This window comes from Candidatus Fermentibacter sp. (assembly GCA_030373045.1).
Taxonomy (GTDB): Bacteria; Fermentibacterota; Fermentibacteria; order Fermentibacterales; family Fermentibacteraceae; genus Fermentibacter.
Map to the genome: position 1 here is coordinate 1 of JAUCPW010000028.1, position 49,900 is coordinate 49,900.

At 67.1% G+C, this 49,900-nt stretch carries 47 protein-coding genes; 36 read left to right on the forward strand and 11 right to left on the reverse strand.

Annotated features, from left to right (window positions below; genetic code table 11):
• The first annotated feature begins 71 nt into the window (after positions 1–71).
• From panC to QUS11_05650, 14 genes are read left to right on the forward strand one after another with little or no spacing between them, the layout of a single operon-like run.
• Positions 72–938 carry a pantoate--beta-alanine ligase gene (panC, locus tag QUS11_05585; GenBank protein ID MDM7992767.1) on the forward strand — a complete coding sequence of 289 codons (867 nt, stop codon included), beginning with the start codon at positions 72–74 and terminating at the stop codon, positions 936–938.
• A gap of 1 nt (position 939) precedes the next feature.
• A complete protein-coding gene (locus QUS11_05590) occupies positions 940–1,296 on the forward strand; it encodes an aspartate 1-decarboxylase (GenBank protein MDM7992768.1) in 357 nt (118 codons plus the stop codon).
• Positions 1,293–2,255, forward strand: coding sequence for an NTP transferase domain-containing protein (locus QUS11_05595; GenBank protein MDM7992769.1), 963 nt, complete (start codon positions 1,293–1,295; stop codon positions 2,253–2,255). Before QUS11_05590 ends, QUS11_05595 begins: the two co-directional genes overlap by 4 nt.
• A 1-nt stretch (position 2,256) precedes the next feature.
• Positions 2,257–2,736: an HIT domain-containing protein gene (locus tag QUS11_05600; GenBank protein ID MDM7992770.1), complete on the forward strand. Its 480-nt coding sequence runs from the start codon at positions 2,257–2,259 to the stop codon at positions 2,734–2,736.
• Positions 2,737–3,219: a LytR C-terminal domain-containing protein gene (locus tag QUS11_05605; GenBank protein ID MDM7992771.1), complete on the forward strand. Its 483-nt coding sequence runs from the start codon at positions 2,737–2,739 to the stop codon at positions 3,217–3,219.
• A 1-nt stretch (position 3,220) separates the two neighbouring features.
• Positions 3,221–3,589, forward strand: a complete 369-nt coding sequence (gene rsfS / locus QUS11_05610) for a ribosome silencing factor (protein MDM7992772.1) — start codon at positions 3,221–3,223, stop codon at positions 3,587–3,589.
• Positions 3,579–5,264: an arginine--tRNA ligase gene (argS, locus tag QUS11_05615; protein ID MDM7992773.1), complete on the forward strand. Its 1,686-nt coding sequence runs from the start codon at positions 3,579–3,581 to the stop codon at positions 5,262–5,264. Before rsfS ends, argS begins: the two co-directional genes overlap by 11 nt.
• Positions 5,265–5,283: 19 nt before the next feature.
• A complete protein-coding gene (locus tag QUS11_05620; protein MDM7992774.1) occupies positions 5,284–6,198 on the forward strand; it encodes a PfkB family carbohydrate kinase in 915 nt (304 codons plus the stop codon).
• A complete protein-coding gene (purM, locus tag QUS11_05625; protein ID MDM7992775.1) occupies positions 6,198–7,247 on the forward strand; it encodes a phosphoribosylformylglycinamidine cyclo-ligase in 1,050 nt (349 codons plus the stop codon). The genes QUS11_05620 and purM overlap by 1 nt, the downstream gene beginning before the upstream one ends.
• On the forward strand, positions 7,244–8,455 hold the full coding sequence (locus QUS11_05630; GenBank protein ID MDM7992776.1) for a 2,3-bisphosphoglycerate-independent phosphoglycerate mutase: 1,212 nt from the start codon (positions 7,244–7,246) through the stop codon (positions 8,453–8,455). The genes purM and QUS11_05630 overlap by 4 nt, the downstream gene beginning before the upstream one ends.
• A gap of 2 nt (positions 8,456–8,457) precedes the next feature.
• Positions 8,458–9,360 (forward strand): quinolinate synthase NadA, encoded by a 903-nt coding sequence (nadA, locus tag QUS11_05635; GenBank protein ID MDM7992777.1) that lies wholly within the window; start codon positions 8,458–8,460, stop codon positions 9,358–9,360.
• Positions 9,353–10,072: a gamma-glutamyl-gamma-aminobutyrate hydrolase family protein gene (locus tag QUS11_05640; GenBank protein ID MDM7992778.1), complete on the forward strand. Its 720-nt coding sequence runs from the start codon at positions 9,353–9,355 to the stop codon at positions 10,070–10,072. Before nadA ends, QUS11_05640 begins: the two co-directional genes overlap by 8 nt.
• Positions 10,072–10,893 (forward strand): class I mannose-6-phosphate isomerase, encoded by an 822-nt coding sequence (locus QUS11_05645; protein MDM7992779.1) that lies wholly within the window; start codon positions 10,072–10,074, stop codon positions 10,891–10,893. The genes QUS11_05640 and QUS11_05645 overlap by 1 nt, the downstream gene beginning before the upstream one ends.
• On the forward strand, positions 10,890–11,927 hold the full coding sequence (locus QUS11_05650; protein ID MDM7992780.1) for a mannose-1-phosphate guanylyltransferase: 1,038 nt from the start codon (positions 10,890–10,892) through the stop codon (positions 11,925–11,927). The genes QUS11_05645 and QUS11_05650 overlap by 4 nt, the downstream gene beginning before the upstream one ends.
• A 4-nt stretch (positions 11,928–11,931) precedes the next feature.
• Here the strand turns inward: QUS11_05650 and QUS11_05655 are convergent, their stop codons facing one another.
• Positions 11,932–12,354: a L,D-transpeptidase gene (locus QUS11_05655; protein ID MDM7992781.1), complete on the reverse strand. Its 423-nt coding sequence runs from the start codon at positions 12,352–12,354 to the stop codon at positions 11,932–11,934.
• 170 nt (positions 12,355–12,524) lie between these two features.
• Between QUS11_05655 and QUS11_05660 the strand changes: the two genes are divergently transcribed.
• Positions 12,525–13,814 (forward strand): tetratricopeptide repeat protein, encoded by a 1,290-nt coding sequence (locus QUS11_05660; protein MDM7992782.1) that lies wholly within the window; start codon positions 12,525–12,527, stop codon positions 13,812–13,814.
• 161 nt (positions 13,815–13,975) lie between these two features.
• Here the strand turns inward: QUS11_05660 and QUS11_05665 are convergent, their stop codons facing one another.
• The 8 genes from QUS11_05665 to QUS11_05700 all read right to left on the reverse strand — a co-directional run bounded on the left by QUS11_05665 (position 13,976) and on the right by QUS11_05700 (position 26,341).
• Positions 13,976–14,287, reverse strand: coding sequence for an acetyl-CoA carboxylase biotin carboxyl carrier protein subunit (locus QUS11_05665; protein ID MDM7992783.1), 312 nt, complete (start codon positions 14,285–14,287; stop codon positions 13,976–13,978).
• 23 nt (positions 14,288–14,310) lie between these two features.
• On the reverse strand, positions 14,311–15,843 hold the full coding sequence (locus tag QUS11_05670) for a carboxyl transferase domain-containing protein (protein ID MDM7992784.1): 1,533 nt from the start codon (positions 15,841–15,843) through the stop codon (positions 14,311–14,313).
• Positions 15,844–15,934: 91 nt separating this feature from the next.
• Positions 15,935–18,346 (reverse strand): tetratricopeptide repeat protein, encoded by a 2,412-nt coding sequence (locus QUS11_05675; GenBank protein MDM7992785.1) that lies wholly within the window; start codon positions 18,344–18,346, stop codon positions 15,935–15,937.
• The gene (locus tag QUS11_05680) at positions 18,333–19,802 is read right to left on the reverse strand and encodes a hypothetical protein (GenBank protein MDM7992786.1); all 1,470 of its coding nucleotides are present in this window, start codon (positions 19,800–19,802) and stop codon (positions 18,333–18,335) included. Before QUS11_05680 ends, QUS11_05675 begins: the two co-directional genes overlap by 14 nt.
• Positions 19,799–21,970 carry a hypothetical protein gene (locus QUS11_05685; protein MDM7992787.1) on the reverse strand — a complete coding sequence of 724 codons (2,172 nt, stop codon included), beginning with the start codon at positions 21,968–21,970 and terminating at the stop codon, positions 19,799–19,801. The genes QUS11_05680 and QUS11_05685 overlap by 4 nt, the downstream gene beginning before the upstream one ends.
• Positions 21,967–22,746: a hypothetical protein gene (locus QUS11_05690; GenBank protein MDM7992788.1), complete on the reverse strand. Its 780-nt coding sequence runs from the start codon at positions 22,744–22,746 to the stop codon at positions 21,967–21,969. Before QUS11_05690 ends, QUS11_05685 begins: the two co-directional genes overlap by 4 nt.
• Positions 22,747–22,849: 103 nt before the next feature.
• Positions 22,850–24,547 (reverse strand): T9SS type A sorting domain-containing protein, encoded by a 1,698-nt coding sequence (locus tag QUS11_05695; GenBank protein MDM7992789.1) that lies wholly within the window; start codon positions 24,545–24,547, stop codon positions 22,850–22,852.
• A 66-nt stretch (positions 24,548–24,613) separates the two neighbouring features.
• Positions 24,614–26,341, reverse strand: a complete 1,728-nt coding sequence (locus tag QUS11_05700) for a hypothetical protein (protein ID MDM7992790.1) — start codon at positions 26,339–26,341, stop codon at positions 24,614–24,616.
• 161 nt (positions 26,342–26,502) lie between these two features.
• On the opposite strand from QUS11_05700, the gene QUS11_05705 reads away from it, so the two are divergent.
• The 13 genes from QUS11_05705 (at position 26,503) to QUS11_05765 (ending at position 38,701) form a co-directional block, all read left to right on the forward strand.
• Positions 26,503–27,906, forward strand: coding sequence for an MBL fold metallo-hydrolase (locus QUS11_05705; protein ID MDM7992791.1), 1,404 nt, complete (start codon positions 26,503–26,505; stop codon positions 27,904–27,906).
• Between the two features lie 83 nt (positions 27,907–27,989).
• Positions 27,990–29,072, forward strand: coding sequence for a hypothetical protein (locus QUS11_05710; protein MDM7992792.1), 1,083 nt, complete (start codon positions 27,990–27,992; stop codon positions 29,070–29,072).
• Entirely contained in the window at positions 29,054–29,773 is a 720-nt protein-coding gene (gene kdsB, locus QUS11_05715; protein MDM7992793.1) for a 3-deoxy-manno-octulosonate cytidylyltransferase, read from the forward strand. Before QUS11_05710 ends, kdsB begins: the two co-directional genes overlap by 19 nt.
• Positions 29,766–30,545 (forward strand): 3-deoxy-8-phosphooctulonate synthase, encoded by a 780-nt coding sequence (kdsA, locus tag QUS11_05720; protein ID MDM7992794.1) that lies wholly within the window; start codon positions 29,766–29,768, stop codon positions 30,543–30,545. Before kdsB ends, kdsA begins: the two co-directional genes overlap by 8 nt.
• A complete protein-coding gene (locus tag QUS11_05725; GenBank protein MDM7992795.1) occupies positions 30,542–31,012 on the forward strand; it encodes an HAD hydrolase family protein in 471 nt (156 codons plus the stop codon). Before kdsA ends, QUS11_05725 begins: the two co-directional genes overlap by 4 nt.
• A complete protein-coding gene (locus QUS11_05730) occupies positions 31,009–31,965 on the forward strand; it encodes a KpsF/GutQ family sugar-phosphate isomerase (GenBank protein ID MDM7992796.1) in 957 nt (318 codons plus the stop codon). The genes QUS11_05725 and QUS11_05730 overlap by 4 nt, the downstream gene beginning before the upstream one ends.
• Before the next feature lie 7 nt (positions 31,966–31,972).
• Positions 31,973–32,887, forward strand: a complete 915-nt coding sequence (locus QUS11_05735; protein MDM7992797.1) for a lysophospholipid acyltransferase family protein — start codon at positions 31,973–31,975, stop codon at positions 32,885–32,887.
• A complete protein-coding gene (locus QUS11_05740; GenBank protein ID MDM7992798.1) occupies positions 32,787–33,380 on the forward strand; it encodes a hypothetical protein in 594 nt (197 codons plus the stop codon). The genes QUS11_05735 and QUS11_05740 overlap by 101 nt, the downstream gene beginning before the upstream one ends.
• A complete protein-coding gene (locus QUS11_05745) occupies positions 33,370–34,422 on the forward strand; it encodes an LptA/OstA family protein (protein MDM7992799.1) in 1,053 nt (350 codons plus the stop codon). The genes QUS11_05740 and QUS11_05745 overlap by 11 nt, the downstream gene beginning before the upstream one ends.
• Before the next feature lie 101 nt (positions 34,423–34,523).
• On the forward strand, positions 34,524–35,237 hold the full coding sequence (lptB, locus tag QUS11_05750) for an LPS export ABC transporter ATP-binding protein (GenBank protein ID MDM7992800.1): 714 nt from the start codon (positions 34,524–34,526) through the stop codon (positions 35,235–35,237).
• Positions 35,237–36,724 carry an RNA polymerase factor sigma-54 gene (rpoN, locus tag QUS11_05755; GenBank protein MDM7992801.1) on the forward strand — a complete coding sequence of 496 codons (1,488 nt, stop codon included), beginning with the start codon at positions 35,237–35,239 and terminating at the stop codon, positions 36,722–36,724. Before lptB ends, rpoN begins: the two co-directional genes overlap by 1 nt.
• 53 nt (positions 36,725–36,777) lie before the next feature.
• The gene (gene gatD, locus QUS11_05760; GenBank protein ID MDM7992802.1) at positions 36,778–38,172 is read left to right on the forward strand and encodes a Glu-tRNA(Gln) amidotransferase subunit GatD; all 1,395 of its coding nucleotides are present in this window, start codon (positions 36,778–36,780) and stop codon (positions 38,170–38,172) included.
• 34 nt (positions 38,173–38,206) lie between these two features.
• On the forward strand, positions 38,207–38,701 hold the full coding sequence (locus QUS11_05765; protein ID MDM7992803.1) for an adenosine-specific kinase: 495 nt from the start codon (positions 38,207–38,209) through the stop codon (positions 38,699–38,701).
• On the opposite strand, the gene QUS11_05770 is transcribed toward QUS11_05765, so the two are convergent.
• The gene (locus tag QUS11_05770) at positions 38,689–39,618 is read right to left on the reverse strand and encodes an NAD-dependent epimerase/dehydratase family protein (GenBank protein ID MDM7992804.1); all 930 of its coding nucleotides are present in this window, start codon (positions 39,616–39,618) and stop codon (positions 38,689–38,691) included. The genes QUS11_05765 and QUS11_05770 overlap by 13 nt on opposite strands.
• Positions 39,619–39,694: 76 nt before the next feature.
• Here QUS11_05770 and QUS11_05775 point away from each other — a divergent pair, with 76 nt between their 5' ends.
• From QUS11_05775 to QUS11_05805, 7 genes are all read left to right on the forward strand, one after another.
• Complete coding sequence (locus QUS11_05775) at positions 39,695–40,882, forward strand: pyridoxal phosphate-dependent aminotransferase family protein (protein ID MDM7992805.1); 1,188 nt, start codon at positions 39,695–39,697, stop codon at positions 40,880–40,882.
• Between the two features lie 13 nt (positions 40,883–40,895).
• Positions 40,896–42,020: a hypothetical protein gene (locus QUS11_05780; protein ID MDM7992806.1), complete on the forward strand. Its 1,125-nt coding sequence runs from the start codon at positions 40,896–40,898 to the stop codon at positions 42,018–42,020.
• 21 nt (positions 42,021–42,041) lie between these two features.
• The gene (locus QUS11_05785) at positions 42,042–43,829 is read left to right on the forward strand and encodes an alanine--tRNA ligase (protein ID MDM7992807.1); all 1,788 of its coding nucleotides are present in this window, start codon (positions 42,042–42,044) and stop codon (positions 43,827–43,829) included.
• Positions 43,826–44,764, forward strand: a complete 939-nt coding sequence (locus QUS11_05790; GenBank protein ID MDM7992808.1) for a hypothetical protein — start codon at positions 43,826–43,828, stop codon at positions 44,762–44,764. The genes QUS11_05785 and QUS11_05790 overlap by 4 nt, the downstream gene beginning before the upstream one ends.
• 9 nt (positions 44,765–44,773) lie before the next feature.
• The gene (locus tag QUS11_05795) at positions 44,774–45,829 is read left to right on the forward strand and encodes a M20/M25/M40 family metallo-hydrolase (protein MDM7992809.1); all 1,056 of its coding nucleotides are present in this window, start codon (positions 44,774–44,776) and stop codon (positions 45,827–45,829) included.
• Positions 45,830–46,042: 213 nt separating this feature from the next.
• Positions 46,043–46,324 (forward strand): hypothetical protein, encoded by a 282-nt coding sequence (locus QUS11_05800; protein ID MDM7992810.1) that lies wholly within the window; start codon positions 46,043–46,045, stop codon positions 46,322–46,324.
• 150 nt (positions 46,325–46,474) lie between these two features.
• Positions 46,475–47,215 carry a class I SAM-dependent methyltransferase gene (locus QUS11_05805; protein ID MDM7992811.1) on the forward strand — a complete coding sequence of 247 codons (741 nt, stop codon included), beginning with the start codon at positions 46,475–46,477 and terminating at the stop codon, positions 47,213–47,215.
• A gap of 13 nt (positions 47,216–47,228) precedes the next feature.
• Here the strand turns inward: QUS11_05805 and QUS11_05810 are convergent, their stop codons facing one another.
• Positions 47,229–48,773 carry a M20/M25/M40 family metallo-hydrolase gene (locus QUS11_05810; protein ID MDM7992812.1) on the reverse strand — a complete coding sequence of 515 codons (1,545 nt, stop codon included), beginning with the start codon at positions 48,771–48,773 and terminating at the stop codon, positions 47,229–47,231.
• A 106-nt stretch (positions 48,774–48,879) separates the two neighbouring features.
• Here QUS11_05810 and QUS11_05815 point away from each other — a divergent pair.
• Positions 48,880–49,900, forward strand: a 1,021-nt coding sequence (locus QUS11_05815; GenBank protein MDM7992813.1) for a hypothetical protein, incomplete at its 3' end; no start/stop codon positions are given.

Consider the following 49,900-nt stretch of genomic DNA (forward strand, 5'->3'; position numbering starts at 1 on the left):
GACAGCTTCAAGGCCTTAGAGGAGCACTGGGGCGGTATACAGACCTTGGTCGCCAGGACCGGGCGGGTATCATGTGGATCAGCGGCTGGGCTGCGGACAGGGCGGCGGCTGCGCGGGCAGGCCGCGCCGCCGGCGAGGGGGTGGCCCTCGTCCCCACGATGGGGGCCCTGCACGACGGCCACCTGAGCCTCGTCGCGCTTGCTTCGCGCGGAGGCCGCAGGGTGGTGGTGTCGGTGTTCGTGAATCCGACCCAGTTCGGGCCGGGCGAGGATTTCGACAGGTATCCCCGCGATCCCGCCGGCGACGCCGCCCGTCTCGAGAAGGCCGGGGCCGACGTGCTCTTCATGCCGGACGCGGGCGAGGTCTATCCGCCCGGCTTCGCATCGTGGGTCCAGCTCCCCTCGATGGAGAACGTGCTCTGCGGCCGGTACCGCCCGGGTCACTTCAGGGGGGTGGCGACGGTCTGCTGCATCCTGTTCGGGATGGTGGGTCCCGATGCAGCCGTCTTCGGCAGGAAGGACGCACAGCAGCTGGCCATCATCAAGAGGATGGTGTCTGATCTGAGGCTGGGCGTCGGGATAGTCGAGGCGCCCATAGTCAGGGAGGCCGACGGGCTCGCCATGAGTTCCAGGAACGCCTATCTGACCCCCCCGCAGAGGGCCGAAGCCCCGCGGATCTTCGGGGGATTGCGCGCAGCGGCGGCTCTTGCGGCCAGCGGGCGGCCCTGCTCCTCCGAACTCGCCTCCGCCTTCCGTGCGGGGCTCGAGGATTCGGGCGAACTCGCCGTCCAGTACGTCGAGCTCGTGGATCCATCGACCCTGGAACCCATGGACGTCCTCGACAGGGACGGCCTGCTGGCGGTGGCGGTCCTCGCGGGCCGGACCCGTCTGATCGACAATCTGATACTCCGCCCCGGCGCCGGGGCGGTGGAGGTATGACTTGCTCAGGTGCTTCCTCGGAGCCAAGCTCCACAGGGTGGTGGTGACGGACGCCTGCACCGACTATGTGGGCTCCATCGAGATCGACTCGGCCCTCCTCGAACTGTCGGGCATAGCGCCGGGAGAGAGGGTCCAGGTGGCCGATCTCGCCAACGGGCAGCGGTTCGAGACCTATGTCATCGAAGGGGCCAGGGACAGCGGAACCGTCAGCATCAACGGAGCCGCGGCCCTGCTCGTGAAGCCCGGCGACAGGGTCATCGTGATGCAGTACGTCTGGGTCCAGACGGGCGAGGAGCCTCCGTTGCCCCGCATAGTCATGGCCGACGAACGGAACCTCGATCCGAGGCTCCTGGGTTGACCGCGGCAGTCATCCTGGCCGCCGGAGCCGGGAAGCGGATGCATTCGGACCTGCCGAAGGTGATGCATCCCGTCCTGGGCAGGCCGATGGTTCTCCGTGTGGCCGACATGGCCTCCTCGTGCGGCTTCGACCGGATCGTCGCAGTCGTGGGCCACGGCCGCGAGAGGCTCATCCCCCTCCTCGAGGACTGCGGGATCGGCTGGGTCGTGCAGGAGAGGCAGCTGGGCACCGCCCATGCCGTCTCGTGTGCCACGGGGAGCGTCGCCGCCGACGAATACGCCATTCTGCTGGGCGACGTGCCGCTCCTGCGGGCGGAAACGGTCGTCTCCCTCATGGAGGCGCGGCGCTCGGCCGGGGCATCCATGGCCGTGCTCACCGCCGAAGCCCCGGATCCCGCAGGATACGGGCGGATCGTCAGGAAGTCGGGCAACCTGGTCGACAGGATCGTCGAGGAGCGCGACGCGGATGCGCGTACCCGCCAGATACGGGAGATCAACACCGGCGTCATGGCCTTCGAGGGGCGGGCCCTGGCGGGCTTCATCGGACAGATCGGCAACGACAACGCCCAGGGCGAGTTCTACCTCACGGACGCCGCCGCCCTGGCCTCGGCGGGCGGCCTGGGATGCGCGGCCTGTCTGGCCCGCGACTGGGAGGAGGTCGCCGGAGTGAACGACCCGTTCCAGCTCGCCGAGGCTTCCCGTGCGCTCTCCCGGAGGAACGTAGAGCGTCTGACGGCCGCCGGCGTGCGCTTCACCGATCCCTCGGGCGTCTGGGTGGAGGACGGCGTGACGGCTTCAGGCGGCTCGGAGATAGGCAGGTTCGCCAGGCTCTCCGGGGCTACCTCGCTCGGAGAGGGCTCGGTGGTGGGAGACGGATCGATCCTCGAGGACGCGACCGTCCCATCCGGGGCCGTCCTTCCCCCCTACACCGTCATCCTGCGGGGAGGCGGGCTTGGATAGGATGTGGGCGCCGTGGCGCAGAGCCTACGTATCCGGAGAGGCCCCGGAGCAGGGCTGCCTGTTCTGCAGGCTGGCCTCGGTGACGGATGACGGGGAGAACCTGGTCCTGGCACGCGGGAGGCTCGCCTTCGCCGTGCTCAACCGATATCCCTACACGAACGGGCACCTGATGGTGGTGCCGGTGCGCCATGTCGCGCTGTTCTCCGAGCTGGAGCCGGAGGAGGGTGCAGCCCTCATGGCCGGCGTTGCGGCCGCCGAGAGGGCCTTTGCGGAGGCGATGAGCTGCGGAGGCGTCAACGGCGGATGGAACGTCGGGAGATGCGCCGGCGCCGGCGTGGAGGGTCACCTGCACCTGCACGTCCTCCCCAGGTGGCCGGGAGACGTCAATTTCCTGCCCGCGGTCGCCGACGTGAAGGTCGTGTCGGAATCGCTGGAGAGCTCGTACCGGAGGCTCCTGCCGTTCTTCGAGGGGGTCTTCTGAATGGGTCTCCAGACGCATGGACTCGTCTGGAGGCTTCTTGCGACCCTGCTGGCCCTGGGCCTCGCGGGGATCTCGATCTGGGGCAGGATACCCGAACCCGTCCGGGATCCGGCGACTGCCGATTCGCTCCCTCCTCCGCCGGACACCGTGAGTCTCAGGATACTCAACGGGTCCGGGATGGCAGGTCTGGCGAGAACCGTGCAGAGGTACTTCCTCGGGTACGCAGGAGAGACCGTCTTCGTCATGCCCTTCGAACCGTCGGATGCCGACAGGGACGATTACGCGACTACGATAGTCGTGTCCCACGTACCGGGACCGGAGGCCGCCAGGGCGGCGTCGGCCATGCTCGGGCTGGGTGACAGCTCGATAGTCTGGAGCGTCGAGAGCGATCCGCCGACCGATCTGACCGTCTATCTCGGAAGGGACGTGGCGGCCAGGCGGGACGAGTTCATACCGGTAGAACAACAGAACCCGGAGGAATGATTTGGCAGAGGACATAATAGCCCCGATCGTCGCGGCGATCCACGAGAGGCGGGGGTTCGGGGTCAGGGCGATCGACATGAGCGGCTTCCCCCTGACCATGGACATGTTCCTGATAGCTTCCGCGTCCAGCTCCACCCAGGCCCGTGCGGTCGCCGACAGGGTCGAGGATGTTGCCAGATCCCTCGGAGTGAGGCTCCACCACAAGGAGGGGTACGAGGAGGGAGACTGGATCCTTCTCGACTTCGGCACCCTGGTGGTGCACGTCTTCCAGCCGCAGACGAGGGAGTACTACAACCTGGAGATGCTCTGGAGCGATGCGGACTTCGAGGACATCCCCGACTCGCCGGACGGGGCATCGGATGAGGCCTGAGGAGGCCAGGAGACTCGCCTCCGACCGGCTTTCGGCCCTGCTCGCCGCGCGCTTCGGGATCGAACGCGAAGTGGTGCTCGCCGAACCGAGGGAGGAGTCCTTCGGCGACATCTCCACGCGGGCGGCTCTCGAGGCCGCCGGCAGGGCCGGGGTGAAGCCGGCCGAAATCGCCCGCGTCCTGGCCTCGGAGGCTTCGCTGCCATCCGGGGTGTTCTCCTCGATCACCACGGAGGGCCCGGGATACGTCAACCTGACTTTCTCGAGGCGCTATCTCTGCGAGATCACGTGCGCCCTCTCGAGGGAGGGGCTCCTTCCGCTGATCAGGGGCTCTGGAAGCGGCCGCAGGGCCCTCGTGGAGTATGTCAGCTCCAACCCCACCGGACCCCTGAACGTGGGACACTGCAGGCAGGCGGTCCTCGGCGAGGCCGTCGCCGGGCTCCTGGAGGCGGCGGGATGGACAGTCGAGAGGGAGTACTACTTCAACGACGCGGGCAGGCAGAGCCTCCTGCTCGGCGAATCCCTGGCCTCCCGGTATGCCGGCCTCGGAGGCACCGAGGTGCCCGTCCCGGAGGGCGGATACCAGGGTGAATACCTCCTCCTCTGGGCGGGGGATCTGATGGAGGAGCGCGGCGGAGGGCTCACATGGGCCTCCGACAGTGCCGTCTTCGTCGACTACGCCAGGGAGAGGGCCATGGCGATGATAAAGGATGACCTGGCCGTTCTCGGCGTGGAGTTCGACCGGTACTTCAGCGAGTCGAGCCTGATCCCGGACAGGGTGGAGGCCGCCCTGGAGATGCTTGCCGCGGTCGAGACCGGGGCGGGTCCCCTCCTGTACGAGGAGCCCGCCGGTTCCGGAAAGCGCTGGGCCAGGCTGACCGCCCTGGGCAGGCCCGAGGACAGGGTTCTGGTGCGCGACAACGGGATGTTCACCTACAGGATGCCCGACATAGCCTACCACCTGGACAAGTTCGGGCGCGGATACGACCTGATGGTCGATATCTTCGGAGCCGACCACCTGGACACCAGCCGTGACGTGACGGCCCTGCTCTCGGCCATCCTGGGAGGAGACGAGGTCTCCCGCAGGCTGAAGGTGATCCTGCACCAGTTCGTGACCCTCGTGCGCGACGGCAGGAAGGTGAAGATGTCCACCAGGGCCGCCAACTACGTCACCCTGCGCGACCTGGTGGAGGAGGCCGGATCCGCCGACGTCACGAGATACCTGTTCCTGACCAGGAAGGCCGAGTCCCACATGGACTTCGACCTGGAGCTGGCCAGGCGCCAGTCCGACGACAACCCCGTCTACTATGTGCAGTACGCGTGCGCCAGGATATCCGGAATCCTCCGGAATGCGGAACCCTCCGGCCTCGTGCCGGAGACCGACGCATCCCGCGCAGAGGAACTCCTGAACGGCGCCGACGAACGGAGGCTGATGCGCCTGCTCGAGGCCGTCCCGGTACGGACGGCCGCGGCAGCGTCGGCACTCGAACCCCACAGGCTCACCGAGCTCCTGCACGAGCTGGCCGTGTCCTTCCACGGCTTCTACCAGAGGGTCCGCGTCGTGGACCCCTCCGAGCCCGCCCTGTCGGGGGCCAGGCTCATGCTCTGCTCGGCCTGCCGCAACACGATGAGGGACCTCCTGGGCGTGCTGGGTGTAGCCGCGCCCGAGAGGATGTGACCTCGGGGATCGGAGAGAGATGGCCGTACTCGTGGTAGGTTCGATAGCGCTGGACACCCTCACGACTCCCTCGGGCAAGGCCGAGGAGACCCTCGGGGGGTCGGCGGTCTACTTCTCGCTGGGTGCCAGACCCTTCGACTCCGTAAGGGTCGTCGGCGTCGTAGGCCCGGACTTCCCCGTGCTCGAGAAGCGCTTCCTGGAGGAGAAGGGGATCGATCTCGGCGGGCTTCAGACAGGCCAGGGTCCGACATTCCGCTGGGAGGGAGTGTACGGCCCCGACCTCGGAGATGCCAGGACGATAAGGACCGAGCTCGGGGTGTTCGCGGGCTTCGCCCCCAGGCTGCCCGAGCACTACCGGAGCACGCCCTGCCTGTTCCTCGCGAACATCGACCCGGTGCTGCAGCTCGACGTGCTGGGGCAGGTCGAGAACCCGCGCTGGATAGCGGTCGACACCATGAACCTCTGGATCGACAGGCAGCGGGACGCCGTTCTCGAGGTGTTCCGCAAGGTCCAGATGGTTTTCGTGAACGCCTCGGAGGCGATGCAGGTCTCGGGCGAGACGAACATCTTCAGGGCGGGAGCGTGGATACTCGAACACGGCCCGGAGTATGTCGTCATCAAGAGGGGCGCGGCGGGCGTCCTGGCGCTCGGGGGGCCCGTCCCGTTCAACCTTCCCGCGGTGCCCGTCGAGAACGTGATCGATCCGACCGGAGCAGGAGATTCTTTCGCCGCGGGCATGCTCGGATTCCTGTCCGGCTCGGGCAGGGGGCTCGATTTCGACAGCATCAGGATGGGGCTGGCCTACGGCTCCGTCATAGCCAGCTTCGCCGTTTCCGGCTTCGGGACCGGGATGATGAGGGATCTGACGAAGGAGGCCATAGAGGAGCGCATGCGCTTCTACCTCTCCTCGAACCAGATCATGGGCCGTTCCTGATGGCCGGCACCGACTACGCCAGGGCCGGAGTCGACATAGACGAGGGCGAGAAGGCCGTATCCCTGATGAAGCAGGCCGTCAGGGAGACCTTCACCCCCCGCGTCCTCTCGGACCTCGGGAGCTTCGGGGGCCTCTTCCGGGCCGACTTCCCCGGCATGAGGAAGCCCGTCCTGGTCGCCAGCACCGACGGTGTGGGCACCAAACTGAAGATAGCCGCGGCTGTCGGAGACTACTCGACGGTGGGCCGCGACCTCGTCAACCACTGTGTCAACGACATCCTCTCCCAGGGGGCGGAGCCGCTCTTCTTCCTCGACTACATCGCGTGCGGCAGGCTCGATTCGTCGGTGGCCGCCGGGATCGTCACGGGCATGGCCTCCGCCTGCAGGGAGAACGGATGCGCCCTTCTCGGCGGCGAAACGGCCGAGATGCCCGGCTTCTACTCCCCGGGCGACTATGACGTCGCCGGGACGATTGTCGGCGTGGTAGACGAGGAGCACATGGTGACGGCATCAGGGGTCCGCCCGGGCATGGCCCTGATCGGCCTCCCCTCGACCGGGCTGCACACGAACGGATACTCCCTGGCCAGGATGGTCCTCTTCGAGATCGCCGGCCTCGCACCCGGCGACTCCCCCGCGGAGCTGGGCGGGCAAACCCTGGCCCAGGCTCTCCTGGCGGTTCACAGGAGCTATCTGAAGGCCGTCGCGCCCCTCGTACGGAAGGGCCTCGCGGCAGGGATCTGCCATGTCACGGGGGGCGGGATCCCCGGGAACCTCGGCAGGATCCTGCCGCCGGGCTGCGGCGCCGTCATCGAGGAGAACTGGCATGTCCCCCCGGTGTTCGGCCTCATCCGCAGGCTGGGCGACGTTGCCCCGGAAGACATGCGCAGAGCCTTCAACATGGGTGTCGGCCTCATCCTGGCCGTTCCGGCCGGGAGAGCCGCCGAGGCGGAGTCGATGCTCGCAGGAGCCGGAGAGCAACCCTTCAGGGCTGGCAGCACCGACGATTCCGGTGCGATCCGGTTCACGGGCGGAAGGGAGGCGGGGCTGTGAGGAAGGGTTACGGACTCGTCGAGAGCCTTGTAGAACGTGGAGCGGGAGGCGGAAGGATCCTCCTCGCCGTCCTCGACGGACTCGGTGATGTTTCGGAGCCCGGCTGCGGCACGCCGCTTGGGGAGGCCGCCAAGCCCAATCTCGACCGCCTGGCCTCCGAAGGAGCTCTCGGACAGCACATCCCGGTCGCCCACGGGATCACCCCGGGCTCCGGGCCCGCCCATCTCGCGCTCTTCGGCTACGATCCGGTCGAGTACTTCGTAGGGCGTGGCATCCTCTCCGCCCTGGGCATCGGCTTCGAGGTCCAGCCCGGTGATCTGGCCGTGAGAGCAAACTTCTGCACCCTCGACGGCTCGGGGGCCGTGGCCGACCGGAGGGCCGGCAGGATCGACACCGCGAAGAACGCCGCGCTGTCGGCGAGGCTCGACGGCATGGATATCGAGGATGTGAGGGTTTTCGTAAGGCCCGAGAAGGAGCACAGGGCCTGCGTGGTCTTCAGGGGCCCGGGGCTCTCCGGGGATGTGGCCGAGACCGATCCCGGCCATGTCGGGATGCAGCCGGTCCGGCCCGTCCCGCTCGCCGCAGGGGCGGAGAAGGCCTCTCGCATCATCGGCGAGTTCCTTCGCAGAGCCCATGAGCTCCTGGCCGGCGAATCCCCGGCCAACGGGATGCTCCTGCGCGGATATGCCGGCTACAGCCCTTATCCGTCGATGGAGGAGCGCTTCGGGGTCCGGGCCTCCGCCGTGGCGCTGTATCCGATGTACAGGGGAGTGGCGTCGCTCGTGGGCATGGAGGTGATGCCGTGCTCCACCAGGGACGACCAGGTCAGTGCCGCCGGAGATGCCGCATCGGCCGGGTCGGACTTCGTCTTCCTGCACCACAAGCCGACCGACAGTGCCGGCGAGGACGGCAGTTTCGAGGCCAAGAAGGCCGCCGTGGAGGCGTTCGACTCAATGGTGCCCGGGCTCCTGGCGTGCGGTTTCGATGTCGTCTGCGTCACCGGCGACCACAGCACCCCCTGTCCGATGAAGCAGCACAGCTGGCATCCGGTGCCCGTGCTCCTGCGCGGGGGACCCCAGAGATGCGGATGGAGCAGCACCTTCGACGAGAGGGAGGCCGCCCGTGGCGCACTGGGCACCATTCCCGCCGTCGACCTGATGGCCATCCTGCTGGCCTCCGCAGGCCGGCTCGCGAAATACGGGGCCTAGGCGTGGAAACATTCTCGAGAAGCGGTCTCGAAAGGCTCAAGGCCCGGAGGCGGGCTGTCATCCTGGCACACAGCTACCAGCCGCCGGAGATCCAGGACATTGCGGACCTCGTGGGCGATTCGCTGGAGCTGAGCCGTGCGACGGCCTCCCTGGACTGCGACGCGGTAGTGCTGTGCGGGGTGCGCTTCATGGCCGAGACAGCCGCGGTGCTCGCGCCGGGGAAGGCCGTGCTGAACCCGGCCCCAGGAGCCGGATGCCCGCTCGCCGACAGCATGGACGCTGCGTCCCTCAGGCGCCTCCAGGAGGAGCATCCCGGTGACGCCACCGTCGTCTACGTCAACTCGTCGCTCGAGGCCAAGGCCGCGAGCTGGGCCTGCTGCACCTCGGCCAACGCCTGCGCCGTGGTCTCGGCCGCCCCGACCCGGGATGTGGTGTTCGGACCCGATCGCAACCTCGGCGCATTCGTCGCGCGCAGCACCGGCAGGACGCTGTGGGTGTTCGACGGGAGCTGCCCGCCCCACGACGGGGCCGACATCGCCGACATGGAGCGCATGAGGCGGGCCTGGCCCGACGCAAGGCTGCTGGTTCACCCGGAGACTCCTCCCGCGGCCTGGGACCTGGCCGACGCCGTCCTGGGCACCGGGGCCATGATCGAGTACGTGAAGGGCGATGGGGCCCGCAGGTTCCTGATCGGGACCGAGGCGGGGATGGTCCACAGGCTGGGCGTGCTGTTCCCCGGCCGGGAGTTCTCGGCCGTCGGGCGGATCGGGTGTCCGAACATGAGGAAGACGTCCCCGGGGGCGGTCTTCTCCTGCCTCGAGGACATGGAGCCCCGGGTGCGGATCGACCGTTCGCTCGCCGACGCGGCGAGGGCCGCCATCGGGAGGATGACGGCCATTGGGTAGGGGCGCCCCGCTGGCCGGGCTCACCGTCGACTGGAAGGACGTCGAGCCGGACTGCACGAAGGCCTGGGGCCGCTGGAGGCATTCACTCAACTCGACCTATGCCAGGCTGGCCGCCTCGGCCGGCATGTGCCCGGTCGCCGTCCTGCCGTGCGGCCGTTCCGGGATCGCCTCCCTGGTCTCCTCCATCGACATCCTGATCATGACCGGCGGGAACGATCCGGATCCCGCCCTCTACGGGATGTCCCCGGAGGGCTGCGGGAGGATAGACTACGAGAGGCCCAGATGGGAGATCCCTCTCTACCGTGCCGCCAGGGCTGCCGGCGTCCCCGTCCTTGGGATCTGCCTGGGGATGCAGAGCATGGCCATCGCGGAGGGCTCGCCCCTGATAAGGGACATCGCCTCGGCCGCGGAAGGGCGCTGCATCGTCGGGCACCACGGTACCGCGGCCGAGCCCGCGCATCACCGCATCACCACCTCGGGGGGGCTTGCAGGCTCCCTGTTCGGACCGTCCGCAGCGGTTTCGAGCTTCCACCATCAGGCCGTCGCGTCGGCGCCGGATGGTTTCAGCGTCACCGCGAGGGCTGACGACGGGATCATAGAGTCCATCGAAAGCGATGACGGCCTGGCGGTGGGCGTCCAGTGGCACCCGGAGCGCGACGGCACCGGGCGGGCCCTGCTCTCCGCACTCCTGGGAAGGGCCGGGGGCTGGTGATGGTGTTCCGTACCGTGCCGAGATTCGTCGAGAGGATCTGGGGAGGTCTGCCGAATCCCGGGGGTATGCCCTTCGGGGAGATCTGGTGGGCCTGGGACGACCCGACCGGATCCAGCACGCTCGAAGCCTCGGGGGACGGCGGCGGCCCCTCCTGTCTGAACGATCTCGCACCGCTCACCGGGAGGTTCCCCATCGTGGCCAAGACCCTCCATCCCGCCGAGATGCTCTCCCTGCAGGTGCATCCCGGCCTGTCGGGTCCCGGGCCGCGCAAGGCCGAATCGTGGATCTTCCTGAAGGCAGGGCCGGGGGCGTCCGTCGTGCTGGGCCTCCTGCCGGGCACGACCTCAGGGCGTCTTGCCGAGGCCGTGGAGGCGGGCAGGCCGGAACCCCTCCTCCGGAGAGTGCCGGTGCATCCCGGCGACATCCTGCACGTCCGGCCCGGGACCGTGCACAGCCTCTGCGGAGGAGTGGATGTGATCGAATTCCAGGAGAACTGCGACATCACGTACCGGATCTGGGACTGGGGCAGGCCGGGGCCCGGAGGTGCCCCGAGGGAGATCCACATCGCCCGTGCCCTCGAATCTACGGACTTCTCCCCGGAAGCCGCGGAGGATCAGGCCGGTGCGTCATGCCCGGGATTCGGCTACCGGATCCGCGCAGTATCGGGATCTGCCGCTCTTCCTCCGCACTCCGTGCTGTTCGTCCCGGGACGGGACGGCGATGTCCCTGCCGGGACCTGCTTCGTGTCCGACGGCGGGGGAGGGGCTGCGGAAGCCGGAGATGGCGGCTGGATGGCGGAGCCGGAAGTGGAGGCGGGATGATGGCGCCCGGCGGGGATGCGGTCCATGCCGTGATAATGGCGGGAGGGCGGGGCACCAGGTTCTGGCCGGTTTCCCGGAAGGGCCTGCCCAAGCAGTTCATCGACCTGCTGGGACAGGGGAGCCTCCTCTCGATGACGGTCGGCAGGATACTCCCGCTCGTGCCGCTGGAGCGTATCCTGGTGGTCACCGGCGAGGGTTTCGGGGATCTCGTCATGGAGCAGGTCCCGGGGCTGCCCGGGGAGAACCTCCTGCTGGAGCCCGAGGGCCGGAATACCGCTGCATGCATAGGGTGGGCGGCCCGGGAGATTTCGCGCCGTTCCGGCCCGGATGCCCTCATGTCGGTACTCCCGTCCGATCATGTCATCCCCGATCCCGGAGGATTCGCGGAATCCATTGAGGCAGCCCTCCGCCCTGCCGGCGACGGATGGCTCGTCACGATAGGTATACGCCCCGACAGGCCCGCGACGGGCTACGGTTATCTCGAGTCGGGCGGAGATGCCGGAGGATTCCACCGTGTCCTGCGCTTCGTCGAGAAACCGTCGCTCGAGAGGGCCGAAGCCTTCGTCGCCGGCGGCAGGCACTTCTGGAACGCGGGCATGTTCGTGTGGAAGGCCGGCAGGATACTCGAGGAGATCGGACTCCACATGCCCGGCCTGGCTGCGGGCCTGGCCGCGCTCGAGCCCGGGGTCAGGCCCTCCCCGGGCGCCTACGGGGCCCTGCCCTCCGTCTCGATCGACGTCGGAGTGATGGAGAAGGCAGAAAGGGTGGCCATGATACCGGCCTCCTTCCGCTGGGACGACGTGGGTGACTGGCCTGCCGCCAGGAGGGTGGGCGCCTCGAGGGGGGAGCTGCTCTCGGTCGGCGGGGGCGACTGCACCGTCTGGGCTCCCGGGAGGCTCGTGGTCGTGATGGGCCTGAGCGGGCTCTCCGTCGTAGAGTCAGACGGGGTGCTCCTCGTGATGGCGGATTCGAGCGCACAGTCGCTGAAGGAAGTGGTGTCACGCCTCGAGCGGGAGAGGCCCGACCTGGTCTAGATCCCTATCTGATCTCCACCCTGGAGCCGTTCGTCAGCCACTCGTAGGCCCATACCGCAGTGGGAGCCCCCAGCCTGATGCAGCCATGGGACAGCGGCTCGCCGAGGCGCCTCAGCGCGCTCGGCCCCGGTGCCTGGTGGAACCCTATCTCACCCGAGGAGACTATGCATATCCAGTACGGCATCCTGACGTGATACCGGCTGGACATCGGCGCCCTGTGCCTGTACAGCACCTCGAACTCCCCGCGGGGCGTGGGATGACCGGGACGCCCCGTGGATACGAGCGCGAGGTTGGCCTCATGACCGTCCTGGGTGAACAGCACGACCTGCCTGTCGAGGATGACGGTCGCAGCCCTGGAGGGCGTGGAGATCCCGCCTGCGGACGGCAGATCCGCACCCGCGGAAGCCAGCAGAAGGCTCAGGATCATCTTCAGAAGACAGGTGCCAGTCCCCATTTCCCTCCCCGTGGGCGCTTTCACTATGAAATGCCCGCTGCGGCGTCAAGTGCCGGCACATGTTGACTTGGACCAGGGATGTGGTAAAATTTGACGATACTTTTCCCCATGGCAGCTACCGGTTAACACGAATGGAGGCCTCTGTGTCGCTGAGTATCAGGTCATTGTCCGCCGCCGCCGCCCTCGCAGTCCTGGCGTTCGCGGCATGCTCGACCCCCGCCGTCACCGGCGTGAAGGTCCATATCCAGAACGGTGAGTATCTCGAAGCCATCCAACTCGCTGACAGCGTGATAGCCGCCGGCGAGTCGCAGAACGCAGAACTGTGGATGTGGCGCGGCAAGGCCCAGGGCAACATCCGCGACTGGACAGGCGCTTCCGAATCCTTCCAGCACGTCTCCCAGCTCGATCCCGCGATGGCCCCCCAGCTCGAGGAGTACTGGTTCGTGTTCTACAATGCGGCCGCCGTCTCTCTCGACAGCGGTGACGTCGCCTCCGCGAGGAGCTACCTCGATGCCGGCAGGGAAGTGGTCCCCGGCAGGCCCGAGTTCGACCAGATGCTCGGTGACCTGGCCGTGCAGGAGGGCGACTACGAGACGGCCCTCGACCACTTCAAGGCTTCGGCCGACATCAGCAGGGAGTACGTCGCGAGCCTGGCCGGGATGCTAGAGTCCGCCCCCGCCGACCAGAAGCCTGCGATAGAGGAGGTTCTCGCCAACGCCGAGAGCACGTTCCTCCTGTCCCTCTACAACGCCGGCATGATCCACAAGGCGCTCGCAGGCACGTCCGACACCGAGGAGGCCTCGGCGGCCCACCTCGACGGGGCCGTCGAAGTGCTCCAGGAGGCTGTCGGGATCGATCCGACCAACGCCGACGTCCTCAACCTGCTCGCGCAGGTCTACCTGCTCCGCGGATCGTTTGACGAGGCCATGTCCGTGTTCGACGACGCCCTAGCAGGTGTCGACGCCGGGCTGGCCGAGGGCTGGCTCGCCCCCGAGGACGCCCAGGCGATCCGCGGCGAGATCATGCTCACCCGCGGTGCAGCCCTTCTCGAGATGGAGAGGTATGACGAGGCCGTCACCGAGCTCGAGGCGGCGCGCGACGTCAACGGCCCCAGCTACGTCCTGCTCGGGAACCTCGCCCAGGCCTACATCATGCAGGAGGAGTACGACTCCGCCCTGACCGTGCTCGACGAGGCGGCCGGCCTCCCCGACCTCACCGACGAGGAGAGGGCCAACACTCTCTACATGAAGTTCGCGGCGCTGAACCAGCTCGAGAGGGACGCCGAGGCCGCCTCCGCCCTCGAAGCAGCTCTCGAGATCAACCCCGACAACGCCGAATGGTGGGAGTATCTCGCCAGCACATACAGCCGTCTGAACCGCAGGAGCGATGCCATAGAGGCCATGGAGCACGCTCAGCAGCTCCGCGGCGAATAACCCGCGGGATCGATCGGTGCACAGGGGGCGGGCCCGGCCCGCCCCCTTCCTCGTGTCAGCCGCGGGCCGCGGCCCCGGCCCTGTCGCAGGGCACCCGGGAGTCGATGGAGCGGGTAGGTGATCGCCGGCAGCTGCCCCCCGGGCAGGGCCGGTGAGCGGGGCTAGACCGCTGCGTCCAGGCGGACGAGTATCTGGTTCTTCTCCACCCTGTCGCCCTTGATGACCAGAACCTGCGCCACGCGCCCCTCGATGGCGGAACAGACCTCGTTGTGCATCTTCATGGCGTCGAGCAGGAGGAGCACCTGTCCGGCGGAGACCCTGTCCCCCTCCCTCACGCGCACATCCACTACGGTGCCCGGGATGAATGCCTTGAGGTCGCGGGCATCCGGCAGACCCTGATAGGGCCGCAGGCTGTTCCTGGGTATCTCGGTCTCGTACATGGCCGAATCTATGCAGAGGCTCTCAGGATCCATATCTGCTCCCCTCGGGCGGACTGCTACAGCGGGATGTTGCCGTGCCGCCTCGGCATCCTGCCGGAATCCGGCACCCTAGCCGTTTCGAGGATGCGGACCAGGGCCTCCCTGGTCTGCTCCGGGATCAGGATGGTGTCGACGTAGCCCTTGCTCGCGGCCACGTAGGGATTGGCGAACTTCTCCTCGTACTCGGCCACCTTCTCGCGCCTGGTGGCCTCCGGGTCGCTGCTCTCCTCGATCTCCTTGCGGAAGATGATGTTGGCTGCGCCTTCAGGGCCCATGACCGCTATCTCGGCGGTGGGCCATGCCACCACGAAGTTCGCGCCAAGGTGCCTGCTGCACATCGCTATGTAGGCACCGCCGTAAGCCTTGCGCATTATCACCGTCAGCTTGGGAACGGTGGCCTCGCTGTAGGCGTAGAGGATCTTCGCGCCGTGTCTGATCACGCCCATGTGCTCCTGGCTGACGCCCGGCAGGTATCCCGGCGTGTCGACCAGCGTGATGAGCGGGATGCGGAATGCGTCGCAGAACCTGATGAAGCGTGCAGCCTTGTCGGATGCGTCCACGTCCAGCACGCCCGCGAGGACCCGGGGCTGGTTGGCCACGATCCCGACGGTCCTGCCCTCGAGCCTCGCGAAGCCGGTGAAGATGTTCCGCGCGAAGTGCTCGTGGACCTCGAGGAATTCGGATGAATCGACTATCCCCCTGATCACGTCCCTGACGCAGTAGGCCTTGCGCCGATCCTCGGGGATGACGTCCCTGGTGAGGGTTGTCTTCGGGGGCTTCGGAGCGGTCCTGGGCGGATCCTCCCGCGAGCTCGAGGGGAGGTAGGACAGGAGGTTCCTCACCTGCTCGAAGGCGTCCTCCTCGTTGTCCGCGAAGAAGTGGGCGTTGCCGGTTATGGCGGAATGCGTGCGGGCCCCGCCGAGTTCCTCGGGGGATATCTCCTCGCCCAGGACTGTCTTTATCACCTGGGGGCCGGTGATGAACATGTTGGAGATGCGGTCGACGACGAAGACGAAGTCCGTGAGGGCGGGGGAGTAGACCGCCCCGCCGGCGCACGGGCCGAGGATGACCGATATCTGCGGCACCACGCCGCTGAGCAGCGTGTTCCTGTAGAAGATCTCCCCGTATCCGCAGAGAGAGTCCACCCCCTCCTGGATCCTTGCACCGCCCGAGTCGTTGATGCCGACGAGGGGGATCAGCATGTCCCTGGAGGCGTCCATGACCTTGGTGATCTTGGAGGCGTGAGCCCTGCCGAGAGAGCCTCCCGCCACGGAGAAGTCCTGGGCGAACACCGCCACGGGCCTGTGGTCGACCCTGCCGATGCCCGTCACCACTCCGTCACCGGCCAGCATCTTGGAATGCATCCCGAAGTCCGACGCCGAATGCTCTACGAAGAGGTCGGTCTCGAGGAACGTCCCTGGATCGAGCAGGACGTCGAGCCTCTCCCTGACGGTGAGCTTGCCCTTCCTGCGCTGGCTCTCGAGGGCTTCGCGGCCACCCCCGAGTATGAGTCTGGACGCCTTGGCCAGAAACTCGTTGATCCTGCTCATTATCGACATCTGAGACCCCACTTCCGGACCGGAGACCGGCCTGCGAGGGCCGGTTCGTGAACATGGAAACTGCCCGGGCGGGGCCGTCCTGTCAAGAACCGCCCCCCGCGGTCAGGACGGACCCCCATCCGAGCCTCGATACGCCGGACGGCGGAAGGGCGACTCCGATGGATGCCGCCCTCGAATACTCGGCCACGGATGCCTCGACGAGCCCCGACTCCCAGAGGGCGGAAGCCAGCTCCAGCGCTGCATCCCCCGACTGCGGCGCCATCGCGGCCGCCCTCTCGAACAGCCTCACCGCCTCGTCGGATCTCCCGGCGGTCATGCGGACCCTTCCCGCTGCGAGGAGCGTGAACGGGTTGGCGGAGATCCCGGCGGCGGAATCCGCCAGAGCCGTCCCCTCCTCCACCAGCCCCGTCGATGCCAGGACCAGGGCCCGGACCGAGAGCGACCAGGGTCGTCCGGGTTCCTCCGGACCCGGAGAGCGGGCCTCCATGACGGCCGTCGCGGCGTCGCCGGATGCGAATGCGGCGGAAGCCCGCACTGCACAGGCCTCGGCCGGAGTCGACGTCCCCTCCCGGTACGCTCTCCAGGCGTCCTCGGGCACCCATGGAGGCGGGGGGCCGGTCAGCCCGGACGGTGCGGCACCCCCATGGACGAGAACGGAACTGGCCAGCACTCCGTCTCCCGATTCCCCGGCGGCTGCTGCGGCTTCGGCCACGCACCCCTCCGAGGCCGCCACCCAGATGCCGAGCGTCGCGAGCTGAGGCCAGGTATCGGAAAGGCCGGCTGTCCCGGCCCCCCCGGAGAGGATTTCCAGGGCATCCTCCCGCAGATCACCGTCCTCCAGGGAACCGGCCAGGCTCCTCGCCAGCGCCTCGTCTCCGCTTCGCCAGGCCAGGCAGCAGGCCAGCACCCCGGGCGCATCCCAGCCCTCCATGCCGCATGCCGTGAGGAGTTCAGGCATCATGCCGGAATGGACGAGGTACAGCGGCCTCGACAGGACATCCTCGGCCGACAGCGGGTCGACCTCACCGGTGGAGAGCGACTCCGCCCCGATCGCCTCGAGCCAGTCGGCTCTGGCGTACGCCACCGTCAGCCTGTCCCAGTAGACCGGCTCCCAATCCGGCAACTCGGCCAGGAGGTTGGCGGTCGAACCGCGCTGATCCGGCCAGTCGTAGAGGGCCATCTCGATGTCCGCTGCGGAAAGTAGCCTGAGCTGGAGCGGGGCCGACAGACTGTCGGGCGCCTGGGCCAGGAGGAGGTATTCCGCGTAGAAGCCCTGGGGGTAGAGCAGGCATCTCCCGTCCATGTAGAGCGGGAGCCTCTCGCCGAACCGATACTCCAGATAACCCGATATCTCGTTGGTGTTGAAGACCCTGCCGTAGAGCCCGTTCTCCTCGATGAAGTCGGCCAGGCCCACGGGGTAGATCTCCCAGGCGATGCCCAGCCCGAACCTTCGGGGCGGGCCGAACTCCCGCGGCAGCCCGAAGACCGGGGGGATCAGAGCGGCCGCGCACAGCGCCGAGGCCGGCAGCCCCCAGGGTATCCTGCCGAGCAGTGCAGGAAGGGTCGAGATGGCGGCCAGAGCCAGGAGTTCGGCGTTTCTGGCGGCGAAGGCGCTGGCGAGAGAGAGTCCGGCAAGCATGACGAGGGCCGAGGGGGGAATCCTGCGGATCCTTCCCGATCGAGCCGCGACAGCCGCCAGTACTGCGCTCGCTGCCACAAGGAGGACGAGGAGCACCGGGAGATATGCCGAGCCGAACCTGGGGTCGAACGGGCTCCACCACTCCCTTATCGAATCGCGGAAAAGGGGTTGCCGGAGGAAGTCCGGCAGGTACGAGAGCGATCTGAATCCGTTGGGATGGACGCCCGAGCAGAGCAGGGCCGCGGCGGGGACGGCAAGCCAGGCGGCTGCATCCCGCATCCTTCTCTCGACCAGGAGGTCGAGCACCGGAAGGCAGAGCAGGAGGAGTCCCGTCATGAATCCGGCGTGGGTGTTCACCCAGAGGATCTGGAGGGGGACGAACACGGCCAGGGCGGCGGGCGGCTTCGGCCTCTTCGAGAGTACGAGGAGATAGGCCGAGAAGAACATGTCAGTGAAGATATGCGGGCGCTCGAACCACCTGGCCTGCGCGGCCGCCAGCCAGAAGACGGCCACCAGCACGATTCCCGCGAAGGCGGCGCCCCTCCTGCGGGCGGCGGCAACGGCCATCGAGACCGCCGCCAGTACGACCGCAGCCTTGACGATCGAAAGCCCGAGGGGCCCGCAGGCCCTCCAGCCCGCCGCGAAGGCCACCTCCGCCAGCCACTCCTGCTGGATCCACTCCCGCCCTTGCATGGTCCAGGTGAACGGGTCCTCCACCCTGATCGTGCCCGTGTCCAGGATGTCCTCGCCGTTCCTGAGGTGCCAGAAGATGTTCTCGCTGTAGACGGGGGTGAGGCACCACACGAGCGTGACAGCCAGGAGACCCGCTGCAAGGAGCCTCTCACCGGATTTCAAGCATCGCCTCCAGTCTCGCCCGGGTGGTCCGGGTTCCCGCCATCGAGAGGGCGAGACGGGAGAGGGAATCCCTCTCCGTGCCACAGGCCTGCATGGCCAGCCTCGCGCAGGCTTCCGCGGCGAGGTCCGTGGCAAATGCATCCGGACTGACAGCCCGGAGCCCTTCGACATCCAGCCGCACGGCTTCCTCCTCCGCGTCCGCCGGTCTGAAGACGAGCCCCGAGAGCCCCAGCGAAGGGCTCTCCCAGGCTCTGGTGGCGACCACGGGCCTCCCGCCGATGCTGTCCGGGAAGGGCTCCCGGAGCGACAGGTGGAAGTAGTTGCCGTAGGTGTCGGATGGGATGACGTCCGGCCTCAGGTCTTCGATCGAGAACAGACAGGCGGCGTGGAAGGTGTCATGCCCCGTCGTGCAGTAGACCGCCCCGGGATCGGTCTCCCTGAGCATGTCGCACGAGATCGTGCGCGCGATCCGGTCACTGCTGCGCACCGATCCGGCGAGGCCGAGCGCGGCCACCGCCGCCATGCAGACCGGTGCAGTCATCCTCGCGACGATCGAACGGCTCCCTGAGAGTCTTGCGGCTCCACGCGCAGCCGGCAGCCAGAGCGACAGGACGGCCGGGAATGCCATCCCCGCCGGATCGGGGACGGCATAGAAGGCCAGCAGGCCGAGCGACAGGATCAGGGCTGCGGTCTCACCCGGCCTGGGCCTGCCCGCAGCCGCCAGGAAGCACATGGGGACGGCCGCTGCCGCGGTCCAGGGTCCCAGCAGCGCGAATCCCTCGGTCGAGATCCCGCCCAGTCTGCCCGAGTACATCCCGAAGAAGGCCGACAGGTCCCGGAGCGTGTCGGGTCTCGTGTAGTGAGGATCCAGGGCGGAGGGAGAGGCCGCCCTGAGAGGCACGTAGAGCATGAGGCCGGCCGCCGGCAAAACGAGCGGCCACCACCTCCTCCAACGCCTGCCGATATGCACAGGTGCGAGGAGGGCGCAGAGGGGATGGCCCCCGAAGACCGACAGGCCGAAGAGATACGGTCCCGCCGGTGAACTCCGCAGGAGAAGCGCTGCCAGCGCCAGGAACAGGGCAAGGCCATAGACCTCGACGGTGTCGAACTGCGCGAGTATCGGAGGGGAGAACACCAGAGCGCAGGCCGAAAGCGCCCTCAGCGCACCCGGGCCTGCCGCCGCCTTCGCCGCGAGGACCGCCGTGGCGCCGCCGAGGATGGCCAGCATCAGCCGGCCCGACGCGAAGCCGCGGCCGGGGAAGATGCGCAGCAGCATGAGGAAGAGGGGATGGGACGGCGGATGTGCGATGGACAGCCCGTCCGAGGCTACTGTGAACTCCGCCCCGTCGAGGGCGTCGAAGGAAGGCGGTCCCGCAGCGAAGATGACCAGCGTAGACAGGAGCCCCGCCAGGGCGATCCACGGGGAGAGGGACGATCCGTGCGCGGTCGGTCTCATTCCACAGGCCATGACTGGCGCTCCGGGCCGGCGGCGTCTTCCAGATACCTCCTGTGGATCCCGGCCCTGGCGGTGTCGCCGGCTGCCTCGGCGCAGGCGACGGCCAGCTCGAGCGAGCCGGCGGCCGGCGGGTACTGCATCATGAGGGCCTTCTCCGCCACAGCAAGTGCGCTGTCCGCCAGGCCCGCCGCGAGCAGCCATCTGGCGCATGCATCGAGGCTCTCCGACGTAGGCGGACGCGTTCCGAGCATCCTGGCCACCGAACCCTCCGCAGCGGCCAGCCGCCCCGAGACGAGGGAGGATTGCACCGCGCAGAGGTCGAGTTCGCGGCTGTTCCCGAAGCGCCTCACGCCCTCGTCGATCATGGATCCGTAGTCCGATCCCGTGGCTGCCGCGAGAGATGCCGCCATCGCGTATTCGCCGGGCCCCGCTCCCGGAGCCTGGAGGGCTGCTGCCGCGAATCCCGCGGCCGAAGACGTGTCGCCGAGGGCGAGCAGCGCCCTGCTCCAGTACCTGAGCTGCATGGCGTCGGGCGCGGAGTATCCGATCATCTGGCGCAGAAGGAGCGTGTCGCCCGAGGATGCTGCCGATCCCGCGAGCGCCTGGATGATCCTGTCACGATCGCCTTCATCCATGCCGGGTGTGGAGAGCAGGGCGACGAGCTCCTCCCTGTCTCCGTCCTGCATCGCCAGATTGATGGCCACCTGCAGCATGCCGCTCCCCCCGGCGCCGTCGAGCGAAGCGAGGGCGGAAAGCCATTCCGCCTGATCGGCCCTGCCCATGAGCTGGGCCGACTGCGCGAGAGGGACCGTGGACCCGCCCTCCGCGGCGAGCAGGGAGGCGGATACGGATGCATGCGAGTTCCGCGTACTCCTGGTGAAGGAATCGGTGGTTTCCGCGAGCCACGCCTGCTGTGCCGGCACCTCCGGCCCGGCTCCGAGAAGGATCGCGAAGACGGGCAGGAGGAGCGGGAGGGGGCGCAGCACGATCCACGGCCGCCCTCCGGCCGGAACGGTTCCCAGGATGATCGAGGCCGCCAGCAGAGGAAGGATGGAGAGCAGGTCGACGGGCGATGTGAAGACGGGGGATGCCGTCACAGCCAGGACGAGGGGCGCGAGCAGGGCTGTCCTTGTTCTCCCCTCCGGGACCGTCCGGGGCAGGGCGGCGGCGGCCAGGGCGGCCGCCAGGGTCGGCCAGCCCGTGGCTGCGGCCGTCGACAGTGCTATGATCAGCGCCGCCGCACCGGACAGCCCTCCGAGCGATGGAGCCGCGGACAGGACGAGCCCTGCGAGGAGGGCTCCCGCGAGGGTTGCCGCATCGGCGAAGGTGACCGTCTGGGCTCGCAGGGCGCAGGCAGCGACGGCGGCAGTCCCCGCGAGTGCGGCCGCCGCCGTGACCCTGCAGGAGCCGACCGCGCGGGCGATCTCCCTTCTTCCTTCGTCCCCCGACCGGGCCACGAGCCAGGCACCGATCAGCGTCACCGGCCAGATGTCCGCCAGGTACACCGTCATGTGAACCGAGTTCACGAGGTGCGGTCTGGTGAAGGAGTGCCACTGGAGGAAGTCCTGGATGCCTCCCGCGTACGGGAAGAACCTTCCGGTCAGCCAGTGGAGGATGCCGGGCCACCCGAAGAACACGAGGAACAGGGGAGCCAGGAGCAGGGCTCCGAAAACGCCCCTGAAGGCGCTCCGGGATACCTTCCCGATGAAAAGCCCTCCGAGCAGGCAGCCGGCCGCCGCCTCGATCCTGATCCCCGTGGTCGTGCCCGGCAGCACCGCTGCCGGGTTGAAGAAGTTCACGATGAAGTGCAGGGCGTTGGAGGCGTCCAGGGGGAAATACCCGATCGGCGAGCCCGTTCCCATGGCAGCATCGAGCAGAGGCGGGAGTATGGTGAGGGTCCATGCCCAGACCATCAGCTTCATGAGCCTTGTCACCGGGTATCCGGAGACGAGATGCATGGCGGCGACTATGCCGAGCATCGGGAAGACGTAGGCGATGGTGAAATGCAGGAGGAATGCCTCGGGCGGGAAGATCATTCCGGTCGCCACGCTCTCGAGGATGTTCCTGACGACCACGGTGGAGATGAAGACGGCGGCCAGCCGCGATGTTCCGCCGGGCATGGCCTCGCCCCACGAGATGAGTCTCGAGATGGGACCGGCGTTCTTCACGGAAGGATCTTGCCTCCTTCCACGAGCGTGCCGATGGCGGGGACCCCGCTCGAGAGAGGGACGACGGGGGGTATGCCCGCGAGGAGGGCGGCGGTGTTGACGACACCAGCCGGAGTGAGCCCCTCGGGAGGGATGGTGTCTATTCCGGAACCGGCCATGACGACCCAGCCCCTGTACCAGTCCTCGGGAGGAGACAGGATCAGGAGGTTTCCTCCTCCGGACGAGACCGATTCGAGCCATTTGGCGCCCAGGACGATCGCCGTGTCAGCGTTCGAGGTGGAGCAGCGGATCATCACGATGTCCGGGGCGAACCGGAGGTAGATCTCCCTTATGACATCCTGCCTGGATACAAGCGAACTCCATCCTTCCGTGCCGATCCCCGCGAGGAGATCGGGCGGATCGGGCAGGGGTACCGCTGATGCCGGATCCATGCCCGTCCCCGTCGATATCGAGATGTTGTCCCTGCCCTGCCGGATGTCCGCCGGGACAGGGCAGTCGACGAACATGACCAGCATGTCCGATGCCGCGAACGCGGCCGCGAGGGTCGCGGAGATGTCGATCGGACTGGTCGACAGGTCCTCCGCCAGTCTCGAGCCCTCCAGCCTTACCGGTCCGGCCTCGCTGAATCCGGAAGGCAGCCCGGGATCGCCGTGGAGACCGCGGATCTCCAGGAAGACGAGTCTTGCCGGAGCTGCCGGGGCTTCATCCGTGATCCCCTCTCCACCCCCGCAGGACAGGGGTGCGAGAAGGAGGGCGGCGATCAGCAGGCGTTCCATGATCCGCAAAGATATCCATGCGCGGAGAGGATCCGCAAAAGCCGCCTCCCGAAAGGGGGAGGGCCGGCTTGCGCCGGCCCTCCCGCATGCATGCGGCATCCCGTCAGTCGGCGAAGACCAGTGTCCTCGAGGCGGACTGGCCGTCGGCGCTGAGGTAGACGAAGTAGGTTCCGGGGACGAGGTTGCCCAGGACGGCGGAATGGCTGCCTGCCGCAGCTTCGCCGTCGTGGAGGGTCGACACGAGCCTGCCGGTCATGTCGAACACCTGCAGCCTGGCATCCGAAGCAGCGGGCAGGTCGAAGAGGACCTGGGTGTCCGGTCCGGCCGGGTTCGACGATACGGACAGGCCTATGGCCTCGGGGGCGGGATCGCCCTCGATGCCGGTCAGGTAGGTGACCGTGTAGTCATACGTGTGGTCTATGCTGATGTTGCCCATGAAGGCGGGGAAGAAGACCAGGTAGTCCCATCCCGCGGGGTTCACCGCAACGTCCTTGACGCCCGTGGAGAGGTCGACGTCGTACCACTGGAACTGATGGTTGCCCGCGGTGTCCCACAGGATCACGCCGAGGTTCCACTCGTAGTTGTTGAGGCCGTCGAAGTGGATGTTGACCCAGTTGCTCTGGTAGCTCGACAGGTTGACCTTGATCCATGCGATGCCATAGGTCTCGGGCGGGTAGACGCCCTCGTCGCCCGTGGCCGGCAGGGTGTTCTCGATGTGGTAGGAGAAGACGTAGGGGCCCGGCGTCCAGAGGGTGGCCTCGTCGTCATACATGCCGCATCCCGCGTACCAGTTGGCCGCCGTGAACCATCTCCAGCAGCCGTACTCCATGAAGCCCTGCTCCCAGGTCATGCCGTGGTCCTCGAACACGTCGCCCTGGGCGGCCAGCATGTTGTTGCCCGTGGTCGCGCCGCAGAGCTCCCAGATCTGGAGAACGCTCGGGATGTCCATCCGCAGGCTCATGAACCTGGTCCAGAGGTTCCCGCCGTACCAGTACAGGCCGCCGCTGCCCGACCTGATGTCCCACCAGGGCTTGCGCAGGGGGTTGTCGCCCGAGTGGAGGTAGCCCACGTAGTCGTTGATGTCGTCGTAGACCTGATCCTCCATCCAGGTGGAGCAGTTCTCCATGAACCACGAGGGTTCGGCGACGTCGTATCCCATCTGGACCGCGTGCTGGTATTCGTGGGCCTGCGTCACCTTCATCAGGTTCTCGGTCATCCCGTTCAGGATGACGATGTGGCTCGCGTAGTCGTTCTCGGGCGTGGTGGGATCCGAGGGCTCGCCCGAGTAGGTGGTGTAGCCGAGGGATGAGATCGCCATGATGTAGAGGTCGTACTTGGTGTCTCCGCCCATCCCGAGGTCGGAGGGGGGAACGTCATAGCCCATGTTGGTGCACTCGACGGTGCGGCTGAAGTCGGCGGCGCTCGCGAGCGCGGTGGCGTACGCGAGGGTGCTGGCATCCGCGCCGGAGGCGGTCCAGTGGATCTTGAACCAGCCGGCAGGGGAGTCGAGGATGTTCTCCGGACCGCTCAGGGTAGGCCTCGCGAGGAGATCCAGGGCTTCGCGCGCCAGGGGGGAATCCGGGTCGAGCTCGGCGAGCCTGGTGGCTTCCAGTATAGCTGGCGTGCCGCATCTCGCGGGCTCGGTGCCCGCGGTGAGCTCGGCCGGGAGAAGGCTCGGGTCGACCACGCTGGCTGCGAGGGCATAGGCTGCTTCCGCCCCCTCGAGCTCGCCCGCCTCGACCAGCGTCATGACGCGGTCCATGGCGCTGTCGGCGGCTGCGATGGCAAACATGCTAAGCATCAATGCGACTGTGAGCTTCATTTCGCCTCCGTCTGCCTTGTGCCGGGCGGCCCTGGCCGCCCCGTCCTACCTGCTAAGGACAACTCTCCGTGTCAGGCCCTCGCCCGGAGCGTTCAGGCGGGCGAAGTACGCTCCGCCGGGAAGGTCGTCGGCGCTCCAGGATACGCTGTGCTCCCCTGCTCCCGTCATCCCGGACACCAGAGTCTCCACGAGCCTGCCCGAAAGATCGTAGATCCCGAGGGTCGTGTAACCCGGTTCGGGGATGGAGAACTCGAAGGAACCGCCGGGAGCCATGGGATTCGAAGATGGGGCAAGGGTAGCGGACGGCCCGGCCTGACCCTCCACGATCCCGGTCTGTGCAGTGACCGTGATGTCGTAGACGCAGTCGAGGCTCGTCTCGGTGAGGGGCTGGACGAACAGCACGACGTACTGCCACCCTGTTGTCGATACCCCGAAGTCGAGCGTGGCCGGGGATTCGGTGACGCTGTGCCAGGTGAACGCGTCCGACCCGTCGGAAGCGGTCTGGATGACGCCGATGGTCCAGTCCGCTATGTCGAGGCCGTCGAACGATACGTCGATCCAGCCCTGGTATCCCGATACGTCTATCCTGATCCAGTGATTGCCGTAGGTCTCGGGCGCGTAGACGCCCTCGTCACCCGTCCAGGGGAGGGATGACGCGTTATGGTAGCTGAACACGTATGGGCCAGGGGTCCAGAGGGAGGACTCCTCCGCCTCGTAGTGCTGGTCGTCGGCCTGGCTGCCGGTGAACCATCGCCAGCAGGTGTACTCCGCGAGCCATTCCGTGAAGGACATGCCGTAGTTCCCGGCCGTCTCGTCGATCGCAGAGAGCATGTTCATGCCGACGGTCTCGGCGGCCTTCTCCCAGACCATCCGCACCGTCTCCTGGCCTCCGCAGCGGACCTGCATGTACATCGGCCACGGGGTCGCCCCGTAGTAGTACATCGACCCCGTCCGGATGTCGTACCAGGGTCTCCTGAGGCAGTTGTCGCCGGAGTGGAGGTAGTCGGCGTAGAGGTCCGTGTCCCAGCACTCGTTCTGCATCCACGTGGCGCAGTTCTCCTTGAACCAGGAGGGCTCGGCGGCCTCGTATCCGTCCTGGACGGCGTGCTGGAACTCGTGCGAGCAGGTTTCGAGTATCTGGTTCTCGCCCCAGCTCTCGCTGTTGCTCATGGCTATGTGGCTTGCGAAGTCCGCCTCGGGGGTGGTGGGATCGGAGGGCTCGCCCGAAGTCGAGCAGTAGCCGATCGTGCCTCCCGTGAGAGCCATCACGTAGACGTCGTATCTCGTGTCGCCGCCGAGACCGAGGTCGGAGGGGGGGGCATCCCAGTCCATCACGTCGACCTGATGCTCCCAGGAGTGGTCCATGCCCTCGCCGATGGTGGTGGCCCAGGCCAGGGTGGAGGCGTTCGGGCCGTTGTCGGTCCAGTGGATCTTGAAATGACCGCCGGGGGTGTCGTAGATGTACTCGGGACTCCCGACCGACGGCCTGGCCAGGAGGGTGAGGGCTTCGACGCATGCTGCGTCCGGGGATCCGCCCGCCAGCATGACGGCTGCATCGGCGGCTGCAGTGCCGCAAGGCTCGGTGGAAGCTCCGTCGGTGACCCAGGACGGAAGGGCGGTCTCGTCGAGCACGCTCCGGGCGCAGAGGAGAGCGGCTTCACCCGCTGAGATGCTCCCGTCGGCGAGCGCCCCCTCGATCCGGGACAGGTACATATCCGCCCACGAGGACGAAGCCATGAGGGATAGCACCGCAATTAACGACGCAGCCTTCATCGGACCCCCCGTCCGCCGAACCCGGCGTGAGAAAAGATTTGCCAGAATCTACCCGCCCGGCCTTTCCATGTCCACGAATCCGGAGGGCTGGAAACGGCCGGAGTTGCCTCGCGGCGCCGCAGGTGACGATAATCTACGATCGCATCCCCGGAGGTCGTCTGTTGAGAATAACGTTCTATGGCGCTGCCGGTTCCGTCACGGGCTCGATGCATCTCGTCGAGTTCGGGGGGAGGCGGATACTCCTCGACTGCGGCCTCCATCAGGGGCGCAGGGCCGAGAGCGATGCACTGAACAGGGATCCCGGGCTGGACGCCGCGGGGATCGACGCGATCGTCCTCTCGCATGCCCACATCGACCATTCGGGTTCGATACCCGCCTTCGTCAGGCGGGGATTCCGCGGCTCGATCCACTGCACTTCGGCCACGCGCGACCTGTGTGCCCTGATGCTTGCCGACAGCGCGAGGATACAGGAGAGCGACGCGGCATTCCTGAACCGCCGCGGGAGAGGCGGCGGCCTTCCGGCGGTGGAACCCGTCTACTCGCCGGCCGATGCCGCGCGCAGCATGGGTTTATTCCACACGTATCCCTACTACAGGCCCTTCGAGGTGGCGGAAGGCGTCACCGCCAGGTTCATCGAGGCAGGACACATCCTCGGTTCCGCCCAGGTAGAGCTGACGCTCTCCGCTGGCGGCCGGAGAACCGTACTGCTCTTCTCGGGCGATCTCGGGAGGCCCGCCATGCCCATACTCCGGGATCCGGACCTCGATTCGTCCAGGCCCGACATACTCCTCATGGAGTCTACCTACGGCGGCAGGAAGCACGAATCCGGCAGCGATGCCGTGAAGCGCCTGCGCAAGACCGTGCGGGAGACCGCCGGAAACGGCGGGAGGGTGATCATCCCCTCCTTCAGCGTCGGCAGGACGCAGGAGATCCTGTACTTCCTCAGGCTCCTCAGGGACAGTTCCGCGATCCCGAGGATACCCGTCTTCGTGGATTCGCCGATGTCCACGGATGCGACCTCGATCTTCAGGCTCCACCCGGAGTGCTATGACGAGGAGGCTCTCGACGCGGTCAACAGCGGATCGGGGCCCTTCGGGTTCGACGGTCTGCATTTCGTCAGATCGACAGCGGAGTCCAGGGCGCTCAACGACATCGGCGGTCCTTCGATCGTGATCTCCGCATCGGGCATGTGCGAGCACGGGCGGATCCTGCACCATCTCAGGCACGGCCTCGGGAATCCCGCCAACACTGTGCTCATCGTGGGATTCATGGCCGAGAACACGCTCGGAAGAGCTCTCGCCGAAGGCCGGACCTCCGTGAGGATCTTCGGTGAGACGCAGGCCGTAAGGGCCTCCGTGGCCGTGATCGACGGCTTTTCCGCTCATGCGGACTCCGACGGGTTGTTCGAGTACGCAACCCGGACCGGAGCCTCCGCCAGGGAGATAGTGCTGGTCCACGGCGAGAAGGAACAGGTCGCTGCGCTCACCTCGAGGCTCGCAGGAGCCGGGGTGGCCTGCAGTGCCCCGGGGCGTACCGAGTCCATGACCTTCGAAGCCGGCGACTGAACAGCGGTCGTGGAACCGGTCGTCGACCCCGGGGTACGTCGGAGCGGAACGCACCGGTCAGAACCCCGAACAGGAGAGTCATGATGTTCGAGATGCTCCTTCTCGCCGCCCTGTCGGCGCCCGAGTACCCGGGTTTCGTACCGCCTCCTTCGGGCATGGGTTCGGAATACCTGCCCTCCACGGTCAGGTCGGCCGGGATGGGCGGGGTCTCGACGGCTCTGGTGAGTCCCGACGGGTTCTCCATGTCCAATCCGGCGACATCCGCCTGGAGCACCTCGACCGGAGTGACCTGGACCGCAGGCTGGAGGGCCGGGGATGACGACGCATGGGACGGCGGCATGAGGTTCCCGTCCGTCTCGGTGCTGTTCCCTCTGCCCTGGAACGCGGTCCTGTCGGCGGGCCTGTCCGAGCGCAGCCGCCTCCTCGATGCCGCCGCGCTCTACCAGGACGGGTACAGGGGCTCCCTCGAATGGGAGGGCGGGCTCAACGAGGCCTGCGCGGCGTTCTCCCTCAGGGCTTCCGAATGGCTTGCGTTCTCCCTCGGAGGGAGGGGCGCGTTCGGCAGCACCCGGTGCTCCGCGAGTCTGACGGAAACCGGGCCCGGCGGATCGGGCGCCCCCGTGAACACCCAGTACGTCGACGAAGCCAAGTTCATGCCGTGCTGGGGGCTGCAGGCCGGCATGCTCATGAGGCTGGGCCGTGTGGACCTGGGCGCCTCCATCCTCACCGACAGGGGGGGGCGCATCGATATCGACAGGGACTATGCAGGCGCGGAGGAGGAGGGCAGTTCCCAGAACTACGACCTGCCGGGGGAGGTCAACCTCGGTGCGGTTGTACGACCTTCGGAGTGGCTCAGCCTTGGGGCCGACCTCCATTCCCGGAAGACGATGCACCTGCTCGACAGCACGGTCCCCGACGGTTCGGTGCTGGGGCTGGGCGCCGAGGCCCTGGTATCGAGGGGGGTAGCCGCGAGAGCCGGCTGGACTTCGACCGACGGGCTCTGGCGGGACGGCGCCTCGAGATGGACGGGCGGCCTGGGCTACAGGTTCGCAGACGGAGCCGCAGGGCTCGATTTCTCGATATCACGGGAGACCTGGGACGGTTCGGGCGAGACCTCCGTGTTCGTCTCCCTCTGGAGTTCCGAGAGTTGGCTGGGAAACCGCTGAAGGATACCGCCGTCATCATCCCGGCGAGGATGGGAGCGACACGCCTCCCCGGGAAGCCGCTGGCCGACATCGGTGGGGTCCCGATGGTCGTCAGGGTTGCCCTGGGCGCCTCGCGGAGCGGGGCCGGGCTCGTGGCCGTGGCCACCGACGACGAACGGATAGCATCAGTCGTCCGGAGTGCGGGCATCGAGGCGGTGATGACCGGCCCGGCCGACTCGGGATCGGCGAGGGTGTACGAGGCCTGGGGGAGGCTCGGCAGACCCGGGGGCAGGATAGTCGACCTCCAGGGCGACGAACCCTTCGCCGGACCGGAATGGATAGCCGCGCTGGCCTCCGTCGACACCGCCCCGGACAGGGTGGTTTCACTCGCAAGGCCCTGCACCGCCGAAAGGGCGGCCTGCGAATCGTCCGTGAAGGTGGCCCTCCGCTGCGACGGATCGGCCCTCTACTTCTCCCGGTCCCCGATCCCTCACGGTTCCGGTTCGTTTCTCGAGCATGTCGGAGTCTACTGCTTCAGCCCGGAGTCCTTCGACCGCTGCATGCAGGCTCACCGCTGTCCGCTGTCGGCCGGCGAGAGGCTGGAACAGCTCTCATGGCTATGCGCCGGAGTGGAGATCGCGATCGTAGAGGGTCCCTTCCACGGATTCGGGATCGACACGCCGGACGATCTCGAGCGGGCCAGGAGGGAGATCCTTGGCTGACAGGCTTTTCATCACCGGCCCCTGCGTCCTCGAAACGGAGGAGACCGCTCTGGAGACGGCCCGCATGCTCTCCTCCCTGTTCGAGGGCAGGGAGGGCGTCGATTGGGTCTTCAAGGCCTCCTTCCTCAAGGACAACAGGACCTCGCCCGGTTCCTACCGCGGGCCCGGCATGGAGCGGGGGCTGTCCATCCTGGCGGCTGTCCGCGAGGCCTTTCATGTCAGGGTGACGACCGACGTGCACGAATCATCCCAGATCGAGAGCGTGGCCGCTGTGGCGGACATCATCCAGATCCCGGCCTTCCTGTGCAGGCAGACCTCCCTGCTCGAGGCTGCGGGGGGCGCCTGTCTGCCGGTCAACGTGAAGAAGGGCCAGTTCATGGATCCCCGGAACATGGCCGGGGCCGTGGAGAAGCTCCGTTCGGCGGGTTGTCCCTGCGTCATGCTCACCGAGAGGGGATCCTTTTTCGGATACGGCGATCTGGTGGTCGACTTCAGATCTCTGTCGGTCATGTCGGCTCTCTGCGACTCCGTGATCCTCGACGTGACGCACTCCCTCCAGCGGCCCGGAGCCGCGGGTTCCTCGAGCGGAGGAGACAGGGAGCACGCGGTGAGGCTCGCCAGGGCCGCAGCCGCCTGGGGCGTCGACGGGCTCTTCTTCGAGGCGCATCCGAGACCCGGCGAATCCCCGAGCGACAGGGACACGATTCTCGGCCCGGAAGACTCGCTCGCACTCGTCGACTCGGCGATCCGCCACTGGGAGGGTGCCCGGTGAAGTCCGTCTCCCTCTTCGCCATGGATGTCGACGGAGTGCTTACCGACGGCACCCTCGAATACGGTCCCGGCGGTGCGTGCCAGAGGTTCGACGCCCAGGACGGGGCCGGGCTGATCGCCCTGCAGAAGACAGGCATTCCTCTGGCTCTCATATCGTTCCGCGATCTGGAATCCACCCGGCGGCGCGCGAGGGACCTCGGGATCAGGTATCTCCTTCTTGGCTGCACCGACAAGCGAAAGGCACTCGACGACCTCTGCGTCCATCTCGGCATCGAACCTGCGTCTGCGCTCTACATGGGCGACGACGAGATGGACATCCCCGCCCTGGAGGCCGCCGGGGTGTCGGCCTGCCCCTCGAACGCCCGTCCCTCGGTGAAGTCGGTGTGCCAGATCGTCACATCCCGCCCGGGCGGCTCGGGAGCCGTCCGCGAGGTGGTCGACATGCTGCTCGACGGGAGGCTCCGGTGAACGGCTCGATGGAGGAGGCCGGAAGGGTCTTCGACGCCGAGATGCGCTGGCTCGAGGAAACCCGGCGTCTGATCGCGGGCCGTTTCGAGAATGCGGTAGGCATCCTCCACGGCGCCCGGGGCAAGGTGATCGTCTCGGGCATCGGGAAATCGGGGTTCATCGCCAGGAAGATCGCCGCCACGATGACGAGCACCGGGACACCCGCCTTCTTCCTTCATCCCGCCGAGGCGGTCCACGGAGACCTGGGCCTCCTCGAGAGGGGGGACGCAGCCCTGATCCTCTCCCGCAGCGGCAACACGCCCGAACTCGCCGCCCTCCTGCCCCGCTTCTCGGGGCTGGGCATCCCGATCGTCTCTATCTGCAGGGAGGATTCCATCCTCGGAAGGGCGTCCGCAGTCGTGCTCCCCCTGCCCGACCTGCCGGAAGCCTGCCCCTACAACCTCGCCCCGACGGCGAGTACGACAGCCATGCTGGTCACGGGTGACGCCATCGCGATGGCCCTCCTATCCGCCTGCGAGTTCTCGCCCGAGGACTTCGCGGAGATACACCCCGGCGGAATACTCGGGAGGAAGCTGCTGAGCAGGGTTTCGGACATGATGGTCCCTCCCCCCCTGCCGGATCTGCCGGAGGACACGCTCCTCCCCGACGCGGTGGAGACCATGACGAGGCACAGGGGGGTCTGCTTCAGCACGGACGGGTCGGGAGCCCTGTCGGGCATCTTCGTCTACGGGGACCTCGGCAGGCTCATGCGCGACCGGACGGACATAGGGAACCTCAGGCTCTCCGAAGTGCTCATCCGCGGTCCCGTGGTGGCCACCCCGTCCGAGCCGGCCACGGCGGCTCTGGCCAGGATGGAGCAGAAGGGCATCACCAGCCTGGTCGTAGTGGACGGGGATTCCAGGCCGGTCGGCCTTGTGTTCCTCCACGACATCATGCGCGCCGGGATCTACTGAGGCTGCGGTGCCCAGGAGGAGGCTCCCCTTCCGGGCTCTCCGGCACGCCCTCGAGCGGCCTGCCGTCGACCTCCTGCTGTCCTGCGCCCGCCGGGCGCCGATGCCGCTGCTGAAAGCCTCGGCCTCCGCCGCGGCCCGGGTCGCCTCCGCCCTCCCCTCGCGGGCGAATACGATGATCGACAGGCACAGGCGGAACATCCTGGCGCCATCCGGGCTCGATGTGGATCCGTTCCCGGTCTATCGAGGAATGATCCTGTCGATGATCGATTTCGTGAGGCTCTCCTACGCATCGGACCTCGAGTTCCGCAGTGCCGTAGGGGTCGAGGGGGCGCACTTCCTGGAGGAGGCCCTCGGGAAGGGGAGGGGAGCGATCTGCATCACGGCCCATTACGGCGCCTGGGAGCTCATCCCGAGGGCCGTCGTCCTTCTCGGTCACCGGACCGGGGTTGTCGGGAGGCGGCTCTCCGGTTCCGCTGCGGACACCAGGCTCGGCCGGCTGAGGTCGATGCACGATGTCACCGTTCTGGACAGGGCTTCCGGAGCCAGGCCCCTCCTGGGGCTGTTGCGCACGAACGCGGCTGTGGGTATTCTCATCGACCAGGACACGACCGCGGTCGAATCGGAGTTCGTCGATTTCTTCGGGCTGCCCGCCCTGACTCCGACAGGCCCGGCCAGGCTGGCTGTCAGGTTCGGTATACCCGTGGTCCCTCTCCACATCGTCCGGAGGAATGATGGTTCGCATCTCCTCGTCATCGAAGAGGCGCTCGACCCGGGAGCCTTCACGGGCGACGACGGACACGTCCGCCTCACGTCATGTCTCAATGCGATCATCGAGGGCTGGATCAGGGCCGATCCCTCCCAGTGGATCTGGTTTCACGAGCGCTGGTGCCGCCGTCCTCCTGGCTCTCCTGGCCTGCGCTGAAGGCTCGAGGACCTACTCGGAGGAATCGGGGGAGGTCCAGCAGCTCGGCGCCTTCTCTCTGACGGAAGCCGCCCCCGGGGGCAGGAACTGGAGGCTCGAGTGCGAAGGGGGAACCTTCCACGAGCAGGACAGCACCCTCCTCATGTGGGGCGTCAGGCTCGTGATGTACGAGGCCGACATGCCGGCCTCGATGCTCACTTCGGACTCGGGCGAGGCCCTCGACAACGGGGCGATGCTCAGAGCCTGGGGGGATGCCAGGGTGGAGACCTCCGAAGGCAGGGTGCTCACATCCCCGGAGCTCATATGGTGCGACAGCCTCGATTCGTTCATGACTGACTGCCTGGCCGTCCTCGAAGTCCCCGACAGCCTCGGCACGACATATCTTACCGGCCGGGGCGTCGTCCTCGACAGGAGCCTCGGCTCGGCGGCCGGAGTCGACGTGAGGGAGAGTTTCACCGCCGTCTACAGCGGGGAGGTCGGCATTGAGGAGTAGCCTCCTCGCGCTCGCGGCATCGACCGCAGCCCTCGCCGGGGTCTTCACCGTGAGTGCCGCGAGGGCGTCCGGCAGCGAGACCGGCGACGGGGAACTCGTGGTCGATCTCGGCGGGGACGTCGAGGTGACGGACGGCTTCGTCTCCGTCACCGCCGATTCGGGGAGGGTCTGGCAGCAGGCGGGCCGTGCCCTGTTCCTGGGGAACGTGGAGATAGAATCCGACACCCTGGAGGGTTCGGCCTCGAGGCTCCTCTACGACAGGACCGCCGGAACGGCGGTCTTGACGGGCAACGTCGAACTGACCGACGGATCGAACGTCCTGAGGGCCGAAGAGGTGACCTGGTTCAGGCTTCTCGGCAAGGCCGTGGCCCGGGGAGGGGTCCACATGACCGGCCCCTGGGTCGGGGACGTCACAGGAGAGTACGCGATGTACGACAGCGGGAGGGGGAGCATCTTCGTCACCTCCGAGCCCGTGCTCCGGAGGTTCGAGGAGGGCGACAGCCTGGTGATCACGGCCGACCGCCTCGAGTTCCTCCCCGACTCGGACAGGGCCGAGGCCCAGGGGAACGCAGTCCTCGACTATCCCTCCGAGGGAGTGACTGCCGTGTCCGAATTCCTGGTCTACTCCGGCCTCGACGAGACTGTCGAGATGCTCGGCGGCCCCGTCGTGACCGAGGGGGAGAACAGGCTGTCCGGCAACTGGATGAAGGCCGAGCTGGATGGCGGCGAGATAAGGAGCATAAGGATCGAGGGGGCCGCCGACGGGTACATCGTCGACACGGGGGAGACCCCTCCCTCCGAAACCTGGTTCTCTTCCGAGAGCGCGTACTTCGCCTTCGCCGGAGGCGAACCCGATTCCGTGGACCTCATGAACTCGGTCACCCTCGTCTACAGGGCGGGCGGGGAGGCCGCCGCCCGGGAGGAGAGCAACACGGTCTCGGGCCAGCATCTCGTGGTCAGGTACGAATCGGGCTCCGTGGAGTCGGTCTGCATCACCGGATCGGCCACGGGATCCTACTCCTACCTGGGGGACGGGCTGTGATTCAGGGCGGGTTGGAGTCCGGCCGTGTCGTGACAGGGCCGGGCACGGGGTCTTCCCCGCTGCCGGAAGGACAGCCTGTGACTGCGGGCGGATGGGAGCGGCTGACCACCGCCGACCTCGTGAAGGAGTACAGGAAGAGGCGCGTCGTGAACGGCGTGAGCCTCACCGTGGGCAGGGGGGAGATCGTCGGCCTGCTGGGCCCCAACGGCGCCGGCAAGACTACGACCTTCTACATGATAGTGGGCTTCATCAGGCCCACCGGCGGCTCCGTGAGCCTCGACGGAAGGCTGATCACCGGGCTGCCCATGTATCGCAGGGCGAGACTCGGGATCGGCTACCTCCCCCAGGAGTCGAGCGTGTTCAGGAAGATGTCCGTGGCCGACAACCTGATGAGCATCCTTGAGACGCTGCGCCTCAGGAGGTCCGAGAGGATCGAGAGGCGCGACAGGCTGATGGATGCTCTCGGCATCACGAGGCTGGCCGACCAGAAGGCATACACCCTCTCGGGCGGCGAGAGGCGCAGGGTCGAGATCGCCAGGGCCCTGGTCACGGAACCCTCGTTCCTCCTCCTCGACGAGCCGTTCGCGGGCATCGATCCCATAGCCGTCGCCGAGATCCAGGGCATCGTGCGGAACCTCAGCAGGTCGGGGCTCGGCGTGCTCATCACCGACCACAACGTCCGCGACACCCTGGCGATCACCGACCGTGCATACATCATGTTCGACGGGAGAGTGCTGATCTCCGGGTCCGCCGAGGCTCTCGCGGAGGACCCGGAGGCGCGCAAGATCTATCTCGGCGAGAGGTTCAGGCTCTGATGTACAGACCCGAGCTGAGGCAGGAAACCGGCATCTTCCTGAAGCAGAACCTCACTCTCAACCCCGTGATGCAGCAGTCCCTCGAGATGCTCCAGATGTCCTCTACCGACCTCGATGACCTCATAGAGCAGGAGCTCAACGAGAATCCGCTCCTCGAAGTCCAGCAGGACGACTCGACCCGCGACCAGTCCCCCGAGGATCCGGCTCCCGGCGAGGAGCCGGGGGATGTCCCCGCGGAGGGCCCTGCCGGAGAACAGCCCTCCGAGGGCGAGGCGCCGGGGCCGTCGGACGACGAGGACCCCGAACCCAGGAGGGACGACGAACGGGAGGACCACCTGGAGTTCCTCGCGGATCTCGAGGACGGGTCTCAGGACTACAGGGGAGGTTCCTCCGAGGAGCCCTGGAGGCCCGAGTACGTCGGGCGGACGACCCTTTCCGAGCATCTGCTGGCCCAGGCGCGGGATCTGAGGCCGGGACCGGATCTGGAGGAGGCCGTCAGATACGTCGTCTACTCCCTCGACAGGCACGGCCTCCTGTCCATGGGCAGGGAGAACCTCGCGGCCGACTGGCCAGGGCCCTCCGGGCTCCTGGACAGGGCGGTCGAGCTGGTGAGGTCGCTCGAGCCCACCGGGGTGGGGTGCTCCACCGTGAGGGAGGCGCTGCTCGCACAGCTCGACCAGCGCGGGACGCCGGCCGACAGCCTCGAGTACCGCCTGATCGACGAGTTCTTCGACCTCCTGCCCGAGGGGCAGTACCCTGTCCTGGCCAGGGCTCTCAGGGTGACTCCGAAGGACATCCAGGATGCGATGGAGAGGGTCCGGGGCCTCAATCCCTTCCCCGGCTCCGACTTCTCGCCCGACAACAACACCGTCGTCATCCCGGACATCTCCGTGATCCGCGTCGAGGGGGAGTACATCGCCCTGCTGAACGACACGAGGTTCCCCTCGCTGGTCATCTCCGAGAGGAACCGGAGGGTGCTGGAGTCGCCGCACAGCGATCCCCAGGCCAGGGAGTACGTGAAGAAGAAGTACGATCGCGCCAGCCACTTCATCAAGGCCATCCAGCAGAGGCAGGACACCGTCCTGCGCATCGGGCAGTTCCTGGCCTCGTACCAGAGCGATTACTTCGACGACGGAGTCGATGCGCTCAAGCCGCTGACGCTCCAGCAGGTAGCCGGGGCCCTCGGGCGCAACCAGTCGACCATCAGCAGAGCCATCAACGGCAAGTACCTCGATTCCCCGCAGGGGATCAGCGAACTCGCGTTCTTCTTCAGCCGCAGGCTCGCCGGCGCCGAGGACGTCTCGACGAGGACCGCCCAGGAGGAGCTCCGGAGGATCGTGGAAGGGGAGGACCCGACCCGGCCCTACTCGGACTGCGACCTCTCGGCGATGCTGAATGCGAGGGGCCTGCAGGTGAAGAGGAGGACGGTGGCCAACTACAGGAAGCTGCTGGGTATCCTCCCGGCCAGCCACAGGAAGCGTTTCTAGCCATAACACCACGACTCAGGGAGGGCATGAAGCCCGCCGAAAGGGATTCTGCGATGACTTCTTCCGGTTCCGATTCCATGAAGGGCTACAGGGGTCCGGCGCGCGCAGCGCTGGAGAAGTTCGGCATCTCGGTGTGGGACGACGTCGATCTGACAGCCGACGGCAACTCGTTCCAGGGCGTCATCCTGCCGAGATCGGAGACCGCGGATGACAGCCACATCGTACTCAAGCTCTCCAGCGGATACAACATCGGCATCGCTTCGTCGAAGGTGACGGCGGCGGTGAAGACGGGCTCCAGGGAGGCCCACTACAAGATCCCCGAGAAGGAGTTCCCGTTCAACCCGATTCTGCCTTCCGTGAAGCTGCTGGGCACCGGGGGGACGATCGCGAGCCGGCTCGACTACCGCACCGGGGCGGTCATCCCGGCGTTCTCGCCGGGCGAGCTGTACGGGGCGGTGCCCGAGCTGGCCGACATCTGCAACCTGAGCACGGAGAAGCTGTTCGGCATCTTCAGCGAGGACATGGGCCCCGTCCAGTACATCGCCCTCGCCGAAGCCATAGGCAGGGAGATCGAGAAGGGCACCTCCGGGATCGTGATAGGCCACGGAACCGACACGATGCACCATACCGCGGCAGTCCTTTCCTTCATGTGCCAGGATCTCCCCGTCCCGGTGGTGCTCGTCGGATCCCAGAGATCCAGCGACAGGCCTTCCAGCGACGCCGCGCTGAACCTCATACACGCCACCCGGACCGCCGCCTACTGCGACGCTGCCGAGGTGATGGTCTGCATGTTCGGACCCACCAGCGACAAGTACGCCCTGCTCCACAGGGGCACGAGGGTCAGGAAGATGCACTCGAGCTACCGCAGCACATTCCGGACGATAGGCGACATCCCTCTGGCGATGGTCGACAGGGAGAGCTTCACCTATCTGAAGGCCGACTACAGGCGCAGGGACTCCTCCCGGAAGCCCTGCATCCGCCCCGTCTTCGACGAGCATGCGGCCATCGTCTACTACTACCCCAACATGAAGCCCGACATGATCACGAGCCTCGTGGACAACGGCTACAAGGGCATCATCATCGCCGGCACGGGGCTCGGCCACGTAAACAAGCCGCTGTACGAACCCCTCAGGCTGGCGGTCGAGGCGGGCGTCCACGTCTACATGACCGTGCAGACCCTGTGGGGGTACTCGCAGATGTACGTGTACGACACGGGGCGCCTGCTGATGCAGAGGGGAGTAGTGCCCCTCGCGAACATGCTCCCCGAGGTCGCCTACATGAAGCTGAGCTGGGCGCTCGCCGTGGGGCGCGATCACGAAGAGGTGCGCAGGCTGATGACCACCCCGATCTCCCACGAGATGACCCCCCAGGAGCCGCCCGACGGGTACCTGATCCTCCAGGGCGGGGTGCCGGAGGTAAGGGAGATGCTCGCGGGGCGGCTCAGATGACGGCCGTGAGAGCTGTCCGGCCGGGGAGGGGCTGATGATGCCCGGGATGTCCCTTGAAATCGTGCGGCTGTCCTGCCCCGAGGGATCCAACGTCATACTCGGCCAGGCCCACTTCATCAAGACGGCCGAGGATGTCTACGAGGCGGTCGCCTCGTCCGCGCCCGGGGCGAGGTTCGGGCTCGCCTTCGCAGAGGCCTCGGGACCCTGCCTGGTGAGGAGCGAGGGGACCGATCCCGAGCTCAGGAAGGTAGCCGAGGAGAACATGCTCCGCCTCGGCTGCGGGCACGTCTTCCTGGTCGTGCTGGGCGATACCTGGCCGATCCAGGTGCTTCCCGCCGTCAGGGCGGTGCCCGAGGTCTGCACGATATTCTGCGCCACGTCGAACCAGGTCGGGGTCGTGGTGGCCCGGACCGCTGACGGGGGAGGGGTTCTCGGGGTGATGGACGGCTCCCCGCCGACGGCTGTCGAATCGGACGAGGATGTGTCCTCGCGCAGGGAACTGCTCAGGAGATTCGGCTACAAGCGCTGACGGACCCACTCCATTGTCTTCGAGAAGGCCTCGTCCGGGGGTGTGGGCGGGCTCCATCCCGTGAGCTCCGCGACCTTCGGGTCCGACGGGTTCCAGCCTTTCGCCACCATCTCCCGGGCCTTGTGAAGGTCGAACACCTGGCTGCGTCCCGCCATCCCGCCCATGATGCCCGAGATCCATCCGGCCGCCAGCACCAGAGGGGGCGGGAGCGCCACACGTGTGACCCGTCTCCCGGCGGCCTGCTGCAGCAGGGCCCTGATGTCCTCCCACGTGAAGGCGCGCCCGTAGGACGGCTCGAACACCATTCCCTCCAGGGAGGGCTTCACGGCCGCCAGGGCCAGGAATCCCGCCAGATCGGGCCCGTAGACCAGCGGAGTGCCCCCCCTGCCCCACGGCGACGGGAAGAGGCCCTTCGCCGCATTGCGGAACAGGGGCGCCATCGCATCGTCGCCGGGCCCGAAGACCGCCGGGGGCTGCACCACGACCCATCCCGTCCCGCGCTTCACTATCGACTCCGCCAGGAGCTTGCTCCGGCCGTAGGGGGTCAGCGGTCCCGAGCCAGCCGGCCCGCCGGCCGAAAGGCTCGATACGTATATGAACCTCGCCTCCGGAGAGAAGAGGCGCCTTGCCTCGAGAACGGCGGCGGTGACTGCGGCGTTCGCCCTGTCGAAGGCCTCCCGGCTGCGGGCTGACGTGGCGCCCGCGAGGTGGAACACCGCGTCCGCACCCCGGATCGCCTCGCCGTAGGCCGACGGGTCGAGCATCTCGATCCTGTCGATCCTGCTGCAGCAGGTCACGCCCGACGTATCCGACAGGTCCCTGCAGACGGACGACACTTCCCAGCCCTCGGCGGCCAGGGTCCGTGCGAGATGGAGCCCGAGGAAGCCGGTCACTCCGGTGAGAAAGGCCTTTTTCATCGCAAGCTCCGTTGACTTGGGTATCCCGCCTGCTTACAATCTCCCGCCGATTACCGTCACGCGGGAGTGCTGCAATATGACTCGTCCCGACATTTTCAGGAAATGCCTCGAGTACACAAGGGCCGACGAGGTCAAGAAGATGGGGCTCTATCCCTACTTCAAGCCCCTCAGCGGGCAGGTGGGCCCCGTCATGGAGATCGAGGGGCACAGCGTCATCATGCTGGGGTCCAACAACTACCTCGGTCTCACCAACCACCCGCTCGTGATGGCCAGGTCCGCCGAGGCCATCCAGAAGTACGGGACGGGATGCACCGGCAGCAGGTTCCTGAACGGCACCCTCGACCTCCATGTGGAGCTCGAGGAGAAGCTGGCCAGGTTCCTCCACCGCGAGAAGGTGGTCACTTTCAGCACGGGCTTCCAGACCAACCTGGGCGTGATCGGCGCGCTCGGCCAGAAGGACGAGCTGCTGTTCGTCGACCGCTCCGTCCATGCCTCGATCATCGACGGCACCAGGATGAGCTACTCCAGGGTGGTGAAGTACCGCCACAACGACATGGAGCATCTCGACCAGCTCCTCCAGCGCGAAGAGGGCCCGGTCATGATCGTCACCGACGGGGTCTTCAGCATGGAGGGCGATCTGGCCGACCTTCCGGGCGTCGTCAGGCTGGCGCGCAAGCACGGTGCCAGGGTGATGGTCGACGACGCGCACGGAGTGGGCGTGATGGGAGCACACGGGAGGGGCACCCCCGAGCACTTCGGCTGCGAGGCCGAGGTCGACCTCCAGGTCGGCACCTTCAGCAAGTCGTTCGCCTGCATCGGCGGCTTCGCCGCCGGCATGGACAAGGTCATCGACTTCATCCAGCACGAGGCCCGCACCGAGATCTTCTCCGCCAGCCTCCCGCCGGCCGCCGTGGCGACCGTGATGGCCGCCCTCGAGATCCTCGAGGAGCAGCCGGAGCTGATGGTGCGGATGCACAGGGCCGCCGAGAGGTCGAGAAACGGCCTGAGGTCCCTCGGATTCAACGTCGGCAACTCGGAGGCCCCCATCGTCCCCATCATCATCGGAGACAGCATCCTCACCTTCAGGATATGGCAGGCGCTCGACCAGGAGGGCGTGTTCACCAACCCCGTCGTGAGCCCCGCCGTGGCCCCCGACCAGGCCATGCTCCGCACCAGCTACATGGCCACCCACACCGACGAGATGATCGACCGGGCCCTGGAGGTCTTCGAGCGAGTGGGCCGCAGGTTCGGCCTGATAGGCTGACGGCAGCCCCGGGATGCCCCTCAGGATAGATCCCGTCGAGGGAAGAGGCTTCAGGGAGTTCGTGGAGCTCCCGTTCCGCCTGTACGAGGGCGATCCCCTGTGGGTGGCCCCGATCCGGAGCATGCAGCGCGACATGCTCGACCCCTCCCGCGGGCACCCCTTCCACCAGCACGGCGAGACCGCATGCTTCCTTGCCAGGGATTCCTCGGGAAAGCCCGTGGGGCGCATCTGCGCCATCGTCAACCGGGCCCACAACGAATTCCATCACGACAGGACCGGCTTCTTCGGCTTCCTCGAGGCCGTGGACGACCAGGAGGTCTTCGATGCCCTGCTGGAGACCGCATCCGCCTGGCTCCGCACGCGGTGGATGGATACCGTCAGGGGGCCGATGAACTTCTCCACCAACGAGGAGATCGGCACTCTCGTCGACGGGTTCGACCGCAGGCCGGTGCTGATGATGACCTACAACCCGCCGTACCACGGCATGCGGATCGAGGCGGCCGGTCTGGCCAAGTCCAAGGACGTGCTGGCATACCTGCTGGAGAAGGACACGATCAGATGGGACAGGATGAGGAGGCTTGCCGGTCTCGTCGAGAGGAGGACCGGGGCCGAGGTCCGCACGGTGAGGCGGAAGCATCTCTATGAGGACGTCCTGACCCTGATGGACATCTACAACGAATGCTGGAGCGCGAACTGGGGCTTCGTCCCGATGACCGACGCGGAGTTCAGGCAGATGGCGAAGGACCTCTCCCTCATGCTGGTGGAGGACCTCGCGCCTGTCGTCTACGAGAACGGCAGGGCCGTGGCCTTCGCCGTGGGTCTCCTCGACGCCAACGCAGCTTTCCATGCAGCGCGGGGCAGCCTGCTCGGCACCTTCCTCAGGCTCAAGGTCCCGCCCTTCCGCATCAGGATCGACGGCGTCAGGGTGATCCTGCTCGCAGTGCGCGAGAAATGGCGCGGATGCGGGCTGGAGAGCCTCATCATATCGAGGATGATCGAGACCGGCTTCAGGATGGGCGTCACCTGGTCGGAGCTCTCCTGGGTGCTCGAGGACAACCACGCGCTCAGGACGATCCTCGAAGAGGAGATGAACACCGCCGTGTACAAGACCTACAGGATCTACGACAAGACCCTCTAGCCCGCCCGGAGGCTCCATCCCATGACTTCCGACGAACTCAGGTCCCTTTTCATCGACTTCTTCGTGGGTCGGGGACATGCCCGCATAGACGGCGCATCCCTCATACCCGAGAACGACTCCACCGTCCTCTTCACCACGGCGGGCATGCATCCCCTCGTGCCCTACCTCATGGGAGGAAGGCACCCCGCGGGGCGCAGGCTCGTGGACCTGCAGAAGTGCATCAGGACCGGCGACATCGACTCCGTGGGAGACTGTTCGCACCTCACCTTCTTCGAGATGCTCGGCAACTGGTCGCTCGGCGACTACTTCAAGCGCGAGGCGATCACCTGGAGCTACGAATTCCTGACGGGGAGGGAGTGGCTCGGCTTCGACCCGGCTCTCCTGAGCGTGACGGTATTCGCCGGCGAGGGGCAGGTCCCTCCCGATGAAGAGGCCGCCCGCATCTGGGAGGAGATGGGCATCCCGCGCGGGAGGATCCACTTCCTGGGCCGCGAGGACAACTGGTGGGGCCCGGCCGGCGTGACGGGACCGTGCGGCCCCGACACCGAGATGTTCATCGATACCCGGAAGGAGCCCTGCGGCCCGTCGTGCCGTCCCGGGTGCGGCTGCGGCAAGTACTTCGAGGTCTGGAACGACGTCTTCATGCAGTACGACAAGACCAGGGAGGGCTCCTACGAGCCGCTTGCCCAGAGGAACGTCGACACCGGGATGGGCGTGGAGCGCACCGTGGCGATGATGAACGGCTGCGACAGCATCTACGGCATCCCGCTCTTCAGGCCCGTGTTCGAATTCCTTGAGAAGGCCTCCGGGCTCGATCCCGAATCCGATCCCGAGGCCCGCAGGTCGATGAGGATCATCGCGGACCACGCCCGGTCGTCCACCCACATCCTCGGCGACGACATGGGCGTACCGCCGTCGAACCTCGACCAGGGCTACGTGCTGAGGCGCCTTCTCAGGCTGGCGGTGCGGCACGCGAGGAAGCTGGGCATCGAGGGCCCGATCCTGCCGGATCTCGCCAGGCTCGTCATCGAGGGCGAATCCCACGTCCATCCCGAACTGACCAGGAACAGGGCCTTCATCCTCTCCGAGGTGGAGAAGGAGGAGTCGCAGTTCGAGAAGACCCTCCAGGCCGGGATGAGGGAGTTCGAGAAGCTCCTGCCGAACCTCCTGAAGAACCCGTCGAGGACCATACCGGGAAGGGTCGCATTCAGGCTCTACGACACCTACGGCTTCCCGGTTGAGTTCACCACCGAGCTGGCCCGCGAGAACGGCCTCGAGGTGGATGCCGAGGGATACGCCCAGGCTCTGGACAAGCACCGCGAGCTGTCGAGGGCCGGCCTCGACCGCAAGTTCGGGGGCGGCCTGGCCGACCACAGCGACATGGTGACGAAGCTCCACACGGCCACCCACCTGCTGCACAGGGCTCTCCGCGAGGTGCTGGGCGACCACGTCGAGCAGAAGGGGAGCAACATCACCCACGAGAGGCTCAGGTTCGACTTCAGCCATCCCCGGGCCATGACGCCCGAAGAGCTGTCGGAGGTCGCGAGGCGTGTGAACGCCGCGATCGAAGCCGACCTGGAGGTCACGTTCACGGAGGAGACGGTCGAGAAGGCCGGGGAGATGGGGGCCATCGGCCTCTTCAAGTCCAGGTACGGCGAGAAGGTGAAGGTCTACAGGATAGGCGGCTATTCGATGGAGATCTGCGGGGGACCCCACGTGGAGCGCACGGGAGGGATGGGAAGGTTCGTCATCCAGTCGGAGAAGAGCTCCTCCCAGGGCATCAGGAGGATAAGGGCGGTGCTCGAGTGAGCCGCACCGGCCTTCTCCTCGCGGCGGCCCTGCTGCCTTCGGCGGCGTGCGGGCAGGGGCAGGCCCTTCCCGACTTCTCGGGCTCGTGGGAGACCACATATGGCACTCTCGTCCTGACGCAGGAGGGCTCCTCGGTCTCGGGCTACTACATCATGAGCGGCATGTGCACGGTGGAGGGCACGATCGACGGCAGCGGCCGCTTCGTCTTCACCTACACCGAACCTGCCGCCTCGGGAGAGGGCTGGTTCGACCTCTCCGCCGACGGAACCGCGATCTCCGGGGAGTGGCGCGCCGACGGATCGTCGGCATGGGCGCCCTGGGTGGGCACCAGGAGCGGCTCCGCCGGAGACGGGAACGCCCGCTGGCTGGTGATCCTCGAGGCAGAGTGGCAGTCGGGCATGGACGAGCCCGAGTACTCGTTCGGCGAGATGCTCGCTGCGTTCTTCGCGAGGGTGGAGGGCGTCAGGGTGAGGCACAGGTTCATACACGACAGGTCGGATCTCCAGCTCTTCGCGCTCGAGGCCGCATCCCTGCCGGGCAGTGTCTACCTGCTGCTCTCGTGCCATGCCTCGGAGAACGGCATCTCCCTTGCCGACGAGACTCTCGACGGCAGGGCGATAGCCGAGGCGCTCGCCCCGTGCCGGAACCTCGCGCTGCTCCACTTCTCGAGCTGCCTCGTCATGGGCGGCGGCCTGCCCGCGCGGGTGATGTCGTCCAGGAGCGACTGGGACGAGGACTTCATCATCTCCGGCTACACCAAGAGCGTCGACTGGGCGGGGAGCGCGATAATCGAATTCTTCTACCTGGACTGCATTCTCGAGAAGGGGCTGCCTCCCGCCGAGGCGGCCAGGGCGGTACTGGGCACGCTCGACTATGCCGGGGAGGCGCCGGGCGGCTGGATGGACGCGGCCGGATTCACCTGGATCGAACCCTAGGAGGGCGCCATGGCCGTCGATGACATCGATCTCGGTTTCCTGGGAGCCCTCTGCGAGGCCGACGGGGTTTCGGGCAGGGAGGATGCGGTCAACGCCATCCTCCACGCACGCCTCGCGGATTCGGCCGACTCGGTGAGGGTGGATGCCGTCAAGAACATCCACTTCGTCAGGAAGGGCGACGGGAGCGGCCCGAAGGTGATGCTCGCCGCCCACACCGACGAGATAGGTTTCCTCGTGTTCAACATCGACGACGACGGCTTCATCTCCCTCGCCCCCCTGGGCGGCTGGACCGCGGAGAACATGATCGGCCACGCCGTCAGGATCCACACGCGGAAGGGCGGCGTCCTCCCGGGGGTGGTGCAGAGGAGGGCGGCGTGGCTGCCCGAGCACCAGAACAGGGCCCTGAGGCTCGACGAGCTCTACATCGACACGGGCATGAAGAAGGACGATGTCGTCCGAGAGATTTCGCGGGGTGACTGGGTCTCCATGTCCACGCCGTTCACGCGGATCGGGAACTGCCTGCTCGGAAAGGCCTTCGACGACAGGGTGGGCGTGTTCGTGATGGCAGAGGCCTTCAGGCGCTTCCGCAACGAGCGCATCGAGGTACACGCAGTGGGCACCTCCCAGGAGGAGGTGGGGCTCCGCGGCTCCACGGTGGCCGCCCAGGACGTCCGCCCCGACATCGCCATCGCCATAGACGTCACCGGCGCGGGCGACATCCCCGAGGCCCCGCCCCGGCTGCGCATCGCCCGGCTGGGGGACGGAGTCGCCGTGAAGTACATGGACGGCTCGGTGATCAGCTCGCCCGAACTCGTCGAGTTCACCCGCGGGCTGGCGGAGGAGGCGGGGATAGACCATCAGATGGAGATCCTCCTCGCAGGGGGGACCGACACCTCCTCCATGCAGAAGTGGGGGGCCGGGCCCCATGCGATCTGCCTCTCGGTCCCGAACAGGTACGGGCACGGCCCTGGATCGGTCATCCATTCGCACGACGCAGAGACCGCGATCGAGCTCCTGACGCTCATGCTCGACAGGCTGGACGGATTCGAACCGCCCGGGTCTTGACGGCGCATGCGTCATCCCCGATATAACACGCGGTTTCAGATTCTTGGCTTGGGGTTCCGTCATCCCTCCTTGTCGAGTGTATGTGCTCCCCGATTCGAGGCCTGATCCAAGGAAGCCCTCAGGGCTTGGGCATCCCGGCGCCCTGACAGCCGGGGAAGAGATGGCTTCGGGTTCGGAGCCGACAGGGGGCGGGAGCCCCGAGAAGGAGATACTGTGAGCAACAAGCTGTTCGTCGGAGGCCTTGCATGGGCTACCACAGACCAGTCCCTCGAGAAGGCGTTCTCGGTCCACGGTGAGGTCACCGAGGCCCGCGTCGTCCAGGACCGCGACACCGGTAGGTCCCGCGGGTTCGGGTTCGTGACCTTCGCCTCCTCCGACAGCGCCCTTGCTGCGAAGAACGCCATGGACAACGCCGTCATCGACGGCCGCAACGTCCGCGTCGACTTCGCCACCGACAGGGAGCGCACCGGCGGCGGAATGGGCAGCAGGCGATAACCCCGCTGTTCTCTGAGAGGGCGGCCCTTCGGGGCCGCCCTTTTTCGTTGCCGGCCCCTTCTCGCATGTCCGTCCCGGATCCCCGCCGGCCCGGTCTTGACCAGCGGCGGCCACCGGACGAAACTAAGGTTGGGAATGCGGATGGAGTGCATGAGGAACGCGGATCTCTGGAAACCTTCCAAGTTCGTTTCATGCCGGGGCCGGCTGGGGGCATCGCGCAACCCGCGCGAGGTGAGCCCGGGCTCGAGGCTCTTCACCGGCATGATCGCAGCCTGCTACGAGAGGTGCCTGCCCACGTTCGCGCGGGGGAGGACGGTCGACCTGGGCTGCGGGAAGGCCCCGCTGGCCGGCCTGTGCAGACCCCTTGTCTCCGACTACATATGCGTCGACTGGGCCGGGACCATCCACGGAAGGGACTACCTCGACCTCGAGTGCGACCTGTCCAGGAAGCTCCCGTTCCGAGACGGATCCTTCGACACCGTCATCCTCTCGGACGTCATGGAGCACATCCCGGAGCCCGGCCTCCTCTGGTCGGAGCTCTACCGCATCCTGTCGCCCGGAGGGACCATCGTCATGAACACGCCCTTCCTCTACCGGCTCCATGAGGAGCCCCACGACTACTTCCGGTATACGGAGTACGCCCTGAAGCGCTTCGCTTCCATGTCCGGCTTCGAGATCCTGCGGTTCGAATCCATCGGCGGATCGCCCGAAGTGCTTGCGGACCTCCTGGCCAAGAACCTGGTGTGTGTCCGTGCGGTGGGCCCGTTGATCGCAGGGCTGCTCCAGTCGGCCGTCTCGCTCCTCGGGCGGATGCGGTTCGTGAGGCACATCTCCGAGAGTACGGAAAGGGCCTTCCCGCTCGGCTACTTCATGGTGGCGGGAAGGCCCTGATCCAGAGGTCGCGTCAGTCCAGCACGACCAGCCTCGAGGCGCCGGACAGCCCTTCTCCGTCCCATCCCACGGCGTAGACCCCTGCCGGGAGGCCGGAAAGGTCCAGCTCGAGAGGCGTCGCACCATCGAGGGCGCACTCCGAGACGATCCTGCCGTCCAGCCCGTAGATCCTGCACGCGAAGACCCCCGCCGGGGCCCCGCACATCGTCAGGGCTGCGCTTCCGGAGGCCGGGTTCGGGGAGACCGACAGGGATGCGCATGCGCTTCCGCCGCCGCCGTTGATGCCCGAAGGTCCGACTGGCTGGGCCAGGGACGCGAGCGCGGCCACCGACGCCCTCACGCAGTCCGTACCGAACGGCCAGTATCCGGTGTAGTTGGCCAGAAGATCCGTGGTCGTGTGGTACCAGGGGTTGTAGTCGACGTCGTACTCGATGCCCAGCACGGCGGGGTAGCCGCAGTTCCAGAACGAGGAATGGTCGCTGTAGGTGGCCGAGGGATCGTACTCGGTCACCACGTCCAGCGAAGGCACGTAGGTGTCCATCGCCTGCGCCACCGCCTCGGCCAGGGCCTGCGACTGGGAGTCGTAGGGGATCCAGAGCGAGTCGTACCCGGCGGGGGCGAACAGGATCATGTCCAGGTTGATGACTCCGAGGATCTCGTCACCTGCCTCGAAGGCCGACTGGGCGTAGTATTCGCTGCCTACGAGCCCGACCTCCTCCGCGCTGAAGCAGATGAACCTCACCGTGTACCTGAACTGGTACGGAGCCATGACCCTCGCCGCCTCGAGCACGGTGGCCGACCCGCTGGCGTTGTCGTCGGCCCCGGGGGCGGTTTCCTCCATCGGCCATGTGATGGAGTCGAGGTGGCCGCAGATGATGTAGATCGAGTCGGGCGAGACCGCACCCGGGATCTCGGCTATCACGTTGCTGGTCTGGTCGCCGTAGAAGGTGAACCACTGCTGGTCGCAGGGGATCCAGTGCAGCCCGAACCACTGGTCCACCCAGGCGGCCGCCTGGTCGTACTCGTCCATGACGCAGACCCTGGTGCCGTAGTCCTCGAGATGCTGGATCACGGCCATGATGCTGTCCTGGCTCACCGCGGCCACCATGTCGTCGATCATCCCGTCCGTTACGCCGGAAGGGACGGCCGGCGCCCCGCTCCGCTCGCAGACGACCCTCAGGGGCGACACCAGCCTCGTCCCGGGAAGGCCGGTGATCGGCCGGCTCCCCTGCGGAATCGATACGATGGCGACGTCGCCTCTCTCGAAGATCGTGGTCCCGAGAAGGCCGGCCGTGCGAGGATCAGCTCCGGGAGCCAGGTGGACGACGACCAGGTCGTCGAGGTCGAAGGGCCCCTCGAGCAGGATTTCCGCAGGGGCCGGGACGCTCCCCGGATCGTCACAGAGGGCTATGAACCATTCGGCGTCCCTGAAAACCACGTCGAGCGCCTCGTACCAGCCCTCGCCCGAGGCCGTCCTGACGTCCCGCTCGACGAGCAGGAGATCCGCACCGGGACCGGTCGAAACAATGAGCGAAATCAGCAGTGACAGAGCGTGCATCGGGGACCGACCTCCATTCGCCTCGCCGGGATGACGGGATCGGCTCCGAATATAGCTGTGCGAGCGGCTTCGTGCCCCGGGCCGGCCGATCCCTTATGTTCGGGGCGTGTTTCGAACCGTCTGGCTCCTCCTCAGGACCAAGCTCGGATCCGTCCGCGGATCTGCCGCCTCCATGTGGGAGTGCAACAGGCTCAAGCTGATCGCAGGCGTCCTGACGCTCGGGGTCATCGCCCCCGCGATGTACTTCCTCTTCCTCTTCCTCTTCGGCAGGCTCATCGCAGTAGACGACGCCGGGTTCGGGGTCGCCCTGTCCGGCCGGCTCCTCTCCACCGCATTCATGGCCTTCTCGGTGTTCCTCGCCGTCTCCTCGCTCATCGGCGGGATCTCCATCCTCTACAGGTCTCGCGAGACCTCGATGCTCCTCGGCCTGCCGGTCCGCTCATCCGCAGTGGCGGTTTTCAGGACCGTCGAGAGCTGGTTCTACGCTGGCTGGTCGACACTCCTGATGGGCGTACCCGTAATACTGGCATTCTCCGAGGCCACCGGCAGCGGACCGGGCGTGGCCGTCGCCGGTCTGGCGCTTCTCGTACCGCTCGTGCTCTCTTCTACCGCCGCGGGCTCGATAGTCCTCGCCGTCCTGTCGCGGCTCGGGTCGATCCAGAGCCTCAGGAGAGGGGCCGTCGGCGCCGTGGTGATGTCCGCCCTCATGATACTGGTCTTCCTGAGAGGATCCGATCCCGGCGCGCTGGTCATCCCGGACAGCAGCGCCGGAGACCTCCAGGCGGTGCACCGCTTCGTAGCCGGGCTCCCGGCTGCCGGCCATTCTCCCTGGCCCCACGCCCTCTTCGGGGCCGTGCTGACAAGGCTGGGCACCTCCGGCCCCGGGCAGTACGCCGGGAGGGCGGCGGCCATACTCACAGCCGAATCGGCCGTCCTGGCGGCCCTTGCCCTCTCGCTCACCGCGATCGGGTTCAGGGGGAGGCACGCCTCGATGGCCGGCGAAGCCGGCCTTTCCCCGTCGAGGGGCTCCGTCTTAAGGCGGGGGGGGCTGTCCACGGCGCTGGTCGATAAGGAGGCGCTGCTCTTATCCCGGGATACCCTTCACTTGATACATCTATCGCTACTGG

Excerpts from the sequence above, each read along its gene's own strand:
- panC (MDM7992767.1), top strand. The coding sequence starts at position 72 with ATGTGGATCAGCGGCTGGGCTGCGGACAGGGCGGCGGCTGCGCGGGCA.
- QUS11_05600 (MDM7992770.1), top strand. The coding sequence starts at position 2,257 with ATGTGGGCGCCGTGGCGCAGAGCCTACGTATCCGGAGAGGCCCCGGAG.
- QUS11_05605 (MDM7992771.1), top strand. The coding sequence starts at position 2,737 with ATGGGTCTCCAGACGCATGGACTCGTCTGGAGGCTTCTTGCGACCCTG.
- argS (MDM7992773.1), top strand. The coding sequence starts at position 3,579 with ATGAGGCCTGAGGAGGCCAGGAGACTCGCCTCCGACCGGCTTTCGGCC.
- QUS11_05620 (MDM7992774.1), top strand. The coding sequence starts at position 5,284 with ATGGCCGTACTCGTGGTAGGTTCGATAGCGCTGGACACCCTCACGACT.
- purM (MDM7992775.1), top strand. The coding sequence starts at position 6,198 with ATGGCCGGCACCGACTACGCCAGGGCCGGAGTCGACATAGACGAGGGC.
- QUS11_05645 (MDM7992779.1), top strand. The coding sequence starts at position 10,072 with ATGGTGTTCCGTACCGTGCCGAGATTCGTCGAGAGGATCTGGGGAGGT.
- QUS11_05650 (MDM7992780.1), top strand. The coding sequence starts at position 10,890 with ATGATGGCGCCCGGCGGGGATGCGGTCCATGCCGTGATAATGGCGGGA.
- QUS11_05655 (MDM7992781.1), bottom strand. The coding sequence starts at position 12,354 with ATGATCCTGAGCCTTCTGCTGGCTTCCGCGGGTGCGGATCTGCCGTCC.
- QUS11_05665 (MDM7992783.1), bottom strand. The coding sequence starts at position 14,287 with ATGGATCCTGAGAGCCTCTGCATAGATTCGGCCATGTACGAGACCGAG.
- QUS11_05670 (MDM7992784.1), bottom strand. The coding sequence starts at position 15,843 with ATGAGCAGGATCAACGAGTTTCTGGCCAAGGCGTCCAGACTCATACTC.
- QUS11_05680 (MDM7992786.1), bottom strand. The coding sequence starts at position 19,802 with ATGAGACCGACCGCGCACGGATCGTCCCTCTCCCCGTGGATCGCCCTG.
- QUS11_05690 (MDM7992788.1), bottom strand. The coding sequence starts at position 22,746 with ATGGAACGCCTGCTGATCGCCGCCCTCCTTCTCGCACCCCTGTCCTGC.
- QUS11_05695 (MDM7992789.1), bottom strand. The coding sequence starts at position 24,547 with ATGCTTAGCATGTTTGCCATCGCAGCCGCCGACAGCGCCATGGACCGC.
- QUS11_05700 (MDM7992790.1), bottom strand. The coding sequence starts at position 26,341 with ATGAAGGCTGCGTCGTTAATTGCGGTGCTATCCCTCATGGCTTCGTCC.
- QUS11_05710 (MDM7992792.1), top strand. The coding sequence starts at position 27,990 with ATGTTCGAGATGCTCCTTCTCGCCGCCCTGTCGGCGCCCGAGTACCCG.
- QUS11_05740 (MDM7992798.1), top strand. The coding sequence starts at position 32,787 with ATGCGATCATCGAGGGCTGGATCAGGGCCGATCCCTCCCAGTGGATCT.
- rpoN (MDM7992801.1), top strand. The coding sequence starts at position 35,237 with ATGTACAGACCCGAGCTGAGGCAGGAAACCGGCATCTTCCTGAAGCAG.
- gatD (MDM7992802.1), top strand. The coding sequence starts at position 36,778 with ATGACTTCTTCCGGTTCCGATTCCATGAAGGGCTACAGGGGTCCGGCG.
- QUS11_05765 (MDM7992803.1), top strand. The coding sequence starts at position 38,207 with ATGATGCCCGGGATGTCCCTTGAAATCGTGCGGCTGTCCTGCCCCGAG.
- QUS11_05770 (MDM7992804.1), bottom strand. The coding sequence starts at position 39,618 with ATGAAAAAGGCCTTTCTCACCGGAGTGACCGGCTTCCTCGGGCTCCAT.
- QUS11_05775 (MDM7992805.1), top strand. The coding sequence starts at position 39,695 with ATGACTCGTCCCGACATTTTCAGGAAATGCCTCGAGTACACAAGGGCC.
- QUS11_05780 (MDM7992806.1), top strand. The coding sequence starts at position 40,896 with ATGCCCCTCAGGATAGATCCCGTCGAGGGAAGAGGCTTCAGGGAGTTC.
- QUS11_05785 (MDM7992807.1), top strand. The coding sequence starts at position 42,042 with ATGACTTCCGACGAACTCAGGTCCCTTTTCATCGACTTCTTCGTGGGT.
- QUS11_05795 (MDM7992809.1), top strand. The coding sequence starts at position 44,774 with ATGGCCGTCGATGACATCGATCTCGGTTTCCTGGGAGCCCTCTGCGAG.
- QUS11_05805 (MDM7992811.1), top strand. The coding sequence starts at position 46,475 with ATGAGGAACGCGGATCTCTGGAAACCTTCCAAGTTCGTTTCATGCCGG.
- QUS11_05810 (MDM7992812.1), bottom strand. The coding sequence starts at position 48,773 with ATGCACGCTCTGTCACTGCTGATTTCGCTCATTGTTTCGACCGGTCCC.